This is a genomic window from Glutamicibacter sp. (assembly GCF_050701915.1).
GTDB lineage: Bacteria > Actinomycetota > Actinomycetes > Actinomycetales > Micrococcaceae > Glutamicibacter.
The window spans coordinates 1-57671 of record NZ_JBOGEG010000002.1; the positions used below are offsets into that span (position 1 = coordinate 1).

The following is a 57671-nucleotide window of genomic DNA, read 5'->3' on the forward strand; positions in this document are numbered from 1 at the left end:
CCGGAGAACCGGGGCCCGCCGCCGTTCTGCTTCATGCGACTGTTGCACGCTGCGCGTGAACATTACGCGAAAACTGTCCTCCCGGGCCGCTGGACGAGTATCTTCAAAAGGTGTCCACCGTGAATGAAAATGACTATCCGGCTTCCGTCAGCGACTTCACCGAGCCGCTCATCGATCAGCTGATCGGCTTCCGCCGGGAACTGCATCGCAACCCGGAGCTGTCCTTTGCGGAGCACCAAACCACCGAGCGAATTCTCGAAACCCTGCATGCCGCCGGCCTGTCGCCGCAGAAGATGGCCGACACCGGCGCCTTCGTGGATATCGGCGAAGGCCCTATCCGCATCGCCTTCCGTGCCGACATCGACGCGCTGCCGGTGGTGGAGGAAACCAACCTGGACTACGCCTCGATGACCGAAGGCGTGGCGCACGCCTGCGGCCACGACATCCACACCACCGTGATGCTCGGCGTGGCCCTGGCCCTGGGCAGGATGCATGCCGCCGGCAAGCTCGATGGCTGCGTGCGGGTGATCTTCCAGCCCGCCGAGGAGAAGCTTCCCGGCGGGGCGCTGTCGGTGATCGAGCAGGGATTGCTCGATTGCGTGCCGCGGGTGCTCGCGCTGCATTGCGACCCGCGGATCGACGCCGGGCATATCGGCACCCGTATCGGTGCGATCACCTCGGCGAGCGACACCATCCGCATCGAGGTCAATGGGCGGGGCGGGCACACCTCGCGTCCGCATCTGACCGAAGACATCGTTTTCGCGATGAGCCAGATCGCCACCCAGGTCCCGGCCGTGCTCGGACGCAAGGTCGATGTGCGCTCGGCCGTCTCGGTGGTCTGGGGCCAGATCCATGCCGGCAGCGTGCCGAACGCGATACCGGCCACCGGATACCTGGCCGGCACCATGCGCTGCCTGGATGGCGATGTCTGGTACGAGGCCGGAGAGCTGCTCGACCAGGCCGTGCGCCAGATCGCTGCTCCCTACGGAGTGGAGATCAAGCTGCAGCACACCCGCGGAGTGCCACCGGTAGTCAACGCTCCGGCGGAGACCGCATTGATCGAGGACGCCGCGCGCCGCGAGTTCGGCGCCGAGGCCATCGAACTGACTCCGCAGTCCATGGGCGGCGAGGACTTCGCATGGATGACGCAGAAGGTTTCCGGTGCGATGCTGCGGCTGGGAACCCGCACCCCGGGCGGCAAGACCTACGACCTGCACCGCGGGGACTACATCCCTGACGAATCGTGCATTGGCGTGGGGGTTCGCATCATGGCGGCCGCCGCCATGCAGGCCGTGCGCGAGGCAAGCGCCACATAGGGCGTTGGCCACATCAAACCCGAAAGTTTTTAACATTTCTTTGACGCTTTAACAATTCGGTCAGTGACTTGGGCATTGGCGTTAAGCGCTTGCCGTTTTGCGGCCAGTTAGTTATCTGTTTGTAATCTTTATCGTCTTTACCTGTGACATATCTCCGATAGGCTATGGAAACGATGGGAATGCTATGACTTTTGGTGTGCTCGAGTAAGGCCTAGGCAATGAAGCCTTGCACGAGGGTCAGGTGTCTTGCCTCCCGCATTATCTCGCAAGATTCTTTGGAGGAACAGATGCGCTTCGTATCGCGCAAGACCGGTATGGCTGCCGCCATGCTCGGCATCTCGGCATTAGCTTTGAGCGCCTGCGGCGCTGCACCAGAAGAGACCAGCTCGGCTGGCCAATTCCCGGACTACGTCGGCTGCATTGTCTCCGACTCCGGTGGATTCGACGACCAGTCCTTCAACGAATCTTCCTTCCGCGGCTTGAAGAACGCCGAGAAGGACCTGGGCATCCAGACCAAGGATGCGGAATCCAAGTCGAACGCCGACTTCGCGACCAACCTCAACGGCATGGTCAACGCAGGCTGCGACCTGACCGTCACCATCGGCTTCCTGCTGGGCGACGCGACCGCTGAGGCTGCTGCGGCAAACCCGGACAAGAACTTCGCCATCGTCGACTTCCAGTACGAGAAGCCGATCGAGAACGTCAAGCCGATCATCTACGACACGGCCCAGGCTGCCTACCTGGCAGGCTACGCCGCAGCCGCTGCATCGAAGACCGGCACTGTTGCCACCTTCGGCGGCATCAAGATCCCTACCGTCACCATCTTCATGGACGGCTTCGCTGACGGCGTTGCCAAGTTCAACGAAGACAAGGGCAAGGACGTCAAGCTGCTGGGCTGGGACAAGAAGAAGCAGGACGGAACCTTCTCCGGCGACTTCGAGAAGCAGGATAAGGGCAAGCAGATCACCAAGAACTTCATCGCTTCCGGCGCAGACGTTGTCATGCCTGTAGCCGGCCCAGTGGGCAAGGGCGCTGGCGCTGCAGTGGTCGAGGCCAACAAGGGTGGCAAGGAAGCCAAGCTCGTGTGGGTCGACTCCGACGGCTTCCTGACCGCTCCTGACTACAAGGACGTCATGCTGACCTCGGTCGTCAAGACCATGGACACCGCAGTTGAAGATGTCATCCGCACCGACGCCGAGGGCAAGTTCGACTCGACCCCGTACGTCGGCACCTTGGAAAATGAGGGCGTTGCACTGGCACCGTTCCACAACTTCGATGAGGAAATCGGCGAAGACACCAAGAAGGAGATCGAAGCCCTGAAGCAGCAGATCATCTCCGGTGAGCTGGAGATCGATTCGGCCTCCAGCCCTAAGTAGGTCTAGGCGAACTAGCCATGGAGCGCGTCACCGCTCGCCGCAATACAGCGGTGGGCAGGTGACGCGCTTTATGCCTGCCTAAGGGCCAAAATAACCTGCAAGCAAGAACCTCGCCAAACGAACAATGAAGATGGTGGAATCGTGAAACTCGAACTACGAGGAATCTCGAAAGCCTTCGGTTCTTTCTACGCCAACAAAGATATCGACCTGACGGTCGATGACGCGCAGATTCACTGTCTGCTCGGCGAAAATGGTGCTGGAAAGTCCACGCTTATGAACGTGCTCTACGGTCTGTACCAACCGACCGAGGGCCAAATCTTGCTGGACGGGAAGCCCGTCGAGTTCTCCGGACCAGGCGATGCCATGGCCTCGGGCATCGGCATGGTGCACCAGCACTTCATGCTGGTCCCGGTCTTCACCGTGGCCGAAAATATTGCCCTCGGCGCAGAAACCACCAAGGCTGGTGGCGTACTGGACCTGCAGGTCACCCGCAAGAAGATCCGCGAGATCTCCGACCGCTACGGTTTCGACGTGGATCCGGACGCGATCGTCGAAGACCTGCCGGTGGGTGTGCAGCAGCGTGTTGAGATCATCAAGGCCCTGGTGCGCGAGGCCAAGATCCTCATCCTCGATGAGCCGACCGCGGTGCTCACCCCGCAGGAAACCGACGAGCTGCTGGACATCATGCGCCAGCTCAAGGCCAACGGCACCTCCATCGTCTTCATCTCGCACAAGCTGCGTGAAGTACGTGCCGTCTCCGATGTGATCACCGTGATCCGCCGCGGCGAAGTCATCGATTCGGTCTCTCCGGAATCTTCCACCACCGAGCTGGCCAACCTGATGGTGGGCCGCGCGGTGGAACTGAACCTGAACAAGGCGGCAGCCACTCCAGGGCAGGCGGTATTGCAGGTCAGGGACCTGACGGTTGTCGATCCGGCAGGCACCACCACGCTGAACTCGGTCACCCTGGATATCCATGCGGGCGAAATCCTTGCCGTCGCCGGTGTGCAGGGCAACGGCCAGACCGAACTGACCGAAGCGATTCTGGGCACCCAGCCGGTCACCAACGGCTCGGTCAAGCTCGCCGGCCAGGAACTGGTTGGCAAGTCGGTCAAGCAGATCCTGCGTTCGGGCCTCGGCTTCGTTCCCGAAGACCGTTCGGTGCACGGCCTGGTCACCCAGTTCTCCATCGAGGAGAACCTGGTGCTGGACCTCTACGATCGCCCGCCGTTCGGCAAGGGCATCTCGATGAACCTGGATGCGATCAAGAAGAACGCCGCGCAGCAGATCCAGGGCTTTGACGTGCGTACCGATAACCCGCTGAACCCGGCCTCCAGCCTCTCGGGCGGCAACCAGCAGAAGGTCGTCATGGCCCGCGAGCTGAGCCGCGATTTGAAGCTGTTCATCGCTTCACAGCCGACCCGCGGCGTGGACGTGGGCTCCATCGAGTTCCTGCACCGCCGCATCGTGGCCGAGCGCGACAAGGGAACCCCGGTGATGATTGTGTCCACCGAGCTGGATGAGGTCATGGAATTGGCCGACCGCATCGCCGTGCTCTACAAGGGCAAGATCAACGGAATCGTGCCGGGGGATACCTCCCGCGAAGTGCTGGGCCTGATGATGGCCGGCGTTTCGCAGGAAGAAGCCCTGGCCCAGGCCGAATTCGCGAAGGCGGACAACGAGCCGGTTGAAGCCCAGCCAGCTAGCGAGCACGACAACCAGGAAGGAGAAGCACAGTGAGCGAAAAAGCACCTGTGGTTCCCGACTCCGGCAAGCCGGGCAATGACCTCTTGCGCCAGATCACCCAGGGGCCGGGACTGGTCTCGATCCTTGGCGTCATCGTCGCACTGGTCATCGGCGGCCTGCTGATCGCCGTAACCGATGAGAAGGTGGGCGAAACTGCCGGCTACCTCTTCGCCCAGCCTTCGGCCTTCTTCGGCGAATTCTGGCGTGCGGCCACTGAAAGCTACGTGGCGCTGTTCAACGGCTCGATCTACAACTCCGCCCAGGGGTTCAAGCCATTCCTGGAGACCCTGACCGTCTCCACCCCGCTGATCTGCGCCGGTCTGGGCGTGGCCGTGGCATTCCGCGCCGGCCTGTTCAACATCGGTGCCCAGGGCCAGATCATCATCGGTTCGGTGCTAGCCGCCTACATCGGCTTCGCCTGGCACCTGCCATTCGGCTTGCACCTGCTGCTGGTGATCGTCTTCGGCCTGCTCGGCGGCGCGATCTGGGGCGGCCTGGTTGGCCTGCTCAAGGCCAAGACCGGCGCCCACGAAGTGATCCTCACGATCATGTTCAACTACGTGGCCGTGTACCTGATCGACTTCCTGATGAACACCCAGGCCTTCCGCCGTCCCGGCGAGACCAACCCGATCTCGCCCATCCTGGACAGCTCGGCCATCTTCCCGGCGATCCCCGGATCGCGTTTGCACCTGGGCTTCGTGATGGCGGTGCTGCTGGTGCTGGCCGTGTCCTGGATGTTCAAGCGCTCCACCGTGGGCTTCGAATTCCGCGCCGTGGGCCATAACCCGGAAGCCGCGCAGACCGCCGGCATCAACGTGGCCCGCACCACCATCATCGCGATGGCGCTGGCTGGCGCCTTGGCCGGTGCCGCAGGCGTGGCCCAGGTTGCAGGCACCGAAAAGGTGCTCACCGGCGGCATCGCCGGTTCGCTGGGCTTCGACGCGATCACCGTGGCCCTGCTGGGCCGCTCCACCCCGTGGGGCACCTTCCTCGCGGGCCTGCTCTTCGGCGCGTTCCAGGCCGGTGCGGTGAACATGCAGATCACCACCGGAACCCCGATCGACATCGTATCGGTGGTGCAGTCGCTGATCGTGCTGTTCATCGCCGCCCCGCCGCTGGTCAAGGCCATCTTCGGCATGAACCGCAAGAAGAAGCGCAGCTCCAAGCTCGAACCTACTAAGGCAGGTGCCAAGTGACCGCAACCACCTTGCAACCGGCAATTAACGTCTTGCCAAGCAAGAAGACCCCGATCATCCTTTCGGTGATCGCAGTGATCGTCTTCTTCAGCTTCGGCTTGCTGGGCAACGACCAGGCAGCGCACTTCACGCTGAACAGCGCCGGCGACGCCTTCGAGCTGCCGGAAGTGGTCTTCCCGGGCCGCATCACCAACATCGTGTTCGGCGTGCTGCTGCTGGCCATTGCCGCCTACTCCTGGCTTCAGCGCAATCAGGGCAAGTTGCTGGCCACCTGGATGGTCGCCGTCGCGGCCGTCCTGTTCGTGCTGGGCTTCCTGATCTGGGTGGTCTCCGGCGCCAACATCAACAGCATTTCGCTGGCCAGCCTGCTGGCCGGTGGCGTGGTGCTGGCCGTGCCGCTGGTCTTCGGTTCGCTTTCCGGCGTGCTGTGCGAGCGCGCCGGCGTGGTCAACATCGCCATCGAGGGCCAGCTGCTTGGCGGTGCTTTCACCGCGGCACTGGTCGCCTCGCTGACCCAGAGCGCCTTCGCAGGCCTGATCGCCGCCGGCCTGGCCGGCGCACTGGTCTCACTGGTCCTGGCTATCTTCTCCATCAAGTACGTGGTCAACCAGATCATCGTCGGCGTGGTCTTGAACGTACTGGTTTCCGGTATCACCGGCTTCCTGTTCACCACCGTGATGCAGGAAGACCCGGAGCGCTTCAACTCGCCGGCGCACCTGCCGGTCGTCGAGATCCCGCTGCTTTCCTCGATCCCGGTCATCGGCCCGATCCTGTTCAAGCAGTCGGTCATCGGCTACCTGATGTACCTGGCCGTCTTCCTGGTCTGGTTCGGCCTGTTCAAGACCAAGTGGGGCCTGCGCGTGCGCGCCGTGGGCGAGCATCCGAAGGCAGCCGATACCCTGGGCATCAAGGTCAACGCGATCCGCTTCTGGAATGTCACCCTCGGCGGCATCGTGGCCGGCATCGGCGGTTCCTTCTTCACCCTGGTGGCCATCGACTCCTTCACCAAGGAAATCTCCGGTGGCCGCGGCTTCATCGCGCTGGCCGCAGTCATCTTCGGCCGGTGGAACCCGATCGGCGCGTTCCTGGCCGCCCTGCTCTTCGGCTTCGCCGATAACTTGCAGGTTATCCTGACGATCATCGGCACCCCGGTACCAAGCCAGTTCATGGCCATGATGCCTTACCTGGTGACCATCTTCGCAGTGGCCGGCCTGGTCGGGCGTTCGCGCGGACCGGCAGCCGCGGGCGAACCGTACGTGAAGGAATAGCGATTTCCCATGGATAGCAACAACGCGCCGTGGCCGCAGCTCGAAGCTGCGGCTGCGGCCGCGCTGTCTCAGGCCTACGCGCCCTACTCGAACTTCCGGGTGGGCTCGGCGGCACTGACCAGCGACGGCCGCCTGATTTCCGGGTGCAACATCGAGAACGCCGCGTACGGGGTCACCCTGTGCGCTGAATGCGCCATGGTGGGCCAGCTCTTCGCCACCGGCGGGGGCACCATGGAATACTTCCTGTGCTTCGGCCAGCTTCGCGAGGGCGAGCTCGAACTGATTACCCCGTGCGGCCGCTGCCGCCAGCTGCTTTTCGAGCACCGCGGGGCAGACCTGTTGATCAAGACCGCCCGCGGAATCGTGGGAATCGAAGACCTCTTGCCTGACGCGTTCGGGCCGCAGAATCTGAATTTCTAGCGCCGGAGCACACCGGCCAACAGCAGAATGGAAGGTGCCTGATATGGCTACCGAGCAATTCAGTGCCGTCGAAGTCATCCGCGCAAAGCGCGATGGCGGCGAACTGAGCAACGAGATGATCGACTGGACCATCGATGCCTATACCCGCGGGGCCATCGCAGAAGAGCAGATGTCCGCGTTGAACATGGCCATCTACTTCCAGGGCATGAACCGCAACGAGATCTCGCGCTGGACCACCGCGATGATCAATTCCGGGGAACGCATGGACTTCTCTGCCCTGGCCGATCCATCGGGCAGGAAGCTGGCCACCACCGACAAGCACTCCACCGGCGGCGTGGGGGACAAGATCACCTTGCCGCTGGCTCCGCTGGTCGCCAGCTTCGGCGTCGCTGTCCCGCAGCTTTCGGGCCGCGGGCTGGGCCACACCGGTGGAACCCTGGACAAGCTCGAAGCCATTCCCGGTTGGAAGGCAGACCTGTCCAACGAGGCGCTGTTCTCCCAGCTGTCCAATGTCGGCGCGGTCATCTGCGCCGCCGGCACCGGACTGGCTCCGGCGGACAAGAAGCTCTACGCATTGCGCGATGTCACCGCCACCGTGGAAGCCATCCCGCTGATCGCTTCCTCGATCATGAGCAAGAAGATCGCCGAGGGCACCGGCACCCTGGTTCTGGATGTGAAGGTCGGTTCCGGCGCGTTCATGAAGGACGAGGCCATGGCCCGCGAACTGGCCGAGACCATGGTGAACCTGGGCACCGATGCCGGGGTGAACACCGTGGCGCTGCTGACCAATATGGAAACCCCGCTGGGCCTGACTGCTGGCAACGCCATCGAGGTCGAGGAATCCGTTGAGGTTCTGGCCGGCGGCGGACCGGGCGACGTCGTGGAGCTGACCGTTGCCCTGGCAACCGAGATGCTTGCCGGTGCAGGCATCAAAGACGTGGATGTCGCCGGTGCGCTGAAGAACGGCAAGGCCATGGATGTCTGGCGCAAGATGATCGCGGCCCAAGGTGGAGACCCGGATGCCAAGCTGCCGGTAGCCAAGGAATCGCACACCGTAGTGGCGCCCGCCGAGGGCGTACTGCTCAAGCTCGATGCGATGGACATCGGTCTGGCCGCTTGGACCCTGGGGGCAGGGCGTGCACGCAAGGAGGATAGCGTCCAGGCTGGCGCCGGCGTGCGCATGCACGTGAAGCCAGGTGCCTTGGTTCGCCGTGGCGAGCCGATTGCCACCTTGCTGACCGATACCCCGGCCAAGCTGGAGCGCGCCATTGAGTTGGTCCAGCGTTCCATCATGATCGGTTCGGCTGATGACCGTCCGGACACCCGACTGATCTTGGATCGCATCGCAGCCAAGTAGGCGAAATTTGATCCGCAGTTAGGGAGCCGGGAAACACTTTGCCGTGTTTCCCGGCTCCTTTCTTGTCGTCGCCCTAACCGCCTGGAAACAGCGCGTCACTCCAGCAGAAATTTCCGGCCTGTTCTGGATATGCCGAGGCGAAAACCGAGATGTCAGTAGCTGCATCAAGGGTGAAGCCGCACATCTAGAGGAGCGGAGAGGCACTAAACCGGGTATGCCAGCTTGTCTGGGCGTGAGGTGATCTCCGGTTCGTTCTCCGCGCGGGCCATAGTTTTCCTTGGGCTCGCTGCCTGCAGCGGCTGCGCCTTCCTTTTTCGAGGACCGTGCAATTTCAGTTCATATTCGAAGCAGAAACTACTGATTCCAATGGCCTGCCAATCGTGGGGGCCATGCCCGTCTTGGCCAACTGAACCAGAAATACAAAATGAGACTAGGCGGGATCGGCCCGTCAGTGGTCGCAATGGAGGTTCCCAGAAAGTTCCCGGGAACCATAACGACGTAGTCAATCGTTAGACAGTTATCTCCTACCAAGGTCGCGGGTGGGAATTGTCCACAACGCCTCGTTAGTAGGATGCGCACTAGCTAGGTCTCGAGCGAAAATGGAAAGACATTCATCGCAATGAGCGCTTTGGGAAAGTAGATGTAAGCACGCATGGAATTAGTTAATGAGGCAATCACGCAGGCCGCCAGCGCATGGTGGATCTTGCCGTTATTGTTTCTGTTCTGCATGATCGATGCGATTTTCCCACTCGTTCCGAGTGAATCATTTTTGGTTTCACTGGCCGCGGTAGGAATCCACACCGGCGTTCCCAACCTTGTCCTGATCGGCTTGCTAGGTGCCGGCGGCGCCTTGCTCGGCGACCAAATCACTTTCGCCATCGGACGGAAGATTGGATCCAGGGGATTCAAGTGGATGCGCGGGCAACGCGCGCAGCGGGTGCTGAACTATGCCGAGAAGAAACTTGAAACCTCGGGGGCTCTGCTGATATTTACGGCCCGGTACATCCCGATTGGCCGTGTGGCGGTGAACCTGACCGCGGGCGCCACCGGATTCAGCCACAAGCGCTTCACCCTCTTCGACACCATCGGCGTGCTGACCTGGGCTGCCTATTCCGTCAGCATCGGTGCGCTGGCCGGCAACTGGATGCACGACAACAAGCTGCTGGGAATCATCGTCTCCATTGTCATTGCTGTGGTGCTTGGATTCATCATCGACCGGATCGTCAGCTGGGTGCTGGGGCGTTTGCATCGCCGTGCTGCGAAGCGCGAAGAGCACTCGGTGCAACCAGTTCGAGAGACCGTCCCGCCAACCCCCGACGAGGGTTAACCTCCCGTATTGATCAGGGTCACATAGTGGCTCGCAGATCTTTACCCGTTGGAGCTGTCAGTTCCGCGAAAATGCGACTAGGCTCAGTGATGTGACTGAAGAAATGATTCATACTGACTACGATCCCGAATTCGACTTCCGGGATCTGCCTAAAGTTTCGCTCCATGACCACCTCGACGGTGGCCTGCGCCCTCAGACGATCATCGAGCTGGCCGCCGAGATTGGACACGAGCTGCCAGAGACCGAAGCTGAAGCTTTGGGCGAATGGTTCCGTGAATCAGCCGACTCCGGCTCGCTGCCACGCTACCTGGAAACCTTTGAGCACACCGTCGCGGTCATGCAGACCCGCGATGCGCTGATCCGCGTAGCCCGCGAATTCGTCGAGGACCTCGCTGAAGACGGCGTCATCTACGGCGAAGTCCGCTACGCCCCAGAGCAGCACCGCCGCGATGGCTTGAGCCTGGACGACGTCGTTGACGCCATCCAGGAAGGCCTGGACCAGGCCTGCGAGAAGCTCAACGCCGAGGGCCACCCGATGCAGATCGGCCAGATCGTTACCGCCATGCGCCACAGCGACCAAGGCGTGGAAATCGCCAAGCTGGCCCTGCGCCACCGCGGTCGTGGCGTGGTCGGTTTCGATATCGCTGGTGCTGAAGACGGCTTCCCGCCATCGGTGATGAAGGAAGCTTTCGACCTGCTGGCCGAGAACCTCTTCCCCACCACCGTGCACGCTGGCGAAGCAGCCGGCCTGGATTCCATCAAGGAAGCCATCCTGATCGGCCGCGCCCAGCGCCTGGGCCACGGTGTCCGCGTTGCCGAGGATATCGAAATCGAATTCGGCGCTATCGATGAGAACGGCGAAGAACTCAGCGACGACACCGGCCTGGTATCGCTGGGTCCGGTAGCAAACTGGGTTCGCGAACGCGGCATCCCGCTGGAAGTGTGCCCATCCTCGAACCTGCAGACCGGTGCTACCGCCAAGTTCGGCGAAGGCATCGGGAACCACCCGATCGACCTGCTGGTCCAGACCGGTTTCAATGTCACCATCTCGCCGGATAACCGCCTGATGTCCGGCACCACCTTGTCCGATGAGTTCGAATTGCTGGTAGAATCCTTCGACTACGACTTGGAAGATCTGCTGGATCTGACTCTGAACGCCGCCGAAGCGGCCTTCGTACCGCTGGAAATGCGCGAGCTGCTCGTTGAGTACATCAACGACTACTACGACAACCTGCTGGAGGACGAGGACGAGGTCGAGGACTACGAAGAAGACGAATACGAAAACGTCGCCGACTAATCCCCGGACTCAGCCGCCAGGCAACCACCGAAGCCGCCCCCCTGCTCAATGCAAGGGGCGGCTTCGGTGGTTCCAGGGCACTAGATTCCTAGAACGGGTACTGCTTCTTGGTGGACTGCACGCCGACCCAGTGATCGGTGGTGAACTCCTCAATAGCCCACTCGCCGTTGAATCGGCCCAGCCCCGAATTCTTCTCGCCGCCGAACATCACGTGCGGTTCATCGTTGACCGTGATGTCATTGACATGGGTCATTCCGGCCTTGATGCCGCGGGCAAAGGCGACGCCCTTCTCGAGATTTTGCGTGAAAACGGCCGAGGACAATCCGAATTCGGTGTCGTTGGCCAGTTCCAGCGCATGCTCTTCGGATTCGGCCTTGGTGATGCCCACGACCGGGCCGAAGATCTCCTCGCGGAACAGTTCCATGCCGCTGGTGACATCAGCGAAGACGTGGGGTGAGACCACGCGGCCGTTGATGGAGCCTGCCAGGACTTCGCGCGCGCCCTGGGCACGGGCGGTCTTAATCTTGCCGCTGACCGACTCCAGCTGCGCATCGTTGATGATCGGTCCCACGAGGTTGGCTGGATCTGCGGCATCGCCATAGCCGAGCTTGCTGACCTGCTCGATGAACTTCTCGATGAAGGCCTCGTAGACCGGGGCCTGGACGATGATGCGGTTGATCGCCATGCAGATCTGCCCCTGGTGCAAGAACTTGCCCAGGGTCGCTGCCTTGGCCGCTTCGTCGAGGTCAGCATCTTCGAGCACGACGAAGGGCGCGTTGCCGCCAAGCTCCAGCGCCACGCGCTTCATATGCTCGCCGCTGACCGCGATTTTCCCGACGTTCTTGCCTACCGGGGTCGAGCCGGTGAACGAAACCAGCGATGGGGTCTTATGCGCCACGAAGTAATCGCCGATTTCCGAACCGGATCCAACCACTGCGTTCAATACCCCGTCGGGCAGGCCAGCCTCGGCGAAAGCCTTGGCCAGGACCAAGGCACCCACCAGAGGGGTGTCCGAGGCGGGCTTGAGCACGACCGCATTACCCAGAGCCAGGGCAGGTGCCACGGACCGAGCCGAAAGCAGCATCGGGAAGTTCCACGGGCTGATGACACTCACCACGCCGACCGGTTCGCGGTAGACCCGGTTCTCCTTGCCCTCTGCATTCGATGGCAGGATCTTTCCATGCACGCGGGTTGGGAAGGTGGCCGCTTCGCGGATGGCCGCGATGGTGCCGCCCAATTCGATGTTCGCCTTCAGATGCGTGGAACCGGACTCGGCAATCAGCAGCGCCAGGATGCCCTTGAAGTTCGACTGCAGGTAGTCTGCGGCCTGGTTCAGGATCTTCGAACGCTTGCCGGGGGAGAACGCCGCCCAACTTGGCTGCGCAGCGGCGGCAGCGCCGTAGGCAGCGTCAACGTCTTGGGTTGAAGCCTGACGGATCTCGGCCAGGAGCGAGTCATCGAAAGGGTTGGCAGTGCGCAGGATGCGCTCGGAGCGACCTTCTACCCACTGGCCGCCGATGAAGAGTCTGGCTGGAAGCTGGTCCAGGAATTCCAGCTGGGAGGTGTCTTGGACGGTCATTGGCAATCCTTCGCGTCGTCGGGATGAACTACGGCCATGCTAGCCCGAAAGGGCAGCGATTGGGATCTAATTGGCCGCGGGCTGAAAGCTCGCTTCGATAGCATGTTCTTATGCCGGAGAACAGAACGCAGCTGGACCAGCTCAACGCGACCGTACGGATCCTTCGCAGCAGATGCGCCTGGACTGGCGCGCTGACTCACGAGTCGTTGCGCACCTACCTCATTGAGGAAAGCTATGAAGTCCTGGACGCCATCGCTGAACAGAACCCGGCCCTGTTGAAGGAGGAGCTGGGGGATTTGTACTTCCAGATCCTGTTGCACTCCGTAATCGCTGAGGAGCAAGATCATTTCGGCCTGGAAGATGTCGCCGAAACGCTGAACGCGAAGTTATTGCGTCGCAACCGGCATATTTTTGACGAGCATGGACAGATCCGCCAGCAGATCATCACGGATGTCGATGAGATTATCCGCGTTTGGGATGCAGCGAAGCAGGCGGAACGCGCGGGCCAGCCCAAGAAGCGGAAGAACGCTGGACTGCCCGCTGGGCTGCCGTCCCTGGCGCTCGCGCAGAAATTGCTCGATCGCCATGCCAGAGCAGGATCGGCGCAGCCCGCGGCCGGACTTGTCACCGAGCAGGTTCGTGAACGAATCGTCGATGAGTTGTCCCTGGCCGAGGAATTAATGGCCCTGTCGGCGAGGGCCGAAGAGCTGGGATTGGATGCTGAATCGGTGCTGCGGGCGGCCCTGAGCCAGCAATACGGCGCGGAAACTGACGCAACAACATCGCCCAAATCACCTTCGAAGCGCTAGGCTAGAGACAGGCAATGGCGCCGACGGTCTTATCAGCGACCGCTGGTTGACCTGCCCCTAGACCACCCCTTTTCTACAAGGAGTCCATACTCATGGCATTGATTGACGCCATTCACGCGCGCGAAATCCTTGATTCCCGCGGCAATCCGACCGTCGAGGTCGAGGTCCTGCTATCCGACGGCTCGCATGGCCGTGCCGCTGTTCCTTCCGGTGCATCCACCGGCGCTTTCGAAGCAGCTGAGCGTCGCGACGGCGACAAAGACCGGTACCTCGGCAAGGGCGTACTGGGTGCTGTAGAGTCCGTCATCGACGAAATCGCCGACGAGCTGGAGGGCCTTGACGCCACTGACCAGCGCGCCATCGATGCCACCATGATTGAACTGGACGGCACCGCCAACAAGTCCAAGCTGGGCGCAAACGCCATCCTCGGCGTCTCCCTGGCAGTGGCCAACGCCGCTGCAGTGAGCGCCAACCTGCCACTGTTCAAGTACCTGGGCGGACCGAACGCGCACGTACTGCCAGTGCCATTGATGAACATCCTCAACGGTGGCTCCCACGCCGACTCCGACGTGGACATCCAGGAATTCATGATCGCCCCGATCGGTGCGCCGACCTTCTCCGAGGGCCTGCGCTGGGGCGTCGAGGTTTACCACAACCTCAAGTCCGTGCTGAAGGAAAAGAACCTTTCCACCGGTCTGGGCGACGAGGGCGGCTTCGCTCCCAACCTGCCAAGCAACCGTGCGGCTCTGGAGCTGATCACCGAAGCGATCAAGCGCGCTGGCTACACCCCGGGCGAAGACATTGCCCTGGCGCTGGATGTTGCTTCCTCCGAGTTCTACGAGAACGGCGCTTACCAGTTCGAAGGCAAGGCGCTGTCTGCCCAGGAAATGAGCGACTACTACGCTGGCCTGGTTGCCGACTTCCCATTGGTTTCGATCGAGGACCCACTGGATGAGGACGACTGGGATGGCTGGAAGACCCTGACTGACGCCATTGGCGAGAAGGTACAGCTGGTAGGCGACGACCTGTTCGTCACCAACCCGCAGCGCCTGGCCGATGGCATCGCCAAGGGCACCGCCAACTCGCTGCTGGTGAAGGTCAACCAGATCGGTACCCTGACCGAAACCATCGATGCGGTGACCATGGCGCAGCGTGCCGGTTACACCACCATCACCTCGCACCGTTCGGGTGAAACCGAAGATGTCACCATCGCCGATATCTGCGTGGCAACCAACGCCGGCCAGATCAAGACCGGTGCACCAGCTCGCTCCGAGCGCGTAGCCAAGTACAACCAGCTGCTGCGCATCGAAGAGGACCTGGGTGCCTCGGCGGTCTACGCTGGCCGTAGCGCGTTCCCGCGTTTCAACAGCTAATTTTCAGTAATAGCGAATAAGCTCGTCGGTAGTGGATACCGGCGGGCTTTTCGTTATTTAATGGAATTATCTTGCCAAGTCCACGGCAACACCGCACGAAAAGCACCACGGGAATTGGGGGAGTATGGCTCAGCGACCACCGCGAATGCCTCGCCGTAATACTCCGGATCCGGCTGAAGAAGCCGTTATAACCCCGGTTGACCAGACGAAACATGCCGGTGCAGGCTCCGAAGCTGAACCGCCTACCGACGCTCTGCGCATAGTCAGGCCACAGGCGCCGGCCAAACAAACTCCTGTAGCACCACGCCCAATGAAGGCTGCCTCCGTTGCGCAGAAGCCGAAAAGCGCTGCCGCAAAGCCGAAATCGACGCCACGCTCAGCGTCAGATGCGTCACGTGCGCCGAAAAAATTTGCCGGAAATTACGCGCCGAAGCCGAAGGTGCCGCTGCGCGAACGCGCCAAGGAAAAGCAGAACGAACGCCGGCGCGATGACCGCATGAAGTTCTCCGCTGCGGTACGCCGCAAGCCGGGGCAGAAGCCGGTTGACCAGAACCAGGTCCCCGAGGGCGAACCCATTGCGGCGCACCGGTTTTCCGGCCGTATCGCCGCCTTGATCGTGGTCCTGGCATTCTTCGCAGTGATGCTCGTGCCCACGGTGAATTTCTACCGCACGCAGATGGCGGAGCTGAACGAGCTGCATGCCTCGATCGAAGCGTTGGAGACGCAGCGCGATGACCTCAAGGCAGAGATCGCGCGCTGGGATGACCCGCTGTACATCAAGCAGCAGGCACGCGAGCGGATAAACTTGGTTATGCCTGGTGAAAAGCTCTACATGGTGGTGGGCGAACGCCCTAAGGATGAAGAGACGCCCGCCGAAGGCAATGGAAGCACCTTCGAGGTGCGCCAGGAACTTCCATGGGTTGATGCTCTGCTCGACTCTGTCCGACGTTCTGCCACTGACTAACCACTTTAAACACGAAGAGACTTATAACCGTGACTGAACAGCCAATCCGCGAAGCCCTTGACGCCGCCGGACGAGTACCCAGCGAAGTTGACCTTGACACCCTCTCCCGCCAGCTGAACCGCCCGGTGCGCGATGTGGTGGAGATCGGTGCGCGCTGCGTTTGCGGCAACCCGCTGGTAGCTACTACTGCGCCACGCCTTTCTTCGGGTATTCCCTTCCCGACCACCTACTACCTGGCGCACCCAGTCATCACTGCGGCCGTTTCGCGTTTGGAAGCTGCCGGGCTGATGAACGAGATGAATGATCGCCTGGGCGAGGACGCGCAGCTGGCACAGGCTTATATCGCGGCCCACGAGTCGTACCTGGCCAACCGCGATGCCATCGGCCAGCGTTCGGGGACCGGCGCCGTTCCGGAAATCGCTGGCGTCTCCGCTGGCGGCATGCCGACCCGCGTCAAGTGCCTGCACGTGCTGGTGGGGCACTCGCTGGCTGCCGGCGAGGGAGTGAACCCACTGGGTGATGAAGCGCTGGCTGCCATTGCCGAGTGGTGGACCAAGGACAAGTGCTACTGCGTCGGAGCTTGGGACACCGAATCCGAGGCACCGAGCCGTGACCGCTCGCGCCACGTGAAGACCCAGGAACAGCAGGACCCGGCGGCCAAGCGTGCAGAACGCGCCCTCAAGCGTGCCGCGCGTGAAGCCGCGCAGGGCGCTGACCAGGATGATGCCTAATGCGCGTGGCCGGTATTGACTGCGGAACCAACTCCATCCGTCTGCTGATCGCGGACGTCGATGCCGATGGCCAGCTTGTTGACGTGCTGCGCACCATGCGCATCGTGCGCTTGGGCCAGGGCGTCGACGCTACCGGCGCCTTCGCTCCCGAGGCCTTGGAACGTACCTTCGAAGCTGCTCGCGAGTACAAGAAGCTGTGCGATGAGCATCGGGTAGAAGCGATCCGTTTCGCAGCGACCTCGGCGGCCCGCGACGCATCGAATCGCGAAGTCTTCTCCGAGCGGATCACCAAGATCCTGGGCGTTGCCCCAGAAGTAATTAGCGGTGAAGAAGAAGCATCCCTTTCCTTTGCCGGTGCGGCTTCGGTCCGGGACGGGCAAAGCGGCAAGAGCCTGGTGATCGACCTCGGCGGTGGATCCACTGAATTCGTTCTCGGCGATGCCACCGGCCCATTGGCAGCCAAGAGCCTGGATATGGGTTGTGTGCGCGTCACCGAGCGGTTCCACCAAGCGGGATTGCGTTCGGATCAGGCCTTGGAGTTCATGGACAGCACCTTGGAATCCCTGGCCGGATCCGTTGATGTTTCGCAGGTTGACGCGGTGATCATGGTTGCCGGCACTTTCACGACGCTCACCGCCCAAGCCCTGGGATTGAAGCAATACGAGTCGGAAAAGATACATGGGGCGCAGCTGAGCTTCGCCCAGATGCGCCAAGCGACCGCCAGCATGCTTTCCTACACCCGGGAAGAGCGCGCGGCGCTGGGCTTCATGCATCCGGGACGGGTTGATGTGATTCAAGCCGGCGCAGCCATCGTGCAACGCATCCTTCATTACCTTGAGCAGGCCAGCGGGAACCGTGAAATGGTTCTGATTGCTTCCGAACACGATATTCTCGAGGGAATCGCGGCTTCAGCTGCCGTTGCCTAAACCTGTCACCCAGTCACCGACCCAAGGAGATGTCTTGAGCTCAGCTTTGCGTGCCAGGAAAGGAATGGGCTTCCTCAAGCTCAGCTCTCTGCTTGTCGTAGCGCTGTTGGCCTTCACGCTGCTTAGCGTGGGCGCACCTGCCCGCGCCGACAACATGCGTGAGTCCGAATACTGGCTCAAATCGTTGGGCGTGGCTGAAGCGCACAAGACGACCAAGGGCGAAGGCGTTAAAGTCGCGGTTATCGACACCGGCATTGATACTTCGCATCCGGATCTGAAGGGCGCGGTTGTTGGCGGTGCCGATATGTCCGGCTCAGGCGGCGAAAAAGGCAACAGGCCCATTGGAGTCATGAGCGAGCACGGCACCTTGGTGGCGACCTTGCTCGCCGGCCGCGGCAACAACAAGGGCGAAATCAAGCGGATTAAATCTGAGAACGAGCGCTTGAAGGCTGCCTGGGAAAAGGCCAAGAAGACCGCTGAAGAAGATGACGAAGACATTCCTGAAGAACCTGAGTACGAAAAGGTTCCAAAGCTGAAGAGCGGTAATGACGGCGTGCTTGGCGTCGCGCCAGCAGCGGACCTGCTTTCTGTGTCGCTGTGGATGGGCGAAGGCAACCCGGCAAAGATTCCAGTGGAAACCCAGATCCCCCGTGCCGTGAAATGGGCCGTGGACTCCGGAGCCAAGGTCATCAACATGTCGCTCGGATCAACCAGCCCGGCTTGGCCGGAAAGCTGGGATGAGGCCTTCAAATACGCAGAAGACCATGACGTAGTAATTGTTGCCGCTGCGGGTAACCGTTCGGGTGGCATGAGCCAGGTGGGCGCTCCGGCTACCATTCCAGGGGTGCTGACCGTGGGCGGCGTTGATGCCAGCGGCAAGGCTTCGCAGGATTCTTCAACCGAAGGTATTTCCATCGGCGTTGCAGCCCCCGCCGAGCAATTGGTCGGAGGCTTGCCAGATGATGGCTACGCGCGCTGGTCCGGTACCTCCGGTGCGGCCCCGCTGGTGGCTGGCGTTGCTGCACTGATTCGTGCGCAATACCCGGATATGAAGGCTCCTGACGTCATCAACCGCATCCTGAAGACCGCCAAGGACACTGGCGCATCCGGCGTTGACAACCTCTACGGCTACGGAATCATTGATGCGCATGCGGCGGTGACTGCGAATGTCCCTTCGGTATCGGAGAACCCGCTGGGCACTATCAGCGAATGGATTCGCGTGCATCGTCGCAACACCGAGAAGACTGCTGATACCCCAGCTCCGGGCGTCTCGATGGAGAAGTCGGACCTCAAGCAGGTCGCAGCGCCCAAGCCAATTCTTCCCGATGACTCCGCGCCGGCGCTCCAGCCGTTGCTCATCGTCGGCGGGGGAGCGCTCCTGCTGCTGGTGATCATTGCAGGCACCACCCAGACCCTGGTGCGTCGTCAACGCGAGAAGGCTGCGGCGCAGCTTGGTTCGGCTTCATTGAGCTCGTTGCAGGTCCCAGATCATGCCGATGGCCGGGATCTGTTTGACGAGATACCCGAAGAAGAGAAGTAAATAGCGTTCAATGCGGGGTGGAAACTGAAGTTCCACCCCGCTTTTTCGCGCCTGCCGACGCTTAATTCGACAGCTTGATGCGAACCGCGCCAGCCGGAAACGCCCATGGGCGGCGAAGACGTGACACACCATACGAAAATAGTTAGTGAATGTTTTCACTAACTCGAAAAATCCGCGTAGAATCAACAGTATGTCGATCATCGAAACCTCCCAGAAGCGTCCGCGCATTCTTATCGTCGGCGGTGGCTACGTAGGCCTGTACGTCGCGATGAAGTTGCAGAAGAAGGTCAAGGCACACGGCGGCATCGTCACCGTTGTCGACCCGAACCCATACATGACTTACCAGCCATTCCTGCCAGAAGTTGCCGGTGGCCAGATTGAACCACGCCACGTTGTGGTCTCCCACCGTCAGCACCTGAAGCACTCCGAGCTGGTTAACGGCCGTGTGCTGAGCATCGACCATGCCAACAAGAAGGCTGTTATTGCCCCGGTCAACGGCGAGCAGTTCGAGCTGGAATACACCGACGTCGTGATGTCCGCTGGTGCGGTCACCCGCACCTTCCCAATCGCTGGCCTGGCTGAAACCGGCATTGGCCTGAAGACCATCGAAGAGGCCGTCGCCCTGCGCAACCAGGTTGCCGAGCGCATCGAGTCCGCTTCGAACATGACTGATCCAGTTGCACGCAAGCGCGCCCTGACCTTCGTGGTTGTTGGCGGCGGCTTCGCAGGCATCGAAACCATCGCCGAGCTGGAAGACATGGCTCGCCACCTGATCGGCCTCAACGACCGCATCGACGCGAAGGAAGCACGCTTCGTTCTCGTCGAGGCCATGGGCCGCATCATGCCAGAAGTCACCGCTGAGCAGGCAGAGTGGGTTGTCGAGCACCTGCGCAGCCGCGGTATCGAGGTATTGCTGAACACTTCGCTGAACAATGCGGAAGAAGGCAACCTGGAACTGATCAACATGGCCGATAAGTCCCCAGCGGGCGAGTTCGGCGCCGACACCCTGATCTGGACTGCTGGCGTTATGGCCAACCCGATGGTTCGCTCCACCGATTTCCCAATCGAGCAGCGTGGCCGCATCGAGACCCGCACCGACCTGCGCATCAAGGACGCCAACGGCGAACCTCTGGAAGGCGCCTGGGCAGCCGGAGATATCTCGGCAGTCAAGGACGTCACCGGCGGCCTGCCAGATGGCACCTGCGTTCCAAACGCACAGCACGCCGTGCGCCAGGCCAAGCTGTTGGCGAAGAACCTGTATGCTGCCCGCTACGGCGTTGGCACCATCAAGGAATACAAGCACTCCAACCTGGGTGCCGTTGCCGGCTTCGGCCGCAACAAGGGCGTTGCCAAGGTTGTTGGCATCAAGCTCAAGGGCTGGCCAGCCTGGATGGCACACCGCGGCTACCACGGCATGGCCATGCCAACCTTCGAGCGCAAGTTCCGCGTCGTTGGCGACTGGCTGGTTGCGCTGTTCTTCAAGCGCGATGCCCTGCAGCTGAACAACCTCGAAGCACCACGCACTGCTTTCGAAGAGTCAGCCAAGCCAAAGAAGTAGGCTTGGGACCTAGGTGATCGACGACGATGCGAGGGGCCAAGGAATTGGCCCCTCGCGTACGTCAGCAAAGAAGGATTTTTTATTTGCTTTGCCGATCACGTAAGATTTGAGAGTCCTGCCCCCATGGTGGAATTGGCATACACGGCTGACTTAAAATCAGCTGCCGAAAGGCTTGTGGGTTCGAGTCCCACTGGGGGTACAGAATAAGGCCGTTGCTGTTCCGGATTTTCCGGTCCGCACCGGTCTTTTCATTTTTCCGAAAGCAAAAGCGCGTCCATCGTTCAACTTCAGGCATCGTGCATTTCACCAAATTCACCTGCCAGTGCAACCTTGATGCTAAAACTTTCAAGAATATCGCTGACAGAGTAGTTTTTCTTCGGAAAAATGCCCCATATCATCCTTCCGACTGAGTGATTTCACAGCATTGCTCAATAGGATTAAGCAAAAGATCTTCAGCTAGCCAAGTGCCAGCGCAATCGCAATCTATGGGGGAATGACATTGGGCAATCCAATCTTTGGTTCCAGCAGCCGCTCCGATGCTTGGGGAACCAAGCCTGGAAGTCCTGTTGGATTCCGAGACACCGCAAATATGAGCGCAGACCAGCTGCAACAGATGTACCAGCAGCCTGCTGCAACCAGCGCCGACACCGGCCGCATGACCATCGGGACCACGATCAACAAGACCGTGCTCTGCCTAGCCTTGGTCGTAATTGGCGCCGCGATTGGCTGGGGCATGCCGATCCTCATGTTGCCAGGTGCCTTGGTTGGTTTTGTCCTGGGCCTGGTTAACGCTTTCAAGAAGCGCCCATCGCCAGTGCTGATCCTCCTGTACTCCGCAGCCCAGGGCCTGTTCCTTGGCGGTCTCTCCGGTTTCCTTGAAAGCCGGCCAGGCCTTGAGGGAATCGCCATCCAGGCAGTGCTGGCTACCCTGTGCGTAGCCGGCGTAACCTTGGCGCTGTACCGCTCAGGCAAGTACCGCATGACTCCCAAGCTGAACAAGATGTTCATGATCGGCATGGTCGGTCTGATCGCCTTCTCGCTGCTCAACATGGTTCTGATGCTCACTGGCGTCATCGACGGCATGTTCGGCATGCGCCACGGCGTCCTCGGCCTGATTATCGGCGTAGTTGCCGTTCTGCTGGCAACCTATGCACTGGTTGCTGACTTCACCATGATCGAGGAACTGTCTAACCAGGGCGCTCCAGCCATCATGGCATGGCGCGGTGCCTTCGGCCTGACCATGACCCTGATCTGGCTGTACACCGAGATCCTGCGCATTCTCGCGATCTTGCGCGGCGACGAGTAGCCTTAACAACATAGCTTGCCAAGACCAGTGCCCATTTCGGGCATTGGTCTTTCTGCGTTAAGCGCACGTTCAAATATGAATTTTTATGATCGACCGCAACCGCGAATACCGTGGAAAATGACAGCTGATTGGGCAGTCATGTGAAACTTTGGTTAGATTCTCCTGTAGCGATTCAGTTACTCAACTCACAACAAGTTTGGCAGGAAGAACGCAATGAGAGTCGATCAAACATCAGGAAAGCCGCCGGGCTTGGTGAAAACCCTGGGAAACTTGGATGCCCTGGCCCTAGGGTTCGGTGCAATGATCGGCTTTGGCTGGGTAGTGCTGACCGGTGGGTGGCTGGATAACGCGGGCACGATGGGCGCGGTACTGGCCATGCTCGTTGGCGGTGGCATCATGGCGGTCGTTGGCCTGACCTATGCCGAGCTGACTGCGGCCATGCCAAAAGCCGGCGGCGAGCACAACTTCATCCTGCGTGCCTTGGGAGCCCGGCCGTCGTTTATTGGATCCTGGGCAATTACCGGCGGCTATGTGACCATCGTAGCCTTCGAAGCGGTCGCTTTGCCGCGAACCGTGGAATACATCTTCCCGGGCATGAGCCAGGTTCCCCTTTGGAGTGTTGCCGGGTTTGAAGTTAACCTGACCTGGGCGCTGGTAGGCGTGCTTTCCGCGATCGTGATCACCTGGATCAACATCCGCGGCGTGAAGCAAGCTGGAGTACTGCAGACATTCGTGGTGCTCTTCCTCATGGCTATCGGTGCCTTGATGATCGTGGGAGCCTTTGCCGGCGGCGAAGCCAAGAACATGGAACCGTTCTTCACCCCTGGAACCAGCGGGTTCTTTGCCGTGCTCGTTGCGGTGCCATTCCTGTTCATCGGTTTTGACGTGATTCCGCAGTCCGCTGAAGAAGTGAATATCCCGGCCAAGCAAATTGGCAAGCTCGTAGTCGTCTCCGTAGTCTTGGCCACCATTTGGTACGTCATGGTTGTCGTGACCACATCGTCAGCCATGCCTGCATCGCAACTAGCTGGAGCTGACATTGCAACGGCAGATGCATTCGGGGCCATGTTCGGTTCGGAGCTGATGGCCAAGGTGCTGATTGCTGGTGGCATCGCCGGCATCTTGACCTCATGGAACTCGCTATTGCTAGGAGCTTCGCGATTGGTCTACTCGCTGGCCCGAAGTGGCATGCTTCCTTCCTGGTTTGGCAAATTGCATCCCAAGTACCGCACTCCAGCCAACGCCCTGGTCTTCATCGGCGGAATCTCAATGCTGGCGCCATTCTTCGGCGCTGAAATGCTGGGGTGGCTCGTGGACTCGGGAGCGCCAAGCATAATTGTGGCTTACTTCCTGGTATCGGTAACCTTCCTTGTGCTGCGCAAACGCGAGCCAAAGATGGATAGGCCGTTGCGCGTTGGCGGTAACGGAAATGCTGGAATTGTTATCGGCTGGACTTCGGTCCTTCTCACCGCTGCGCTCTTCAGCCTTTACATGCCTGGCATGCCGGCATCCTTGAGCTGGGAGCCATGGGTCATCTTCGCTATTTGGTGGGCTTTGGGCGCAATTTTCTTCTTCAAGGTTCCCGCTGGCATTAAGCCTGGTGAGGACGCTGAGGAGAGGGTACTTGAAGCGGTCATGCGCCGCCGGAGGTAGGGGCCGTGCAGTGCCTAATGAGCCGTGGCCTTCAAGCTGGCATGACCAGGAAGATGCATCCTGCGCAATCTGGTTACCTGTGGCCGAGGCAAATAAACATATTGAATTAGATTTCTAGGACCAGTGCCCATATCGGGCACTGGTCTTTGTTTTTTGTCACAATTGAGACATGGATCAAGACGCTCTCTGGCAAACGCGATAGCGTGGTTCCATGAAGAGCAGCCGGTTGGAACGTCTACGCCGTTTTCGTGTCTCACTTCCTAGTAAGCCGGCGGAAACCCCTGCCACACCACGTCCGGATCTGACGGATTTCAAAAGTGCCGAGGACATGCCCTATGCCATGCGCATGGCAGCCGCGTGGGCCTGGCGTTTCCTGATCATCGTCGCAGCAGTGGGCGTGCTGGTGTGGGCGCTTTCAAAAGTCTCCTTGCTGGTCATCCCGGTTTTCATCGCAGCGCTGCTAGCAGGGCTGCTTTCACCGGTTGTGAATACGATGAACTCCAAGCTTGCGGTACCTCGCGGGTTGGCCGTCGGCATAACACTCATCGGCTTCCTTGCACTGGTAACGGCAGGACTATCGGTTGCAGGGCAAAAACTTTCGGCCGGCTTTACCGCCCTTTGGACCCAAGCGCTTTCGGGCATCGAGCAGGTCCAGGACTGGCTGTTCAACGGTCCGCTCAAGCTGACCAACGACGATCTGCAAAAGGTCCTGGACGATACCCTCGTCCAGCTTCGCGGCAATGCCACCAACATCCTGAGTGAAGCAATCAGCTGGACCTCTGCGATCGGGCAGATCCTGACAGGCACATTGCTGGCGGTCTTCGCCTTGATATTCCTGCTGCTTGACGGACGCAAGATCGGTTTGTTCTTGGTTAACCTCTTGCCGCGCCGCGCCCGCCCGGCGATGGACGGAGCCTTGACCCGGGGCTGGGCCTCGCTGGTCACCTACGTGCGAGTCCAGATGGTCGTTGCGCTGATCGACGCCATCGGCATCGGATTTGGTGCATTCTTCCTGGGCGTACCACTTGCGATGCCACTGGGCGTACTGGTCTTTATCGGCTCCTTCATCCCAATCGTCGGTGCACTGATTACCGGTGCCTTGGCAGTTTTGCTCGCCCTGGTAGCCAATGGCTGGGTCAACGCATTGATCATGCTGGCCGTAGTGCTGCTTGTCCAGCAGGCGGAGTCCAACATCCTGCAGCCACTCATTATGGGCAAGGCAGTAAGCCTGCATCCGCTGGCAGTTGTCCTGGCAGTCGCCGGCGGCACAATGCTCGCAGGCATTCCAGGGGCACTCTTCGCCGTTCCGCTACTGGCAGTAATCAACGCGGTCGTGAAATACCTGTCGGGCCGAACATGGGAAACCGACCAATTCGTGATTGAACACTACGGGAGCCAAATATTGGTGGAGAACCCGAAAGCGAACGACCCAGCGAAGTCCAACCCACCTGTAACGGCTACAGGCACTGCCACCGCACCACTAGCTTCGCCGGAAACCCGGCCCCCTGAGACCACAGCAGATGAGGAATAGACCATGAGCACTGAACCTACTTTGCCGGTTACGCTGGCTGATATCGAAGCCGCGGCTGAAGTACTCAAACCGGTTATTGCCCGCACCCCGGTGGAGCATTCCCGCGTTTTGTCCCAGCATGTCGGCGCCGAAGTTTTCCTCAAATGCGAAAATATGCAGCGCGCCGGATCCTTCAAGGTCCGCGGTGCCTATGTACGCATGTCCAAGCTCAGCGACGACGAGAAGGCTCGCGGTGTGGTCGCCGCGTCGGCAGGCAACCACGCGCAGGGCGTCGCCCAGGCCGCCAGCCACCTCGGAATCAAGGCTCGAATCTATATGCCGCGAGGCGTCGCATTGCCGAAACTGACTGCGACGCGTGATCATGGTGCAGAAGTCGTGCTTTTTGGCGACACCGTGGATGAAGCGCTGGCCGAGGCGCAGCGCTTTGCTGACGAGTCCGGGGCAGTCTTTGTGCATCCTTTCGACCACCCGGACATCATTGCCGGCCAAGGCACCATTGGCTTGGAACTGCTCGAACAACTTCCTGAGGTAGACACCGTGCTGATGGGTGTTGGCGGCGGTGGACTGCTGGCCGGCGTTGCCATCGCGCTGAAGGCCAAGGCCCGCGAACTGGGCCGCGAGATCAAGGTTGTGGGTGTCCAGGCGGAGAACGCCGCAGCCTACCCGCCATCCCTGGCCGCGGACGCGCTGGTCCCGCTGGATAACGTGCACACCATTGCTGACGGCATCGCCGTAGGCAAGCCAGGACAGCTGCCTTTCGCGATCATCAAGGAACTAGTTGATGACGTGGTGACGGTATCGGAAGATACACTCGCACGAGCTCTGGTGGTGCTCCTAGAGCGCAACAAGCTCGTGGTGGAACCTGCCGGTGCGGTGGGCGTTGCGGCACTGCTGGAGAACAAGCTGGAAGCGCACGGAATCAACCCGGCAACCACTGCGGTAATCCTGTCTGGCGGCAACATCGACCCGCTGCTGATGCTCAAGGTGATCCAGCGTGGCCTGTCTGCGGCCGGTCGCTTCTTGACGATTCGCATGATGCTTCCAGACCGTCCCGGCTCGCTGGCGCAGATCTCCAACATCATCGCGGAATCGGATGCCAATGTCACCCGTCTGGACCACACCCGTATCGGTGGTTCGCTGTCCATGGGCGATGTCGCGATCACCATCGACCTGGAAACCAAGGGCCATGAGCATTCCAAGACGGTGCTGAATAACCTGCGCGCCGAAGGCTTTGACCCGCAGATCACCAATACTGCTGGCGGTTCGGTCGCCTAGCCAGCAAGCAGCAAAGCCGGAAGGTCGCCACCCCACATGGGTTGGCGGCCTTCGGACTTTGCGCTGAAGCCTATTACTAGGCTTGGTAAGGCTTTGCAGAGATGATCTCAACCTTGATGTCGCGGCCGTTTGGAGCCAAGTACGACAGCTTGTCGCCAACCTTGGCACCGTGCACGGCAACGCCAATAGGGGATTGCTCGGAGTAGACCTCGAGGTCGGTGTCACCAGCAACTTCGCGGGATCCGAACAGGAAGGTGGTCTCATCGCCAGCGATATTGGCGACAACCAGCATGCCTGGCTCAACAACACCGTCATCGGCTGGAGCATCGCCTACGTCGGCGCGACGCAGCAGATCCTTCAGATACAGGATGCGGGCTTCGGCCTTGCCCTGCTCTTCACGGGCGGCGTGGTAACCGCCGTTCTCCTTCAGGTCACCTTCCGAACGTGCCTGCTCGATACGGGCAACGATCTCGGCACGTCCCGGGCCTGAGAGGAAAGTCAGTTCGTCCTGGAGCCGATCGTAGGCTTCCTGAGTCAGCCAAACGACAGGTTCGTTGCTGTTGGTGCTCACGTTGTACTTCCTTTGGTCAGTAGGGACTTCGCTTTGCCTTGGAACCTGTAAGAGGTCCTAAAGCCGAACGCCACCGAAACGGTGGCGTCGACGAAGTCGGATTCGGTACGGATCTGAGGGCTTGCACGTTATTGGCGATGCAAGCAAAGACCCCGCCAGGCCCATGTCCTAATGCTCAGCTAGAACCATGCGCCGATGCGGGGCGAAACGTATCTTTTCAACGATAGTAGTCGCCAAAACGATTTAAGCCCAATAGATTCAGCTATTAGGGGATGAAGAAGCTGAAATATTAACCCTTGTATTCCTGCGGAACCTCGTAGCACGACTCCACGCCAGCGGTGGTCGCAAGGTTGTCGGTGTGCAGGTCAATCTCCAGGCGCTGGGTGATGTGCCCGGTAGCTTCTCCAGGATCAAGCAATACGGTGTCGTATCCGACGATGGCCTTGGATTCGTTCATCGCACGAATATCGCACTGCACGCGGTGCTTGGTGTTGTATTCGACCGCGACAATGGCCTTGGCCTTGGTTGCGGAAATGACCTCGAACTCGATGTCCTGTGCGCTGATGGCGCTGTAGTTGCTGAAGCCGATATAGGCGGCCCCCGCAACGCCGACGGAGAGCGCGGCACCAATTAGCCAGTTACGCGATTTCTTAGAAAGACTGCGTTTCTTGGGGTTGTTGTAGCGAGCCGTTAAGCTTGGATCAGACATTATTTGCCTTGCACCACTCTCTTGCCTGGCGGCATTTGAACTGGGAATGCCGTACGTTGGTTCCTTGCTCAAGTTTACCGTCTTTCAGCATGGGGGAATAACCGGTGGTCGGCTGTGAGTTGTTATGGATGACGGACAGATTTGAGGCCTCGGGCTGTCCAAAACGTGGCATAAGGAAAGAAGATAAGTGGAGATTCACGACGTGAAGAAAATTGCTCCTTCGCAGGGTCTGCGACTCATGGCTATTCACGCGCACCCGGACGACGAATCTTCAAAGGGTGCTGCAACGATGGCTGCCTATGTTGATGCTGGCGCCGAAGTAATGGTCGTTTCCTGCACCGGTGGAGAGCGCGGAGATATCCTCAACGCTGCCGCTGGCGAACTCGCCCATGCGCACCGCGACCTCGCGGGAGTCCGGCGCACCGAAATGGCCGAGGCCGCTGCAGTCCTGGGCGTCAAGCACCGCTGGCTGGGCTATGTCGACTCCGGCTTGCCGGAAGGAGATCCGCTGCCGGAGTTGCCCTTCGGCGCCTTCGCCTTGCAGCCAGTTGAAATCGCTGCCGCCGGTATCATCAAGCTGATCCGTGAATTCCGTCCACATGTCATCACGACCTATGACGAAAATGGCGGCTACCCCCACCCGGACCATATCCACTGCCACAAGGTTTCGACCTTTGCTTTTGAGCATGCGGCTAATCCCGAAATGTACCCGGAACTGGGTGCACCGTGGTCGGTCAGCAAGTTGTACTACGACCGCGCCTTCGCACCGGATCGTTTCCGCACCTTGCACTACGCGATGCTGGAAGCCGGTTACGAGTCTCCATACACCGAGCGCGTTGCGCAGTGGGAAGCGGACGAAGAAAACCAGATGTTCAAGTGGGTTTCCCCACACACCACGACAACCCAGATCAACTGCGCAGATTTCTTCTCGCAGCGCGATCAGGCGCTGCTGGCGCACAGAACCCAAATCGACCCGGAAGGTTTCTTCTTCGCCGTGCCGGAACACGTCTACGCGGAGCACTGGCCGTGGGAGGACTACACGCTGATCTCCTCCAAGGTAGCTACCGAGTTGCCCGAGGCCGACCTGTTTGCCGGACTAAGATAGTACTAAGCGCTTTCCAGTACTAGAAATGAGTTGTCTTTTCATCGTGAATACGATCTTCGAATCCTTGGCTCTGACTTCCTCGACCCTCGGCGTCGGCACGGAGACCAGCAGCGAATACGGTCCAGGATTCCTTGGATTCATTTTCACCGCAGCCATGGTGGTTGCCGTGATCTTCCTGATTCGAGACATGGTCCGTCGAGTTCGCCGCGTGCGCTACACCTCGGAAGCCGAGGCAAAGCAGCAGGAAATGGTGGCCAAGGGAGAAGAGCGCAAGCTTCAGGAATCCGACGAGCCACACGACCCGAAGACCGACGAACAGCAGTAGGTACTTTGTGAGCTGCGCGATAGCATGATTGCGTGGCTCAACGACTCGCTGGCTCATCCAGCCAATATCTCAGACAGCATTCGCACCAACTTGTCGACTGGTTCCCCTATGGGGACGAAGCCTTCGAACAGGCCCGGTTGCGCGATGTACCGGTGATGCTTTCCATCGGCTATGCTGCCTGCCATTGGTGCCACGTGATGAGCCACGAGTCTTTCGACGATCCTGAAATCGCGGCGCTGCTGAACGAAAACTTCGTAGCCATCAAAGTGGACCGCGAAGAGCATCCGCTCGTGGATGACACCTACATGCTGGCCACCCAGGCGCTTACTGGTGCCGGTGGTTGGCCGATGACGATTTTCGCCCTTCCTGACGGGCGTACCGTACATGCGGGCACGTACTATCCGAAGGCACCTCGTGGCAAGACCCCAAGCTTCCGCCAGGTACTCAACGCCGTCCATGAGGCATGGGAAACCAAGCGGGATTCTCTGGAAGAACAGGCCCAAATGCTCGCCGCGCATCTGGCCGAACTCGGAGGCCGCCAAAGCTCGCTGTTGTCGCTGCAGTCCCAGCTGCCAGCAGAACAGGCCTTTGGCGCAGCACTCGATAGATGGGTTGCCGCTACCAAACCCGAAGGTGGTTTCACCCCGGCACCTAAATTCCCGCCGACGTGGGCTCTGAAGACGCTGTGGCGTGCAGTGATCACCACCCCGGATCGCGCCGAAGAGGCCTTTGGCGCGGCGGCGACCCACCTCGAAGCGATGTTCCTCGGCGGCTTGCAGGATCATGTCGACGGCGGTTTCGCCCGTTACTGCGTTGATGAGAACTGGTCAGTCCCGCACTTCGAAAAGATGCTCTACGACAATGCCGGGCTGCTCTCACTGGCGGCTCGCACCAGCGTCTTGGCAGCCGAATTTGCCCGCAAGTCCGAAGGGGAGGTGGCCCAGCGCGCGCAGAAACTTGCCGGGCTGGCCCAGCGCAGTGCCCAAGGGATTATCGGCTTCCTCAGCGAGGAACTGCTCACCGCTTCTTCCGCCACTCCGGCCTTTGCCGCGTCCCTGGATGCCGATTCATCCCGTGATGGCCACCAGGTCGAGGGCGCGTACTACACCTTTAATCGCGAGGAAATCGCACTCGTCTCCGACCCGCTGATTCAGCGCCTGCCCAAGGGGTTGCTGCGTTTCGCGCCGGTGGCCGAGGACCCGAAGAACTTCTGCTTCTCGCTGTTGAGGGTGCCTGAAAAGAGCGAAATCGGCGTTCTGCAGGAACTGCGAGATGCGATGCGCTCCCTGCGCCGCTCGCGAATTATGCCTGTGCGCGATGAAAAGGTGATCGCCGGCTGGAACGGCCTGGCCATCGAAGCGTTGTCTGAAGCTGCGCTTCTCCTGGACCAGCCCGAAGCCCTGGAGCTCGCCGAGAAGGCCGCTACGTCGGTGTGGCAGATGCAGTGGGATGAACGCGCCAGGCGGCTGGCTCGCGTGAGCTTCGCCAATCGTGCCGAGCACGGCAACGAAGGCACCTTGCAGGACTACGCCGCCTTGGCCCTGGGCTTCTTGGCATTGGGCCAGGCCAGCGGAGAAAAGCAGTGGGCCGCCCGTGCCAGCCAGTTACTGGGACGCGCTGCCGACTTCGTAGATCCGGAAACCGGGGTGCCGCGTGACGCGGTCCAAGCCGACGCGCGCATCGCAGCCCAGCGCAGCAACATTGCTGCCGTCACGGTGCTGGATGATGCGCTGCCGGCTTCGGGGGCGCTCTACGCCAAGGCGCTGGCGATGCATGCACTGCAGTCCATGTCGGCGGGGGAGTACGCCGAAGCAGAGGCGGCAGAGTTGGAAAGCGCCCGCCTGCTTTCTGCCCATGCCCTGGCTCTGGCCAGCGAGGCACCAACGCAAGTAGCGACGGCTTTGGAAGTGCAGTGCATAGTTTCCAGCCCGGTCCAGTATCTCGCGATTTCGCAGTGGGATTCGGAGGAAGCCAAACGCGTGCGTTCCGTGGCGTTGAGCCTTGGTCTGAATGTGCGCCACGATCCGTCGCTTCCTGGTGCAGCCCAGACCGTTCAGATCCAGCCTTGCCGCGAAGAACTTTGCCAGATTCCTGTCGCGGGGATGGATGGATTGTTCTCATTGTTCGCTTCCGGAAAGGGCGCCTGAGCCCGGGGCAATGTGTCCACCGTGGACGCGGTGAAGCGGGCAGATGCCCATGCTGGAAGATAAATAGCGGTAGATTTAGAACCTAGAGTTTTTGGAAACTATCGAAAGGCAGGGACAAGGTGCAGCTTCCGAACCTTGCGTACCGTTACTACGAACGGCGCTTGGCGAAGTCCCTCCCTGCCGACAGGCTTCCGCACCATATTGGCGTGATGGTCGATGGCAACCGCCGGTGGGCCAAGTTGGCCGGCACTCCGACCATGGCAGGCCACCAGGCCGGTGCCGACAAGATCTTGGAGTTCCTCGACTGGTGCGAGGACCTGAACATCCAGATGGTCACCTTGTACATGCTCTCCACCGACAACCTCAACCGGGAAGCCAGCGAGTTGCGCGACCTCTTGGAGGTCATCGGCACGACCCTTGACCGCCTGGGAGAGACCAACCGGGTCAAGGTCCAGCAGGTGGGAGCCAAGGACCTTTTGCCTGAAGACTTGGCGCAGAAACTTGCCGCCTTGGAAACCGTCACCGCCAATCGCACCGGCGTCCATGTGAATGTGGCCATCGGCTACGGCGGGCGCCGTGAAATTCTCGATGCTTTCAAGTCACTGCTTTGCAAGGCCGCCGAGGATGGCCGCACGATCGAGGAACTTGCCGCCGGCCTGTCTACTGAAGACATCGAATCGGCCCTGTACACCAAGGGCCAGCCAGACCCGGACCTGGTGATCCGCACCAGCGGAGAACAGCGTCTCTCCGGCTTCTTGACGTGGCAAAGCGCCTACTCGGAGTTCTACTTCTGCGAGGCGCTGTGGCCGGATTTCCGCCGCGTTGATTTCCTGCGCGCGCTGCGCGACTTCGCTGATCGCCAGCGCCGCTTTGGCACCTAAGTCCCGAGTCGTGCACCTGGCTCAGCTGTTCAGCTAATCGTTACCTGAACGTAGTCTCCCGGTAGAGCTTCAAGGTCTATGGTGATCATAAGGCCAGGGCAACAAGCCCCAGCTGATCGAAGGGTTCCTCACTAGATGACCAAATGCAGCGCCAGCCGGATCAATTGCCGGAATCGCCTTGGACATCCGGTGCTGGGATTCCCCACTTACGCGTGGGGAGAGTCCCCACGCCGGATTCGAGAATGGGTGCGCTGCCATGACACGAACAGCCGAGCAGGGTGTACGAACTTACGTCATTGATACTTCGGTCTTGCTTTCTGATCCGAAAGCCATGTTCCACTTCGATGAGCACCATGTAGTGATCCCGCTGACTGTAGTCACCGAGCTGGAACATAAGCGCAAGGATCCCGATCTGGGTTTCTTTGCACGTCAAGCCTTGCGTTTGCTTGATGACTTGATTGCCAGCCATGGTGGACTAGCCCAGGCAGTGCCAGTGTCCAAAACCGGTGGAACACTGCGCATAGAACTGAACAATATTGCCCCTGAGGTCTTGCCGGTGGGCATGCGCTCGGGCGATAACGATGCACGCATCCTGGCTGTCGCCAAGCACCTGCTCGATGAAGGCCTGGACGTAGCCCTGGTAACCAAGGACCTGCCGATGCGCATCAAGGCCTCTGCCATGGGCATCCATGCCGAGGTGTACCGCAATGAGTTGATAGCCTCGACCGGGTGGACCGGCATCCAGCAACTGGAACTGGGCGAAGATACCATGGCGAAGCTCTACGAACATGAACGGCTTCTGAACCACCCTGCGGTAGCCGATGAACCGATCAACACCGGCTTTGTCATCACATCCCCGCGAGGAAGCGCCCTGGGCCGCAAGGTTGATGCGAACACCTTGAAACTGGTGCGCGGCGATCAGCAGGCCTTCGGATTGCATGGCCGCAGCGCAGAACAGCGCATCGCCTTGGACCTGCTGATGGATCCATCCGTGGGCATTGTTTCCCTTGGCGGCAACGCCGGAACCGGCAAATCCGCTTTGGCGCTGTGCGCCGGAATGGAAGCGGTGCTTGAACGCAGGGAGCACCGCAAGATCACCGTGTTCCGTCCGCTCTATGCCGTCGGCGGCCAGGAACTGGGCTACCTGCCGGGCTCCGAGGGAGAAAAGATGGGACCGTGGGCGCAAGCGGTCTTCGATACCCTAGGTTCTATCGTGTCGAAGAACGCCATTGATGAAGTGGTGGAACGCGGGATGCTTGAAGTGCTGCCGCTGACCCATATTCGCGGACGTTCGCTGCATGATTCCTTCGTCATTGTTGATGAAGCCCAGTCCTTGGAACGCAACGTACTGCTCACGGTGCTATCGCGCATCGGACAGAATTCCAAGGTGGTGCTCACCCATGACGTGGCGCAGCGCGATAACTTGCATGTAGGCCGCTACGACGGTGTTGCGGCGGTCGTGGAACAGCTCAAGGGACATGCGCTCTTCGGGCATGTTACCCTGACTCGTTCGGAACGCTCTGCTATCGCCGCGCTGGTCACCAACCTGCTGGATTCGCCCACCTTAACCTAGGAACGTCGCTCGCTGCGCAGCTCCCACGGAATCGGTGCCCGGACATCGGTGAGCGTGGGAGCCGGGGCCGTGAACAGCGAATCTATGTAGTACTGGTTGTGGGCAAGAACCTGAAGCGAAAGTTCCGGGGCCGGCGGCATCCCCGGCTGCGCGGACATCACCCGTCGACTCAAGCAGACGCCTGTGGCCAGATCCAGTACCACGAGGGTTCGTGTGCCATCAGGAACAAGCGGACAGCTGGCGACCGCGGGCTGGTAGTTATGTCCTGCAGTGAGGACAGCTGCTAACGCCGGCCGGTTGCCATGGGTGATCTCTGCCAGCTCGTGAATATAGGTGGGGTGGTCAAAGGCCAGATCATGCGAGGCAGGCTCGGTGCCGGCAAGCTCCACTGGATCGAGCATCGACTCCCAGTGCTCCAAGGGCAGCAACCCATTGAATCCGGAAATTTGTGGTCGGCGCAGTATTAGTTGGTCAGAGGTATATACCGGGGAGGTCAGCGAGGCCGGCAGCTTCCATGAGGAATTAGTGGCTGCGACGTAGCCTCGACTCCGGTCTGCGGTGAACTTCTCCTGTTGGTACACCAGTTGTCCATCGGCCGAGCGCACGGCTATGGCTTCTCGCTGGCGGATGATGGCGGTCAGCATTCCTTCCAGGCTGCCTTCCGGTTTGGCGTAAATGTCCGGAACTTGAACCTGGAACTGCAAAGAGGTGCTTAGCCATGGGGCGGAGCGAGCCAAGGCACGGAAACGGCGGCGGGCCGCCGACTCAGGGGCAGCTTGCCCGGGGAAAAGAACTGGAACTGCTGGAACGTCCATACTCTAATTGTAGAAGCGGCTGAATTATTCACAAGAGGAAGATCCCTCTGCCGAAGAGCCGATGACGTGCCTATGCTCTAAACATGTCAGAAATTTGGAACGTGGCCCAGGAAAGCCCGACCACCGCAGCTCTGGTCGTCCTTCAGCTGGCCTGCTTTCTCGGCTTCGGGGTCCTCCTGTCCAAGGAGGACATGGCAACGCATCGTCTGCCCAACCGGCTAGTGGTTTACTGGTTGGCGGCCAGCATCGTGGTAGTTGCGCTGCTGGGGATCTTCCGTGCTGATGCGCACGGGATACTTATGGGTCTTCTGGGGCTGCTGCTGCTTGGCGGAGGCTATCTGCTCGTTACCCTGATCTCTGCGGGGTCCATGGGCATGGGCGATGTGAAGCTGGCCGGAGTGCTGGGCATGAACCTCGGCTACTATTCCTTGCCCAGTTTGTTCTTCGCAACATTGCTCACCTTCGTGTTGGCCACCGGCTGGGTTATCGGGGGAATGGCCGCGCGGAAGTTGACGCTGAAATCAGCGGTCCCCTTCGGGCCCTTCATGCTCGTTGGATCTTTTATCGTGCTGCTTATGGCACGATGAACTCATGGCAACTCCAGAATTCGTCACCCATCTCCGAAAACGCATCGGGCATGAACTGCTTTGGCTTTCTGGGGTGAAAATAGTTGTACTCCACGACAGCAGGGTGCTCTTGGTGCGACGTGCCGACAATGGGAAATGGACCCTGCCCGCAGGAATTATCGATCCTGGCGAGGAACCATCGCACACCGCGCACCGCGAAGTCCTGGAAGAGACCGGCGTTGAATGCGAAATCACGGAACTGTTGGGTGTCGGGGTGACAGTACCAACGGTGTATCCCAATGGGGATCATGCCCAGTACCTCGATGTAGTTTTCAAGGCCCGCCACCTTTCCGGCGAAGCGAAAGTCAACGATGACGAGAATCTGGAAGTGGGGTACTTCGAGCTAGCAGACCGGCCAGAACTCCCACCACTTCACGAACGGGCGCTGCAATGGGCACTGGACCCTCGGCCCGGTGGCTACTTCGCAAGTTGACGATTCCGACCGCCAAATCCTATTTGGCATGAGCATAGACTTGCCCCATGACCGGAATTGGATTGATTGAACCCTCTGCCGCACTGCACGCTTCCTTCGTGCGAAGCACAGCGGAATGGGCGGGTGCGGACCAAGACGGTGCCTCGGTCTTCTACGCTGCCAAGTACGGCTGGGATCTGCGCAGCGCGGAGGACTTCGCACAGTGGGTCCAGCTGCTCAAGGATCTGGAAAATCCGAACTTCACGCCACCGGAAGGATTCGTTGCCCAAAGCACGCTGTGGCTAGCGCAAGACGATGAATACCTGGGCGCGGTCAGCCTGCGTCACGAGCTGGGCAATGATTTCCTCCGCGAAGTCGGCGGGCACATAGGCTACGGCATACGCCCGAGTGCCCGTGGCAGTGGCCTGGCCAGAACCGCGCTCGCCGGATCCTTGGAACAAGCCCGCAACCTTGGCTTGCCGCGGGTCCTGCTTACCTGCAATGACTCCAATATTGCTTCTTCGCGAACTATCGAAGCTTGCGGCGGAGCCCTCGAAAGCGTCACTTCGGTTTCCGAAATCGGGCCCCGCTTCGGCTCCACCGAGGACCTGCGTCGCTATTGGATTGAACTGAGCTAGTTCGCTGGAAGCACCTCGCGCAAGACGCGCAACGTATTGCCGCCCATGATGGCCCCAATGTCGGTATCCGAGTAGCCGCGATTCATCAGTTCCTGAGTGATCACAGCGAGCTGGCTGGCATCCCATGAGACGGTAGTTGCTCCGTCGAAGTCGCTGCCCAAGCCAACGTGTTCGATTCCTGCGACCTTGATGACGTGCTCCATCGCGTCAACAACGGAATCCACATCGAGGGTGCAAATAGCAGCGTCCCAGTAGCCAATGCCAACAACACCACCGGTCCCGGCCACGGCACGGATCTGCTCATCGCTGAGGTTCCGGTTCACTGCACAGGTAGCTTTCACACCGCCGTGGCTGAAAACTACGGGTTTGGTCACGATCTTCATGGCATCGTTGAAAGTTTCATCGCTGGAATGCGCTAGATCCAATACGACGCCGAGCGCTTCCATGCGCCTGATGGCTGCTTCTCCGAATTCGGTCAGTCCTGCCTTCTCCACTCCGTGCTTGGATCCTGCGACGTCATTGTCGAAGAAGTGCGTGAAGCCTGCCATGCGCATGCCGTCGTTGAACAGGACATCAACGTTCTCGATGTTGCCCTCAAGATTCTGCAGGCCTTCTACCGAGAAGAGGCCCCCGGTGACCTGGCGGCCGCTGGCGCGGTCCTTGAAGAGTTGCTCGAGCTCGGCAACGTTCGTGATGGCACGCAGGGTGCCATTGGATTTCGCGGCATCATCACGCAGTTTCCAGGCGTGATAGCGTGAGCGTTCCAGCAGCGAGAACCAGGTCCTAGGCGGCTGGAGCTGGGCGATGGCCAACAGCGTGATGTTATCCGATCCAGCACTGTTGGAGTCGTAATTCTGGCCCACGGGAGATTTGGATACCGACGAGAAAACCTGAAGTGCGACATTTCCCTTTTCCAGGCGGGGCAGGTCTACGTGGCCGCGGCTAGAGCTCTTGAGCAAAGACCTGTTCCACATCAATGTATCGGCATGCATATCGGCGATCTGGAGCTTGGAATGCAGTTTGGCGGCTTCGCCGCTTATTTCCGGGAGGTCCTTGACCGCAATCTTGTTTCGGGTGTTTTCGACTATGCCCGGAGCGAAGACGAAGAATGCGGATAAGGACAGGACGAGGATGCCGCAGATCCAAAGTCCGATGCTCTTGAGATTCCGAGATGTGGTGCGAGTCATAGTTGGAGGCTAGCAGAGGCTGCCGCGTGGCAGGACGCTGCTCTTAGCGGTTAAGCAAGCTTACCGCAATCCGCTGTTGGCAACGGACTGCGGTAGCTCAGGGGGTAAGAAGCCCGGTGCTAGTGCTTGCCCACCATGGTGGAAACATCCAGAAGCTGATCGAGCTGTTCCTCAGTGACTTCACCGCGTTCAACGAAGCCCAACGCGATGGTTGCTTCGCGTACGGTCAGCCCCTCGGCGACGGCCTTCTTGGCGATCTTGGCGGCATTCTCGTAGCCAATGAGCTTATTCAGCGGGGTGACAATCGACGGGGAAGCCTCGGCCAGGAAGCGCGCGCGTTCCACATTGGCCTTGATGCCATCGATCATCTTTTCGGCCATCACCGTCGAGGTATTGGACAGCAGGCGAATGGATTCGAGCAGGTTCGAGGCCATGACCGGGATGCCTACGTTCAGCTCGAAGGCGCCGTTGGTTCCGGCCCAAGCGATGGCCGTGTCATTGCCGATGACCTGGGCTGCTACCTGGATGGTTGCCTCCGAAATGACCGGGTTGACCTTGCCGGGCATGATGGAGGAGCCGGGCTGCAGGTCAGGGATTGCAATTTCACCCAAACCGGTGTTTGGACCAGATCCCATCCAACGCAGGTCGTTAGCGATCTTGATCAACGAGATAGCAATAGTGCGCAAAGCAGCGGAGGCCTCGACCAGTCCATCGCGGTTGGCCTGTGCTTCGAAGTGATTGCGCGCCTCGGTGATTGGCAGGCCGGTGTCCTCGCGGAGGAACTCGATGACCTGCTGCGGGAAGCCGTCCGGGGTGTTGATGCCGGTGCCTACTGCGGTGCCGCCCAGGGGAACCTCGGCGACTCGTGGCAGGGCAGCCTCGATGCGCTCAATGCCGTAGCGAACCTGTGCAGCGTAGCCGCCGAATTCCTGGCCGAGGGTGACCGGGGTGGCATCCATCAGGTGGGTACGGCCGGATTTGACGACATCCTTGAATTCGCCAGACTTCGCTTCTAGCGAGGAAGCCAAGGTTCCGAGGGCCGGGATCAGGTCGTTGACCAGCGCTCCGGTGGCAGCAACGTGCACGGAAGTCGGGAAGACGTCGTTGGAAGACTGCGAGGCGTTCACGTGGTCGTTCGGGTGGACCTCGGTGCCGCTGCTTCGGGCCTTCAAGGCACGGGTTGCCAATTCGGCGAGGACTTCGTTGGTGTTCATATTCGAGCTGGTTCCGGAACCGGTCTGGAATACGTCGATGGGGAAGTGCTCATCGAATTGGCCGGTAGCGACCTGATCGGCTGCGGCCACAATAGCGGCAGCACGTTCTTCATCCAGAACGCCGAGTGCCAGATTGGCTCGTGCGGCGGCCTTCTTGACCTTGGCCAGGGCCTTGATATGCGAGGATTCCAAGGTCTTGCCCGAGATCGGGAAATTGTCGACGGCGCGCTGGGTTTGCGCGCGGTACAGGGCCTGAGCCGGAACTCGGACTTCGCCCATGGTGTCATGTTCGATACGGAAATCGTCACTGTTAGTCATGAGCCCAGAGTACGCCCGAACCGTAATCAAAAGACAGGTCTCTGACGTAAACATCACAACCAACAGTGACGCTTCACCGAATTGGGAATAAAAGCCGTTTTACAAGGCTTTTCCTGAAGTCTGGAGCTCTTAGTCGAGGCCCAGGCTGGAGACCAGCTGAGCGCGGCCGTCGTGCAGGTGGTAGGCCACGCCGGCGACCGCGGTGCGGCCTTCTTCGATGGCCAGCGCGATGATGCTGGACAGGTCGACGAGGCGGTCGGTGGTCTGCTTGACGTGCTCGACGACGGTACCGTTCACGTCGGTGATGCCCTTGCGCTCGGCTGCCTGGACCGAGGGGGTGATGTGCTCGACCAAGTCGCGAACGAAGCCCTTGGGCATGATGCCCGATTCCTTGGCTTGGATGGCACTGGTGATCGCACCGCAAGAGTTATGCCCGAGGATCACGATCAATGGGACATTGAGGATATCGACGGCGAATTCCAACGAACCAAGGCTGGCCGGGTCCAGGACGTGTCCAGCGGTGCGCACCACGAACATGTCGCCCAAACCCACGTCGAAAATGATCTCTGCCGCAAGACGGGAATCCGAGCAGCCGAAGATGACAGCGAAAGGTTCCTGGCCGGATATCAACTTCTGTCGTCGAGCACTGTCCTGGTTAGGGTGCTGGGTGTCTTCGTTGACGAAACGGAAATTGCCTGAGCTGAGCTTTTCCCAAGCCTCTTTAGGCGTCAGGGACGGTTGTGTTGATTCAGGGAGCATAGGTCAGATTCTACGGGATGCTATTCGAATATCGAATATATGACTGGAATTCCCCTTGAACGTGACTTACTTCAGCTCACTAGCGACCTGTTCAGCAACACCGTTCAGCTGTTCGGCCGAGGTGTCACTGGAAAGCACGACGGTGGAGTCCTTGAACTCGGAGATCAGATACGTGCTCTGGTCCTTGATGCGCACTTCCCACTGCGCTCCGCCGATGGTGCGAGTTTCGGTGGGCGCCGCCGCATCGGTAATCAAGGCAATCCATGTCGGGTTGGCTTCAGCAGCCTGGCGAACCCACACGAAGTTCTTGTCTTCGAAGACTAGGCCGCATTCCCAATAGGGAACACCCTGGGCAGCATTAGCCTGCCAGCGGGCGAAATTCGCGTATTCCTTTTCGCCCAGTTCCGGAGCGAAGATTTCAAAGCCAGAAATCTGCTCCGTCTGTTCTGCGGTTGCCTGCAGGTTGACGTCGCTTTCAAACGCGTCGTCCTTGGGCGGTGGGTTGAGCATGAGCACCGGAATGAGAATGGCAATGGTGAAACCGATGGACAGCACCATGCCCTTGAAGGTCTGGTTCGCGCGCTTAGCCTGCTTCTCGGTGAGCTGCGGCTTGAACGGCAGGTCCTCGAAGGTGGCATTTGGATCGTCCAGGCTTCGCGGGGCCGCAACAGGCATCTCGGTACCGTTTTCCGCATGGCCGGTAGCCGGGATGTTGTTCTCGGTGTTGTTCTCAGGTTGCACGCCTTCCATTCTCCCCGAAGATTCTGTGGAATTCGAACCAGAGTGCCCAAACGCACGTCGAACTATGAGCAGGCACTCCCGACACGAACTGTAAAGCGAAAACTCTAGAGGATAGAATGGCCTTGTTTGCATAGGCGCAATGACTACGACTCAGTGATGGGATCTTTCGTGACCGAAAAGAACAATTATGCCCACCTTTCTCCGCGGCTGTCGGTTTCCGACGCGGAGCCGGACCGCAACCTAGCACTGGAGCTGGTGCGTGCAACCGAAGCGGCCGCCATCGCTTCCTCGCCATGGGTTGGATTCGGTGACAAGAATGCCGCAGATGGTGCCGCAGTCGACGCCATGCGCGGCCTGCTGTCCACCGTGAACTTCAACGGCGTTGTCGTGATTGGCGAAGGCGAAAAAGACGAAGCTCCAATGCTGTTCAACGGCGAACAGGTTGGCAACGGCACCGGCGCCGAATGCGACGTCGCAGTCGACCCGATTGACGGAACCCGACTCACCGCGCTGGGCCTGAACAACGCCCTGTCAGTGTTGGCTGTAGCCGACCGCGGCTCGATGTTCGATCCTTCGGCCGTGTTCTACATGGAGAAGCTGGTCACCGGACCAGAGGCAGCCGAGCTCGTTGACCTCCGCCTGCCAGTGAAGCAGAACCTGCACCTGATCGCCAAGGCCAAGGGCAAGAAGATCAGCCAGGTGACCGTGACCATCTTGGACCGCCCACGCCACGCCGGCCTGATTGAAGAGATCCGCGCCGCTGGTGCACGCACCAAGCTGATCATGGACGGCGACGTTGCCGGCGCCATTGCCGCAACCCGCGAAGGCACCGGCGTTGACGCGCTGATGGGTGTCGGTGGCACCCCTGAAGGCATCGTGACCGCCTGCGCTATCAAGGCGCTGGGCGGCGTGATCCAGGGCCGCCTGTGGCCAACTGATGACGACGAGAAGCAGAAGGCAATCGACGCCGGCCACGAATTGGGCCGCGTGCTGACCACGAACGACCTGGTGACCTCGGATAACTGCTACTTCGCAGCGACCGGCATCACCGATGGCGATCTGCTGCGCGGTGTCCGCTACAAGGACAACCGCATCCACACCCAGTCGATCGTGATGCGTGCCAAGTCCGGCACCATCCGTTTCGTCGAGGGTGAGCACCATCAGGATAAGTGGGAAGCCTACACCCGCTAATCCACATCTAATTGCAAAACTGCGAGCCATGGACTTGAATCAAGTCCATGGCTCGCAGTTTTTCGGTGGGGACCCCAGTGACGCCACGAAGGGGCTGGTCCGTGCAGCTAGTCGATCTGAGCGCTGGCTGCGAAGAGCTGGCCCGGTACGGTGCCCTGCAAAGTGGCCGTGGCTGGCAGTTCGGCTGCGGTGAGGAACAACGACTGCCCACGGCTGATGTTGCGTTCACCTTCACGGGTGGCTATTAGGAACTCACCGGCGGTGCACAGCAGCACAGCGGCACCGTGCAGCTGCAGATCAGCGGCAAGGCCCGGCTCGGTGGGATCGAGAACCTGCAGCTGGAACTCTTCAAAGTCCGGCTTGTACAGGCGGTCGTGGGTATCCAGGGCCACCGGCTCCAGAATCGGGGCAGGGGAGGGGGTAGCAATGGTGACGTCCAGCAGTTCGGGAACATCGATATGCTTGCTGGTCAGTCCGCCACGCAGCACATTATCCGAATTGGCCATGACCTCAATTCCCAAACCGCGCAGGTAGGCATGGACGTTGCCTGCACCCAGGCTGATGGCCTGGCCAGGTTCCAGGAAGATCAAATTCAGCAGCAGGGCTACCAAAACCCCTGGATCGCCAGGATAGATCTTGTTGATTGAAACTAGCTCGGCGAAATGCGCATTGCCGTGCAATACGGGGCTGCCTGCCACGCCTTCGCTGATCTGCCCTACCAGCCGTGAAATTTCGTCCCCAGCGGTTAGAACATGCTTGAAAGTCCGGGCCAGCGGATCGGTGCCCTGCAGCAGGCTGACCAGCTGGCCAATCGAGGCATGTGCCGAGTCAGGCAGGTGCGCCGCGAGGATCTGCAGGTCGTCAACAATCTGCGCCGGCTGGCGGAAGCCGGATAGCGCCACAAAGTCGGTCAAGGCAAAGAGCATCTCCGGCTTGTGGTTGTCATCGCGGTAGTTGCGGTCAGTGGCGTCCAACGGCTTGCCGCTCGCATTTTCCCGGGCGAAACGTTCTTGCGCCTGCTTCAGCGTTGGGTGCGTCTGGATCGACAGCGGCTGGGTCGCCGAGAGCACCTTGAACAGGTAGGGCAATCGTCCGTAGCGCTGGGTGACTGCTGCCCCCAAAATGTGCTCTGGGTCCTGGGCGATGAAATCATTGAGCGCTGTACCGCTATCGGAGATCCGGCTCGGGCACCCGGGATGGGCACCGAGCCACATCTCGGCCTGCGGAGTGGTTTCCGCAGGCAGATCGAGCAGATCGGAAATCTGCGAAGCAGATCCCCAGTGGTAGTCCCTTATCGCGTTTTTCAACTCGAACACGTCTTTTGACCATTGCCTTTCAGGAGCGGTAGTTGGGTCGCATGGCGGTCGGGGGGTCTTAACCGTTTATGGAACCGAGCATTCGTCGTTATTTGCCGCGATCTCTGAAATCAACGTGCGGTAGCCGGCAATTTCCAAATTCACCAAGTACTCTTCGGTGATCGGGCTGCCATCAGGCTGGGTGAATTCCTGGGTGTCCTCATTCGACAGCTTCGGCGCATTGTTCACGTCAGTGGTTTCTGGCGCCTCTTCGGAGGCCTGGGTTTCTTCCGGAGCCGAGGACTTGGAGGTATCCTCGCTCTTCTCAGGCTTGTCCTTCTTCTCTTCCTTCTTCTTCTCTGGCTCGTTCTGCTTCGCGATCAACGTCTGGATGCGCTCTTGCAGCTTGTCGAAGTCGGGGTAGGTGGAGAAGCTGCGTTCGAAGTCCGGCGCACCGAGGGTCAGGCGGGCCATGGGCTCCTTGGAAACCTTTTCGGCCAGGGAGACGAAGGAACCGAGCTGGCCGGCAGGAATGTCGGTTTCAACCAGCTGTTCACCGGCCGCCATGATGGACGTGAAATTGCTCAGGATCGTTTGCGGCTTGAACTGCTTGATGATTCCCTGCTGCAAGCACTGCTGGCGCTTGATGCGGTGGTAGTCATCGGTGAAGTCGCGTGAGCGGGCAAACCACAACGCCTGCTTGCCGGTGAATTCGTGGGTGCCCGGTGCGAACCAGTGGGTGCGCACGGTGCTGTTTTCGTGGTACTTCCCGTTGTAGGGAACCCAGCCGCCGGAGTTGATGGTGACGCCGCCGAGGGCGTCAACGAACTGCTCGAACCCGGCCATGTTGACCATGACGTAGCCCTGGACAGGAAGCCCGGTGGTGCCTTCCAACGCATCCATGGCAGCCTGTGCGCCGACGTTCTTCACGGTGTCGGGGAAGGCGTCTGCGTGCTCGGTCTCGGCATTGCGGTAGATCGCATTGAAGATGCACTCGTCACCGCAGTTGTAGCCTTGGGGCCAGATCTCCTCCATGGGAGAGCCCGGGGCGAAGCGCGCGCTCTGGAAGTTGCGTGGCACCGAGATCAGCAGGCTCTTGCCGGTTTTGGCATCAACAGAAAGCAGAGCCGCAACGTCGGTGCGGACGCCTTCGCGGTTGTCACCGGAGTCAGCGCCGAAGACTGCGATGTTGTAGCGCCCGTCGATTGGTTCGAAGGCAGGACCTTCATCGAAGACGGCCACAATGGTCTCGCGTCCGGTATTCAAGAGCGAGGCGCCGTAGATGAAGACACCGCTGGTGGCTACCACGGCCGCCAGGGTGAAGACGGTAACGATGGCACGCATGCCAGGGGCCAGCAGCTTGGGCCGGATAATCACCAAGGTGTTGGTGAACATGATCAGCCAGCCCAGAGCCAGCGTGCCGAGCACGATGATCAAGAACAGCTGGAAGTTCGGGTGGGCTACCCAGCCGAGAATGATCGAACGATCAATGAAGTACAGGGCTGCCAGCGCGAGAATGGCCAGCCAGCAGGCCATGGTGATGGACACTGCGATCCGTCCCAGCTTGCGATTTCCCGCCACCAGCTGAGCGCCGCCGGGGAAGAAGATGGTCAGCAGGACCAGGATCAGAGCCCGCTTGCTGCGCTGCGGAGAGCTGATGGTCTCCGGCTGGCGCAACGGACTTGGTGCGCGGTGACTGGCAGAACCCATGTACTTTTGGACTTTCCCTAGGAGGCGAAATTCTCGTTGGCAACTTCAGCACGCAGAGCCGAACCCTTGGCATGGGCTTGCTCGCGCAGTGAATCTGCAAACTGAAGCAACTTTACCTGTAACGATTCGGCTAGCTCATCGGTTCCCGCTGCGAGCATGCGCACAGCCAGCAGGCCGGCATTGCGTGCTCCGCCAATGGAAACAGTTGCTACGGGGACTCCTGCAGGCATCTGGACGATGGAGAGCAGGGAGTCCATTCCATCTAGTTTAGCCAGTGGAACTGGAACTCCGATCACCGGCAACGGTGTAACAGCTGCAAGCATACCGGGAAGATGCGCTGCACCACCTGCTCCGGCGATGATTGCGCGCAGTCCGCGTTCGTGGGCTTTCTTGCCGTAATCGATCATTTCTTCTGGCATGCGGTGCGCCGAAACGACGTCCGCTTCAAAAGGGATTCCGAACTCGGCCAGAGCCTGTGCGGCCAGGCGCATTACCGGCCAATCGGAATCAGAACCCATTACCAGGCCGACAAGTGGTGCTTCAGACATGAGATTTTCCTTGCGGTGTTCTAGTAAGAGCCGCTGCCCGGTAGATGGCAGCGGCTCTTGATCAAAATAAAGACTAGACGGTGGCTTTGACGCCGTCGCGGATTAGCGCGGCAACCTTATTGGCCTGCGAACGAAGTTCATCCACGCTTTGCCCTGCGTTAGCCACAACGTTAACGTGGCCGATCTTGCGGCCCGGACGCACGGACTTGCCGTACGCATGCACCTTGACCTCGGGCGCGGCGGCCAATGCGGCATGGAAAGCCGAGTAGAGGTCCTGATTGGCGCCACCGAGATAATTCTTCATCACGGTCACGCCCAGTTCGCGGGTTTCGCCCAGCGGCAGATCCAGGACCGCACGCAGGTGCTGCTCGAACTGGCTGGTGACCGAACCGTTCATGGTCCAGTGACCGGTATTGTGCGGGCGCATGGCCAATTCGTTGATCACGAAACCTGCGCCTACACCCGGAGTTTCAAAGAGTTCTGCGGCCATGACGCCGGTGACGCCGAATTCTTTCGCGATGCGCAAGGCCGCATCGGCTGCGGTGGTTGCGGTGGCCTCGTCAATGTCCTGGGCGGGCGCAATCACCTCATCGCAGACTCCATCAACCTGGATGGTGTGGACCACGGGCCAGGCCTTGGCCTCGCCCGAAGGCGTGCGGGCTACCAAAGCGGATAGTTCGCGGGAGAAATCGACTTTGTCTTCGGCCAGCAGCGGGCCATTGGCGAACCAGTCCGCGGAATCCTTGGCGTCCTGGACATTGTCCAGCATGCGCACGCCCTTGCCGTCGTAGCCGCCGCGTGGGGTCTTGAGCACAATTGGCCAGCCGGTCTGCTCACCGAAAGCGATCAGGGCATCGACATCTTCAACCTTGGCCCACGCGGGATTCGGCAGTCCGAGGCGTTCGATGGCTTCGCGCATGACCAGCTTGTCCTGGGCATGGATCAGCGCTGCCGGTCGCGGCTGGATGTTGACGCCCTCATTGATCAGGGTGGTCAAGAATTCGTTGGGCACGTGCTCGTGGTCAAAGGTGACAACGTCCTTGCCCTTGGCGAATTCGCGCAGGGTATCGAGGTCTTTGTAATCGCCTACAGGAGCGTCTGGAACGCATCGCGCAGCCGAAACATCAGGACCTTCGGCAAGAACATGCAGTTCAAAACCTAGGTTCAGGGCCTCGGGGGCCATCATTCGGGCTAGCTGCCCGCCACCAATCACACCAATTTTTGGAAAGCTCACGATTACAAGGGTATCGAAAGCGACGTTGAGAATCGCATGCGCGATGTCTGATTACTCTCACAATTCGGTCAATTTCCAGAAAGTGCCGATAAAATGGCAAGATCGCGCGCTTCTCGTAGTGCTAAGTGCGCGTAGTTACTGCTAGCCAGACGGGAACATTATTCCCTGGAGGACAATTGCTCGAGCGCATCAAACTCAAAATAGTCGGACTCATCTCGTTGCTGTGGCGCGAGGTGGCGAAGTTCGGCGTCGTCGGTGGCGTTGCGTTCATCATCGACTCGGGGATCTACGTCTGGCTGCTGCATGGCTCCATGAGCGATTCGCAGGTTAAAGCGAAAATCATTGCTGGTGTCGTCGCGACGATGTTCTCTTGGGTTGCCAACCGCTATTGGACCTTCCGCCACCGCCGCCAGGCCAATGTGCTGCGTGAGCTCGTGATGTTCATCATCATGAATGCCATTGGCTTGGGCATTGCCGCGGCCTGTGTATGGGTCACCAAGTACTGGTTGGGCTTGACCGATCCGACCTCGGTGTTCATCGCCGGTTCGGTAGTCGGCTTGGTGCTCGGCACCATCTTCCGTTTCTTCGCCTACCGTTTCTGGGTCTTTGGCAGCGCGATGGATGCGGAAGAAGAATTTGCCCACGACCACGAAATTCTGGGCAAGAAGGCGGCCGATACCGGCGCTGACACGGTAGATTCTACTGGCCAGGCCGATACCGGCACGGTGCCAACGGTGATCCGTTAGCTAGCAAGTTGGTAGTCGAAAGTGATGCGTTCACCGTCGCGAAGGCGCGGGGTAATCTCTACACCGTCTTCCACTAGCACAATTGCGTCTCCTGCTTTCCACTGGCCAATGGCGTAGGGCAGCAAGGCGAGTACGGGTTGCTGGGAACGCACTAGAATAGTTCCTTGCGCCTTAGCTTCGGTATTGAATAACGTGGCTAGGCTGACGGGGGCGTCACCATTGGTTGCGATGGCTGAAGCATCACCAGGAACTGGCGAGGGATAGAACTGATCCCCGTAGGTACGCACGGAGGCATTGAAGTCTTCTGCGACAGGGCCGAGATCCGAGCCGAAGGACAGCGCGAGAGCTGCCGGGTTCACGGCGAGGATTTCAGAGCTGTTGGGGATGCGCTCATCATTCGGTTGGGCTGTAACCCAAACCGATGCCTGCTGGGCATCATCATGTCCAGCATCAACCAGCGTGGCGCCATGATGCAGTGCGGCTAGAGCCACGACCAAGGACTTCCAATGCGCTGGCAAGTCAAGCACCACCAGCGAGTCTTCATCGAGGTCGAAGACCTCACCCAAAAGATTGGCGCTTTTCGCGACCCAATTGTCAAATACCCGACCGGAGAGCTCGATACGTTCCCCGCGGACGGAGTACCAGGTGAGCCATGGGGAGGCTGAACTGCGCCGTGGCGCGAGTAGATTCTCCACGAAAGTTCCTGATTGTAGGCTATTGCTCATTGAATGTCCTTAAATTTAATTACTGAGAATTCACCGAGAATTCAGCTAAGACGGGACTCGCCCACCTCATCTGCATCTTTTGACGGCGTGTTGTGCCGGGAGTTTCCTGAGAACTCTTCTTAGAATGACCTCCCCGCTTGACTCTAGCGGAGTTACACGGCTGTAATTAGATGGTGAGTCCGGGCAGGTTCATCACTTTTCGCTAGTTCGATGGAATAAATGCTGCCGGATGGATCGGGAGCAATGACGGCCCGATCTTCTCAAACCAATCGAAAGGTCAACATCACCATGGCGAATCTGGAGCAGGGGTACTCCGAATTTTCGACCTCGGCTGTTGCGTCGGCTCAATATGGGCTGGAGGACGCACCATCCGACTGGTTTGTCGATCCTCAAGCCGGTGAGTCCGCACGGGTTGCAGTTGCAGCCGATCTGGAGACCGCGGCCGACAACTTCTTGAAAGAACATGACACGTTATCCGAGACCGAAGAAATTTCCTCGGTCGGTTCGTGGGCACCTGAGCTCGACGAGGATGACGAAGTGCGCGAAACCATCAAGGCTGTTTGGCTTGGTGTTGGCGGCGAAGTTGACGAGGGCGAGTTGGGCTGGCAGGCCCGTGCTCTGTGCGCACAGACTGACCCCGAAGCTTTCTTCCCTGAAAAGGGCGGTTCGACTCGCGACGCGAAACGTGTCTGCGGCGCATGTGTTGTCCGTTCGGAATGTCTAGAATATGCCTTGAGCAATGACGAGCGCTTCGGAATCTGGGGAGGGCTCTCAGAGCGCGAACGTCGCCGTCTACGGAAACGAGCAATCTAATTCGTCCGCCAATTCATGTCACCGCCATCGTTGCTTCGCACGATGGCGCTGACTTTTTACCACGCACTTTGGCCGCACTGCGAAACCAGTCACGGCCTATCGAACGCTTTGTCGGAGTTGACGCTTCGTCCTCTGACGCATCGCTAGAGGTCCTGCGGGCGAACTTGCCTTCAAACGCCGCCTTGCTGGTGGCCGATGAAGGATCCCTGGGGCTGTCACTGGAAGTAGCGGTTTCGCAACTGCCCGAAGCGCGTTTGGACCGTGATGAATGGCTATGGATTATCCATGACGACTCCATGCCTGCTCCCGATGCACTGGAACAGCTGACACGGACCGTTGAGGCCTCCGAATCGGTATCCATTGCCGGTTGCAAGCTGCTGGACATCGATAACCCGCGCCACCTCGTTGAGGTGGGGCTGAACGTGGACCGCAAGGCCCAGCGCCTGACCATGATCGATATCGACGAAGTCGACCAGGGCCAGTACGACGGACGAAGCGATTACTTTGCCGTGTCCTCGGCCGGCATGTTTATCCGTCGTGAGGTCTTTGAGCACCTCGGGGGATTCGACCCGGCTATCCCGGGCCGCGGCGACGATGTGGATCTATGCTGGCGAAACCGCCTGGCCGGACACCGCGTGGTCGTGGTTCCAAGTGCCAAGATGTACCACCAGGTTGAGGTTGTCGACTCGCTGGCAGGCCCGCGCGAGGCCAAACGCTCGGAAGTCTTCCAGCGCTTGAAATTCGCTTCGCCCCTGGGACTGCCGTTTTTGTGGATCGGATTGCTGCTCGGCGGCATCGGCCACTTCCTTGTAGCTTTGCTGGCCAAGGACCCGGGCCATGGGTTCAGCCACTTGGCTTCTGTCCTGCGCGGACTGTTCTCCCCGGGCAAGCTGGCCGCTTCACGCCGCAATGTCGCCCAGATTCGCGAAATTCCACGCCGTCAGGTCCGCAAGCTGATGGCCTCGGGATCACAGGTGCGCGAATACCGCCGCAATGTAAATACCGGGCGTGCCGATGGCGAAGTCTACGGCGATGGCAGTGGCGCCGACGCGATGGTTGAACCTAGCGGTGATAACTTCTCGGACTTTGTTCGGATCGCCCGTCCTCCGCGCACCACCGCAGTACTCTCGCTGATTCTGGCGCTCTTGCTCTCCGGGGCAGCATCCTTGATCGCATGGCGCAGCCTGCTTGGATCCACGGCTCTGTCCGGCGGCGCGCTGCGCCCGCTGTCCAACAGCAACCAGGAAATCGGCGCCAACGCCCTATCGTGGTGGCAGAACATCACTACCGGTTTGAGCGCGCCACCGGATAACTCCGACTTGCTGTTCTGGCTCTTCTCGCTGGTGACTTTCAACCATGCCAATGAAGCTTCGATCTATCTCTTCTTCGCTGCGATGCCGCTGGCCGCATTGACCGCGTGGTGGGGTATTGGCGCAGTGAGCCGTTCGCGTGCGGTCCGGTTCTTTGCCGCATTGATCTGGTCGCTATTGCCTTCATTGATCTCTTCGCTGGCATCGGGGCGTATCGGCTCGGTACTGGTCCATATCTTGCTGCCGCTGTTCTTCCTGGCAATTATTCGTGCCATGAATGCCCATGTGGCTATCGAAGGAGCGAAGCCCAAGAGCCCGAAGCAGCAGTCCGTGTCCGCATGGACCGCCTCGGCCAGTGCCGCGTTGCTGCTCTGGATGATTTCTGCCGGCTCCGTCTCCTTCTTCCTGACCGCCAGCATCCTGATTTACGTCTTGGCCATCTTCTCGGTGCGCCGCGCACGCAGCCTGTGGTGGATCCCGCTACCTGCAATCGTGTGGAACCTTCCGCTGCTGTTTGCGGGCCTGGGCGACCTGCGGCTGCTGTTCACCGAGCCCGGTGCAGCGCGTGCGTTCTCGCCAGCGGCCCCTTGGCAGATGCTGCTGGGCTTCCCGGAAACCTTCAATGCCAACGCCTCGCTGGTAGGTTGGGACTTCCTGCCCACCGGTCCATGGGCATTGGTCGCCGCACTGCTGGTCGGTGCTCCAATCATCATCCTGGCTGTTTTTGGAACCTTGAGTTCTTCGCTCAGCCATAGTGCCAGCATGCGTCGAAACTCCCGGCGCCTGCTGTGGGGCGCGGTTCTTTCGCTGGCAGCGGGTTGGGCCGTCGGTTTTGTCCCGTTCACCTTGGACTCGCATACCGCGGTGAGCGCCTACACCGGTCCGTACGTCTCCTTTGCCATGTTTGCGTTGCTTGCAGCTGCCGCCAACGCGTTAGCTGCCCTGCGCCATGAAGATCAGCCGCGCTCGATGCGGACGCAGGGTTCTCGTCCAGTAATGGGCCTGATGGCCGCTTTCAGCGTGCTCGCCGTTCTCGCTTCCGGCGCCGTGCTGCTTGGTGCCCAACTGAATCCGGCCGCTGAATCAGAAACGTTGACTGCCATGAACCCGGCTCAGCAGGTCCGCAGCTCGCAGCCCCGTACCCTGCCGGCCACTGCATCCGATGCGGGCCGCTCCGAATTCCAGGAGCGCACCTTGGTGCTCAGCCCGCGGTCCTCCGGTGAAATCGACAGCCAGTTGGTTTCGGGCTCCGGCGAAACCCTGGACAGCGTCAGCCGCTACTCGCAGGTCAAGCAACTGACCGGTCCGCTGCTGGATCCTGAACGCAATGAAGCCTCTGCCACCGCGCAGGTTCAGAGCAAAGCCGTCGCGATGCTACTTTCCGAATCTGCATTGGACTCACGTGAGTCGTTGCGTGACTTGGGCGTGGGCTTCGTCGTGCTCAACGAGACTGGTGAATCCGTCCCGGCGACCGTTCGCATCCTGGATGCCGCAACGGGGCTGGCATCGGTCGGCCAGACCGATAGCGGCTGGCTGTGGCGAGTGGACTACGAAGCCAGTGAAGAGAATCAGAGCGCTGGCTTTGCCCGCGTTGTCTCTGACAATGGAGACGTGACCGTATTGCCGACCCAGCGTGGCAAGATCGCCAATCTTGAAATCCCGGCCTCGGATGCCAAGCGCACCCTGGTCCTGGCAACCGCGTCGGACCCGAAGCTGCGTGCCAGCATCGATGGGGAATCCCTGCGGTCGGTGGCTTATCCCGAGGATTCGGAAACTCGATGGGCACAGGCCTACGAGCTTCCTGCCGAGGGTGGCAAGCTGACTTTGTCGCACAAGGACTCCATGGCCATCCCCGTTCTGGTGCTTAGCGCAGTAGCTCTGCTGATTACCGTCCTCTTGGCCATTCCAGTGCCAAGCTCGCGGCGATTCGCCAACTACCGGAACAACGAATACCGCTTCCGTGAACCACGCGACGAAAATGAAGAACTCGCCGACGGCTCGGCCGTTTTGGCTGCCGCGGAAGTTCAGAGTCCAGTAACGGCTACCGGCACCATGCCACTGAGCCGCCGCGAGGCACGCGAACGCGCCAGCGAGATTCGTGAGAACTTGACCCCGAAGCTCAGCGACCGGATTTCGGACGCCGATGCCGAGCAGGAGAAGAAGTAGTGAGCGACGAGAAGAACGTGAACTCAGCGGATTCTGCTGACAAGCCAGCTGACCAGACTCCGGCCCCTAAACCGGCTTCCGCGCAACCAGAAGCCAAGGACGCCACCCCAGTGTCGGCGACACTATCGCGTGCTGAGACCAAGGCTGCCAAGGCACGGGCCAAGGTCGATGCCAAATTGGAGAAGGCCCGCGCCAAGGAAGCCCAAGCCCGGTCCAAAGCCGACGCGAAAAACGCGGAGAAAGCTGCGAAGGCTGAAGCCAAGTCCGCCAAGCGGGACGAACTAACGGCAGGGCAACAGCCCGAGGTGAAGTCCGGGAACAAGGACGCCAAGGCAACCCCAGCAGCTGTGGTGGCTGCCGAGACAAAGCCTGAAGGCAAAGCAGCGGAACAGAAGCCGGCGCCAAAGCCGGACTCCGTTCAGGCCGAGTCGACGCAGCCTGAGGCTGCGCACGCCAATCCGTCTGCCGCTGAAGCGGCCGCCACTGGCAACCCTGATGCAGCTGCGGAGCCGGAACACACCGAGGGCGCCGAGCCTGCCAAGGACGCAGGCACGGCCACGGCTGGAAGCAAGGCTGGATCTGTTGCCGCGCAGGACGCTGGACCGGAGAAACCTGTAGCCCAGGAACCGGTAGCTGCTGCCGAACCAGGAAAGCTGCCTACCGGAGATGCAGCTGCGTCCTCCGGGAAGCAGAACGATGCTGGCGACTCCTCGAAGCAGCAGGGCGCAGCTCCACAGGTTGCCGGTGTGGCAGGCACTGGTGCCGCAGCTGGCGCCAGTTCCACCAAAGCCGAGAAGAACCAGCCGGCCGGTCCAAAGCCTGGAGAAGAAGCCGAGAAGGCATCAGAACCGGAAGATCCGAAGGCTGCCAAGCGCCGCCATAAGCTGGAGAAGGTTCGCGCGCGGAACGCCGCGAAGGAAGAACCTGCTACTGCCGGTGCCATGGCTACGCCCGCGGCCGAGCCAGAGGCGGAACCTGCCGACGGCAACGTATCGAAGCGTCGCCACAAGTTGGACAAGGCCCGCGCCGCGGCCTCCAAGGATGCGGCTGCCGCGCCGACGCGCAAGAAGACCGGAGCGGTATTGCTCAGCCTGGTTGCCGTTGCGGCTGCTGGTGCTGCAGTGGGTGCAGGATCAATTTTTGCCCCGGCTCCGGCCGAAAAGTCTTTGCCAGCTGCCGTGACGAACCTGCCAGCAGGTGACTCAAGCAGCGTTTGCTCGGCAACCCCGCAGCTGCTCAAGGGCGTGGAAGGCACCGATGCGCAGTTCGCTCCAGGTGCCAAGGACATTTCCAGCAACCTGCGCAGCATTGTCGTTTCGGATCTGGCCAAGCGCATTCCGGGGTCATCCTTCACCAAGCTCGATGGCAGCGACGCGCATGAGCTGACCGGGCGCATCGCTGAAGCTGAAGCTGCCGAGGCCCGTGGCGCTGACGATGAGGGCCTGACCGGCCGCGCCAGCAAGATTTCGACCGCCAACGATATCGATGACGCCCAGGTCTACACCTTGCAGCCACTGGGCGAACTCGCTTCGAAGGGCAGCGCCGTGCGCAGCTACCAAGCCAAGGATGGCGACCTGGCTGGACTTGCTGCCGCAACCTGCCAAGCTCCGGCGTCCAACTGGCGATTCACTGGCCTGCAGACAAGCACCGGGTCCACGAGCGTGATGCATCTGGCCAACCCAACGCACACCACCGCCCAGGTGTCCCTGCGTCTTCGCGGCCCAGACGGCTTGATCGACACTTCGACGTTGCAGAACATTGTTCTTGCAGCGGGGGAGAGCCGAGCCATCGTGCTCGGTGGTTACGCGCAGGATCTGAATTCTGTTTCGGCTGAAATCACCAGCGTTGGCGGAAAAATCACTGCGTCGGTCCAGCAGGCCGCATTGCGCGGGTTGACCCCGTCGGGTGTTGAACTGGTTAGCGCCAACGCGACAGCTTCCAACAACCAAGTGATTCCGGGAGTGTGGATCGAGAGCAAGGAGAATATTTCCAAGCTCAGCAAGGACAACAAGTCCTTGGTTCCACAACTGCATGTTTCGGCAACCGGCTCGTCGGGCGCCGGATTCAAGGTGAAGGTCCTGGGTGAAGACGGTGAAGTCGCCGCCAGCTTTGACGATAACCTCGCCGTCGATTCCGACGCGACGAAGATTGTGGATCTGACCCAGCTTGCTGGCGGTTATTACACGGTTGTTGTCGAGTCCGATGCTCCGGTCACCGCAGCGGTGAAGATGGTTCGCGGTGCGGACCCCAAGGATTCCTCGGACACTGCATGGGCGGTAAGCTCCAACGTGCTAGCCGGTACACAGGCCATGCCGCTGTCGGCCAATGGCACTGGAAAATTCGCCATCGCAGCCGTCGCTGCAGACTCAACGGTGGAAGCAGTGGTGGTCAACAAAGACGGCAAGCTGGAGAAACCGAAGAAACTTCAGATCAAGGCCGGTCAAAACGTTGTCTTTGATCCGAAGTCTGTCTCTGAAGATGCCCAGGCAGTAATCTTCTCAACTGATGCCAACGCTTATCTGGCCCAGCTGGTGCTCGGTTCCGAACGTTCCATCGCTTGGGCTGCCATGCCACAGGCGAATGCCGGACGCGACGGCATTGTGGTGAACATAGGCGGCTAGGAATCCGCCATTAAGGAACTGGATAATTGAAGACTCCTTTCGCGTGGCTGGCTGAGCGAATTACGCTGGAGCGAAGTTCGCTCAGGGCAGCTTCGCTATCGGCGATGATCGCAGCGATTCTGATTATTGTCGGCGGCGGTGTCGTTCGAGTCACCGGTTCAGGACTAGGCTGCCCAGACTGGCCGACCTGCACCGGCGGCTCCATCGCGCCAACCGCTGAAATGGGGATTCACGCGACCATCGAGTTCGTCAATCGGCTACTCACCTTTGTCCTGTGCGCAGCAGTTGGTTGGGTCATCGTTGCCGCCCGCCTGCAACGCGACCCGGTACCGGGCATCACTCGGTGGGCGTGGTTCCAGTTCTGGCTCGTTGTGCTGAATGCGGTTATTGGCGGGATCACCGTCTGGGTGAAACTGAACCCCTATGTAGTTGCCGCCCATTTCTTGGCCGCAACCTTGCTGCTTACTGCCGCTGCGGCAACCTGGGACAAAGTCCAGAATCTGGGAAATACCGGATCGAAGGCCAGTACGGATTCGCTCAAGTCACTGGGAACCTGGTTAGTTGTTCTCAGCGCCCTACTAGTCATCATCGGCACTGGGGTGACCGGCTCAGGTCCGCATGCCGGAGACTCGGCCGAGGTCCCGCGGATGGGCTTTGACTGGCTGCAGATCACTCTCGTGCATGCCGCAGCAGCCATGGGTGCGCTGATCGTCGCCTTGGTGATGTGGCATCAAGCAAGAAAAGATCAAGTACCGGCCGTGGCGCACAAAGCCAAGCTTTACGTCTGGGTATTGGCCGGACAGGGGCTGCTAGGGGTGCTCCAGGCGGCGACCAGCCTGCCGGAGCTGCTTGTGGTTGCCCACTTGGTTGGTTCTGCGCTGGTCTGGATCGGCGCCGTGCGCGTTGGCCGGGCCTCCCATGCGCCGGCACGTGAAAATCATGCCCAGAGCAGCTAGAAAAACATCGTTCTAGAAGTCCGGATCTTCAGGGAAATACGTGGGGTCCACTTCCGAGATGGGTTTCATCCAGAGCTGCGCGACCTCGTGCACCACGCACTGATGAACCAGGTCCAGGAGCTCGCCGGTGTTTTCCGCAATCTGCTCAATGGGCAAACGATAAATGATGATGCGCGCCGGGCGGCTAGGCGCCGCTGGCTTTGAGGATGCAAGCGGCACTCGCTCGCCGAGTGCAGCAGCCTGTTCCAGCAGCTTGTCACTGGGCACCGGATCAATCAGGAAATCAATCTTTTCAATTTCTCCGGGCCAGCGTTGCGAGAGCCTTTGCGCGCTGGCCATCACTGCATCATCGAATCTTTCCGGCCGTGACCGGTAAGCAGGAAGATGCATCGGCATCAGCGGCCCACGCCGCCCGCGTCCGTGGCGGCTACGTCGGGGACCGCTTGGATGATCGGGCGACTTGGAGTTCATTAACTCAGCCTAACGCTTGCGACACTGTGCCTGTGCTCATCAGCCCGCAAATGGGCGAAGATCCCAAGGATGTGCTGACCAGCCGAGTAGAATGGCAAGCGTGGAAGGTCTTCGTCTTTGTTCTCGCCCAGCCTGCCGTGAAACGGCCCGCGCTACTCTTACCTACGTATACGCAGATTCAACTGCTGTTCTTGGGCCTTTGGCGACGTACCCGGAACCGCACTGCTATGACCTGTGCGCCCGACATGCGAATCGTCTGACGGTTCCAAGCGGCTGGAACCTGATCCGCGGAGCCATCCCAGACGTGCTTGAGCCGGAAGACGAGCTGAACGCCTTAGTGAATGCCGTCCGCGATCGCGAACCAAAAGTTCGCGAACCACGCCACGCATCGAATTCGCCCATTGATTCGGTCCGTACCCGCGATATCCGTGCTCAGCGCTTTGACTCTCGGGTCCGCTTGGCTGTTCTCCCAGCCGGTGACGAAGAATCCTAGACCTTGCTTTCGAAGAATTCTTGAACCGGAATCCGCGCTTTGGCAGCATCTGCTGCGCCGCTTTGTGTCCTAGCTGAAATCCCATTTTGGTGTGGTAATCCGTCAGATGACTCGACTCGCTGGATATGCTAAAGGCGCATGGGCCGTAATTGGCCCGTAAAGCAACCCCAAAACAGCACACCATCGCGCGAATTGCAGGAGGACTCCTCATGGCTGAGGCGGCGAAGAACCCCACTGGAGGGCAAGGATCTACGGGCCAGCCGGCACCGGCTGCCACTGGCAACATGCCAAGCCCACAGACCAGCCTGAGCCAAAAAGCCGAAGAGCTTACTGCGCGCCTGGAAAAGCACAAGAACCAGGCCCAAGCAAACGCTGCCGCCCAGCGGGAAGATGCCCGTAAAGAGGCCATCCGCCGCGCGATGTCCGGCAAAACCGAAGCGGATACCAAGAACCCAACTGCAGCTCCTGCAGCCAAGGCACAGCCTGCCCCGGTGAAGCCAGCGGCGGACAAGCCTGCCGCCACCCCTAGCGCTAAGCCAGCTGCGGCCAAGCCTGCTGCTGCCAAAGCTCCGGCAGCCAAGCAGCCGGTCAAGCCCGCGGCCGCCAAGCAGGCCGCCGCCAAGCCAGCTGCGGCCAAGCCAACTGCGGCCGCGAAGCCTGCCGCTAAGGCCTCCGCTGCGAAGCCAGCAGCTAAAGAGCCGGTAGTAGATGTCATTCGCGCCATCAAGCTACCGCACGAAATCGAAGCCGAGAAGCAGGCGCAAAGCGAAGCCAAGGCAGTTGCCGGGAAAACGGCTGAGCCACAAACCAACGAGAAGACAGC

Annotated in this window: 50 protein-coding genes and 1 tRNA gene (1 of these 51 running past the window's edge); 37 read left to right on the forward strand and 14 right to left on the reverse strand. The window is 60.1% G+C overall.

All coding sequences use genetic code 11. The annotated features are described in order from the left end of the window. The first annotated feature begins 119 nt into the window (after positions 1-119). The 9 genes from ACRDT3_RS02120 to ACRDT3_RS02160 all read left to right on the forward strand — a co-directional run bounded on the left by ACRDT3_RS02120 (position 120) and on the right by ACRDT3_RS02160 (position 11303). On the forward strand, positions 120-1316 hold the full coding sequence (locus ACRDT3_RS02120) for an amidohydrolase (protein ID WP_431491387.1): 1197 nt from the start codon (positions 120-122) through the stop codon (positions 1314-1316). 287 nt (positions 1317-1603) lie between these two features. Further along, positions 1604-2692: a BMP family lipoprotein gene (locus tag ACRDT3_RS02125; RefSeq protein WP_431491388.1), complete on the forward strand. Its 1089-nt coding sequence runs from the start codon at positions 1604-1606 to the stop codon at positions 2690-2692. A gap of 141 nt (positions 2693-2833) precedes the next feature. Then, positions 2834-4432, forward strand: a complete 1599-nt coding sequence (locus ACRDT3_RS02130) for an ABC transporter ATP-binding protein (protein WP_431491389.1) — start codon at positions 2834-2836, stop codon at positions 4430-4432. Further along, positions 4429-5634, forward strand: a complete 1206-nt coding sequence (locus ACRDT3_RS02135) for an ABC transporter permease (protein WP_431491390.1) — start codon at positions 4429-4431, stop codon at positions 5632-5634. The genes ACRDT3_RS02130 and ACRDT3_RS02135 overlap by 4 nt, the downstream gene beginning before the upstream one ends. After that, positions 5631-6902 carry an ABC transporter permease gene (locus ACRDT3_RS02140; RefSeq protein WP_431491391.1) on the forward strand — a complete coding sequence of 424 codons (1272 nt, stop codon included), beginning with the start codon at positions 5631-5633 and terminating at the stop codon, positions 6900-6902. The genes ACRDT3_RS02135 and ACRDT3_RS02140 overlap by 4 nt, the downstream gene beginning before the upstream one ends. Before the next feature lie 9 nt (positions 6903-6911). Next, the gene (locus ACRDT3_RS02145; protein ID WP_431491392.1) at positions 6912-7322 is read left to right on the forward strand and encodes a cytidine deaminase; all 411 of its coding nucleotides are present in this window, start codon (positions 6912-6914) and stop codon (positions 7320-7322) included. A gap of 43 nt (positions 7323-7365) precedes the next feature. Beyond that, entirely contained in the window at positions 7366-8679 is a 1314-nt protein-coding gene (locus ACRDT3_RS02150) for a thymidine phosphorylase (protein ID WP_431491393.1), read from the forward strand. A 652-nt stretch (positions 8680-9331) separates the two neighbouring features. Continuing rightward, positions 9332-10006, forward strand: a complete 675-nt coding sequence (locus tag ACRDT3_RS02155) for a DedA family protein (RefSeq protein WP_431491394.1) — start codon at positions 9332-9334, stop codon at positions 10004-10006. A gap of 103 nt (positions 10007-10109) precedes the next feature. Beyond that, positions 10110-11303 carry an adenosine deaminase gene (locus ACRDT3_RS02160; RefSeq protein ID WP_431491657.1) on the forward strand — a complete coding sequence of 398 codons (1194 nt, stop codon included), beginning with the start codon at positions 10110-10112 and terminating at the stop codon, positions 11301-11303. Positions 11304-11391: 88 nt separating this feature from the next. Here ACRDT3_RS02160 and ACRDT3_RS02165 read toward each other — a convergent pair whose 3' ends face one another. Next, positions 11392-12882, reverse strand: a complete 1491-nt coding sequence (locus ACRDT3_RS02165; RefSeq protein WP_431491395.1) for an aldehyde dehydrogenase family protein — start codon at positions 12880-12882, stop codon at positions 11392-11394. A gap of 110 nt (positions 12883-12992) precedes the next feature. On the opposite strand from ACRDT3_RS02165, the gene ACRDT3_RS02170 reads away from it, so the two are divergent. The 12 genes from ACRDT3_RS02170 to ilvA all read left to right on the forward strand — a co-directional run bounded on the left by ACRDT3_RS02170 (position 12993) and on the right by ilvA (position 26548). Then, a complete protein-coding gene (locus ACRDT3_RS02170) occupies positions 12993-13691 on the forward strand; it encodes a MazG nucleotide pyrophosphohydrolase domain-containing protein (RefSeq protein WP_431491396.1) in 699 nt (232 codons plus the stop codon). Between the two features lie 92 nt (positions 13692-13783). Continuing rightward, complete coding sequence (gene eno, locus ACRDT3_RS02175) at positions 13784-15064, forward strand: phosphopyruvate hydratase (RefSeq protein ID WP_431491397.1); 1281 nt, start codon at positions 13784-13786, stop codon at positions 15062-15064. 310 nt (positions 15065-15374) lie between these two features. Then, entirely contained in the window at positions 15375-16028 is a 654-nt protein-coding gene (locus ACRDT3_RS02180) for an FtsB family cell division protein (RefSeq protein ID WP_431491398.1), read from the forward strand. Positions 16029-16057: 29 nt separating this feature from the next. Beyond that, positions 16058-16759: a DUF501 domain-containing protein gene (locus tag ACRDT3_RS02185; protein WP_431491399.1), complete on the forward strand. Its 702-nt coding sequence runs from the start codon at positions 16058-16060 to the stop codon at positions 16757-16759. Further along, on the forward strand, positions 16759-17685 hold the full coding sequence (locus ACRDT3_RS02190) for an exopolyphosphatase (protein WP_431491400.1): 927 nt from the start codon (positions 16759-16761) through the stop codon (positions 17683-17685). The genes ACRDT3_RS02185 and ACRDT3_RS02190 overlap by 1 nt, the downstream gene beginning before the upstream one ends. A 34-nt stretch (positions 17686-17719) precedes the next feature. Then, positions 17720-19225: a S8 family serine peptidase gene (locus ACRDT3_RS02195; RefSeq protein WP_431491401.1), complete on the forward strand. Its 1506-nt coding sequence runs from the start codon at positions 17720-17722 to the stop codon at positions 19223-19225. 190 nt (positions 19226-19415) lie between these two features. Next, positions 19416-20783 (forward strand): NAD(P)/FAD-dependent oxidoreductase, encoded by a 1368-nt coding sequence (locus ACRDT3_RS02200; RefSeq protein ID WP_431491402.1) that lies wholly within the window; start codon positions 19416-19418, stop codon positions 20781-20783. 117 nt (positions 20784-20900) lie between these two features. Continuing rightward, positions 20901-20982, forward strand: a tRNA-Leu gene (locus tag ACRDT3_RS02205). A gap of 300 nt (positions 20983-21282) precedes the next feature. Then, positions 21283-22089, forward strand: coding sequence for a Bax inhibitor-1/YccA family protein (locus ACRDT3_RS02210; protein WP_431491403.1), 807 nt, complete (start codon positions 21283-21285; stop codon positions 22087-22089). A gap of 213 nt (positions 22090-22302) precedes the next feature. Continuing rightward, positions 22303-23742, forward strand: a complete 1440-nt coding sequence (locus ACRDT3_RS02215; RefSeq protein WP_431491404.1) for an APC family permease — start codon at positions 22303-22305, stop codon at positions 23740-23742. A 328-nt stretch (positions 23743-24070) separates the two neighbouring features. Next, positions 24071-25273, forward strand: coding sequence for an AI-2E family transporter (locus ACRDT3_RS02220; RefSeq protein WP_431491405.1), 1203 nt, complete (start codon positions 24071-24073; stop codon positions 25271-25273). Positions 25274-25276: 3 nt separating this feature from the next. Next, entirely contained in the window at positions 25277-26548 is a 1272-nt protein-coding gene (gene ilvA, locus ACRDT3_RS02225; RefSeq protein ID WP_105657446.1) for a threonine ammonia-lyase, read from the forward strand. 76 nt (positions 26549-26624) lie between these two features. On the opposite strand, the gene greA is transcribed toward ilvA, so the two are convergent. Continuing rightward, on the reverse strand, positions 26625-27119 hold the full coding sequence (gene greA / locus ACRDT3_RS02230) for a transcription elongation factor GreA (protein WP_431491406.1): 495 nt from the start codon (positions 27117-27119) through the stop codon (positions 26625-26627). A 289-nt stretch (positions 27120-27408) separates the two neighbouring features. Then, positions 27409-27828 carry a DUF4307 domain-containing protein gene (locus ACRDT3_RS02235; protein WP_431491407.1) on the reverse strand — a complete coding sequence of 140 codons (420 nt, stop codon included), beginning with the start codon at positions 27826-27828 and terminating at the stop codon, positions 27409-27411. Between the two features lie 238 nt (positions 27829-28066). On the opposite strand from ACRDT3_RS02235, the gene mca reads away from it, so the two are divergent. The 5 genes from mca (at position 28067) to ACRDT3_RS02260 (ending at position 33859) form a co-directional block, all read left to right on the forward strand. Then, a complete protein-coding gene (mca, locus tag ACRDT3_RS02240; protein ID WP_431491658.1) occupies positions 28067-28933 on the forward strand; it encodes a mycothiol conjugate amidase Mca in 867 nt (288 codons plus the stop codon). 43 nt (positions 28934-28976) lie between these two features. After that, positions 28977-29258: a hypothetical protein gene (locus ACRDT3_RS02245; protein WP_431491408.1), complete on the forward strand. Its 282-nt coding sequence runs from the start codon at positions 28977-28979 to the stop codon at positions 29256-29258. A gap of 32 nt (positions 29259-29290) precedes the next feature. After that, the gene (locus tag ACRDT3_RS02250) at positions 29291-31405 is read left to right on the forward strand and encodes a thioredoxin domain-containing protein (protein ID WP_431491409.1); all 2115 of its coding nucleotides are present in this window, start codon (positions 29291-29293) and stop codon (positions 31403-31405) included. 119 nt (positions 31406-31524) lie between these two features. Continuing rightward, complete coding sequence (locus tag ACRDT3_RS02255; protein WP_431491410.1) at positions 31525-32286, forward strand: isoprenyl transferase; 762 nt, start codon at positions 31525-31527, stop codon at positions 32284-32286. 256 nt (positions 32287-32542) lie between these two features. After that, entirely contained in the window at positions 32543-33859 is a 1317-nt protein-coding gene (locus ACRDT3_RS02260; RefSeq protein WP_431491411.1) for a PhoH family protein, read from the forward strand. On the opposite strand, the gene ACRDT3_RS02265 is transcribed toward ACRDT3_RS02260, so the two are convergent. After that, positions 33856-34674 (reverse strand): hypothetical protein, encoded by an 819-nt coding sequence (locus ACRDT3_RS02265; protein ID WP_431491412.1) that lies wholly within the window; start codon positions 34672-34674, stop codon positions 33856-33858. The genes ACRDT3_RS02260 and ACRDT3_RS02265 overlap by 4 nt on opposite strands. 83 nt (positions 34675-34757) lie before the next feature. On the opposite strand from ACRDT3_RS02265, the gene ACRDT3_RS02270 reads away from it, so the two are divergent. From ACRDT3_RS02270 to ACRDT3_RS02280, 3 genes are read left to right on the forward strand one after another with little or no spacing between them, the layout of a single operon-like run. Next, positions 34758-35261, forward strand: a complete 504-nt coding sequence (locus tag ACRDT3_RS02270) for a prepilin peptidase (RefSeq protein ID WP_431491413.1) — start codon at positions 34758-34760, stop codon at positions 35259-35261. Positions 35262-35265: 4 nt separating this feature from the next. Further along, positions 35266-35733 carry an NUDIX hydrolase gene (locus ACRDT3_RS02275; protein ID WP_431491414.1) on the forward strand — a complete coding sequence of 156 codons (468 nt, stop codon included), beginning with the start codon at positions 35266-35268 and terminating at the stop codon, positions 35731-35733. Positions 35734-35780: 47 nt separating this feature from the next. Next, a complete protein-coding gene (locus ACRDT3_RS02280) occupies positions 35781-36350 on the forward strand; it encodes a GNAT family N-acetyltransferase (RefSeq protein ID WP_431491415.1) in 570 nt (189 codons plus the stop codon). On the opposite strand, the gene ACRDT3_RS02285 is transcribed toward ACRDT3_RS02280, so the two are convergent. The 4 genes from ACRDT3_RS02285 to ACRDT3_RS02300 form a co-directional block, all read right to left on the reverse strand. Beyond that, complete coding sequence (locus tag ACRDT3_RS02285) at positions 36347-37537, reverse strand: dipeptidase (protein WP_431491416.1); 1191 nt, start codon at positions 37535-37537, stop codon at positions 36347-36349. The genes ACRDT3_RS02280 and ACRDT3_RS02285 overlap by 4 nt on opposite strands. A 119-nt stretch (positions 37538-37656) precedes the next feature. After that, a complete protein-coding gene (locus ACRDT3_RS02290) occupies positions 37657-39069 on the reverse strand; it encodes a class II fumarate hydratase (protein ID WP_431491417.1) in 1413 nt (470 codons plus the stop codon). A 129-nt stretch (positions 39070-39198) separates the two neighbouring features. Next, positions 39199-39828, reverse strand: a complete 630-nt coding sequence (locus tag ACRDT3_RS02295; protein ID WP_431491418.1) for a carbonic anhydrase — start codon at positions 39826-39828, stop codon at positions 39199-39201. 66 nt (positions 39829-39894) lie between these two features. Then, positions 39895-40569, reverse strand: a complete 675-nt coding sequence (locus ACRDT3_RS02300; RefSeq protein WP_431491419.1) for a DUF4245 domain-containing protein — start codon at positions 40567-40569, stop codon at positions 39895-39897. Between the two features lie 156 nt (positions 40570-40725). Here ACRDT3_RS02300 and glpX point away from each other — a divergent pair, with 156 nt between their 5' ends. Beyond that, positions 40726-41760: a class II fructose-bisphosphatase gene (glpX, locus tag ACRDT3_RS02305; RefSeq protein ID WP_431491659.1), complete on the forward strand. Its 1035-nt coding sequence runs from the start codon at positions 40726-40728 to the stop codon at positions 41758-41760. 107 nt (positions 41761-41867) lie between these two features. On the opposite strand, the gene manA is transcribed toward glpX, so the two are convergent. The 4 genes from manA to ACRDT3_RS02325 form a co-directional block, all read right to left on the reverse strand. After that, complete coding sequence (manA, locus tag ACRDT3_RS02310) at positions 41868-43076, reverse strand: mannose-6-phosphate isomerase, class I (protein WP_431491420.1); 1209 nt, start codon at positions 43074-43076, stop codon at positions 41868-41870. Between the two features lie 66 nt (positions 43077-43142). Beyond that, positions 43143-44765 carry an LCP family protein gene (locus tag ACRDT3_RS02315; protein WP_431491421.1) on the reverse strand — a complete coding sequence of 541 codons (1623 nt, stop codon included), beginning with the start codon at positions 44763-44765 and terminating at the stop codon, positions 43143-43145. Between the two features lie 17 nt (positions 44766-44782). Next, complete coding sequence (gene purE / locus ACRDT3_RS02320) at positions 44783-45313, reverse strand: 5-(carboxyamino)imidazole ribonucleotide mutase (protein ID WP_105657464.1); 531 nt, start codon at positions 45311-45313, stop codon at positions 44783-44785. Between the two features lie 73 nt (positions 45314-45386). Next, positions 45387-46547: a 5-(carboxyamino)imidazole ribonucleotide synthase gene (locus tag ACRDT3_RS02325; RefSeq protein ID WP_431491422.1), complete on the reverse strand. Its 1161-nt coding sequence runs from the start codon at positions 46545-46547 to the stop codon at positions 45387-45389. 176 nt (positions 46548-46723) lie between these two features. Between ACRDT3_RS02325 and ACRDT3_RS02330 the strand changes: the two genes are divergently transcribed. Next, entirely contained in the window at positions 46724-47293 is a 570-nt protein-coding gene (locus ACRDT3_RS02330) for a GtrA family protein (RefSeq protein ID WP_431491423.1), read from the forward strand. Here the strand turns inward: ACRDT3_RS02330 and ACRDT3_RS02335 are convergent. Beyond that, a complete protein-coding gene (locus tag ACRDT3_RS02335) occupies positions 47290-48018 on the reverse strand; it encodes a TIGR03089 family protein (RefSeq protein WP_431491424.1) in 729 nt (242 codons plus the stop codon). The genes ACRDT3_RS02330 and ACRDT3_RS02335 overlap by 4 nt on opposite strands. A 288-nt stretch (positions 48019-48306) precedes the next feature. On the opposite strand from ACRDT3_RS02335, the gene ACRDT3_RS02340 reads away from it, so the two are divergent. From ACRDT3_RS02340 to ACRDT3_RS02355, 4 genes are read left to right on the forward strand one after another with little or no spacing between them, the layout of a single operon-like run. Continuing rightward, positions 48307-48831, forward strand: a complete 525-nt coding sequence (locus ACRDT3_RS02340) for a WhiB family transcriptional regulator (protein WP_431491660.1) — start codon at positions 48307-48309, stop codon at positions 48829-48831. Positions 48832-48842: 11 nt separating this feature from the next. Beyond that, positions 48843-52307, forward strand: coding sequence for a glycosyltransferase family 2 protein (locus tag ACRDT3_RS02345; protein WP_431491661.1), 3465 nt, complete (start codon positions 48843-48845; stop codon positions 52305-52307). Then, positions 52307-54928 (forward strand): DUF5719 family protein, encoded by a 2622-nt coding sequence (locus ACRDT3_RS02350; protein ID WP_431491425.1) that lies wholly within the window; start codon positions 52307-52309, stop codon positions 54926-54928. Before ACRDT3_RS02345 ends, ACRDT3_RS02350 begins: the two co-directional genes overlap by 1 nt. Before the next feature lie 26 nt (positions 54929-54954). Continuing rightward, positions 54955-55884, forward strand: a complete 930-nt coding sequence (locus ACRDT3_RS02355; RefSeq protein ID WP_431491426.1) for a COX15/CtaA family protein — start codon at positions 54955-54957, stop codon at positions 55882-55884. A 12-nt stretch (positions 55885-55896) separates the two neighbouring features. Here ACRDT3_RS02355 and ACRDT3_RS02360 read toward each other — a convergent pair whose 3' ends face one another. Further along, positions 55897-56223 (reverse strand): metallopeptidase family protein, encoded by a 327-nt coding sequence (locus ACRDT3_RS02360; RefSeq protein ID WP_431491427.1) that lies wholly within the window; start codon positions 56221-56223, stop codon positions 55897-55899. A gap of 223 nt (positions 56224-56446) precedes the next feature. On the opposite strand from ACRDT3_RS02360, the gene ACRDT3_RS02365 reads away from it, so the two are divergent. Next, positions 56447-56848, forward strand: coding sequence for a DUF3499 domain-containing protein (locus ACRDT3_RS02365; protein ID WP_431491428.1), 402 nt, complete (start codon positions 56447-56449; stop codon positions 56846-56848). 209 nt (positions 56849-57057) lie between these two features. Continuing rightward, positions 57058-57671: the 5' end (the start) of a TIGR01906 family membrane protein gene (locus ACRDT3_RS02370; protein WP_431491429.1), read on the forward strand. It continues 886 nt past the right edge of the window; 614 of the gene's 1500 nt are visible here — the first part of the coding sequence; it begins with the start codon at positions 57058-57060; its stop codon lies beyond the right edge, outside the window.

Bases quoted from the DNA above. Each gene is read 5' to 3' on its own strand.
- ACRDT3_RS02125 (WP_431491388.1), top strand. From the start codon at position 1,604: ATGCGCTTCGTATCGCGCAAGACCGGTATGGCTGCCGCCATGCTCGGC.
- ACRDT3_RS02145 (WP_431491392.1), top strand. From the start codon at position 6,912: ATGGATAGCAACAACGCGCCGTGGCCGCAGCTCGAAGCTGCGGCTGCG.
- ACRDT3_RS02150 (WP_431491393.1), top strand. From the start codon at position 7,366: ATGGCTACCGAGCAATTCAGTGCCGTCGAAGTCATCCGCGCAAAGCGC.
- ACRDT3_RS02155 (WP_431491394.1), top strand. From the start codon at position 9,332: ATGGAATTAGTTAATGAGGCAATCACGCAGGCCGCCAGCGCATGGTGG.
- ACRDT3_RS02160 (WP_431491657.1), top strand. From the start codon at position 10,110: ATGATTCATACTGACTACGATCCCGAATTCGACTTCCGGGATCTGCCT.
- ACRDT3_RS02165 (WP_431491395.1), bottom strand. From the start codon at position 12,882: ATGACCGTCCAAGACACCTCCCAGCTGGAATTCCTGGACCAGCTTCCA.
- ACRDT3_RS02170 (WP_431491396.1), top strand. From the start codon at position 12,993: ATGCCGGAGAACAGAACGCAGCTGGACCAGCTCAACGCGACCGTACGG.
- eno (WP_431491397.1), top strand. From the start codon at position 13,784: ATGGCATTGATTGACGCCATTCACGCGCGCGAAATCCTTGATTCCCGC.
- ACRDT3_RS02180 (WP_431491398.1), top strand. From the start codon at position 15,375: ATGAAGGCTGCCTCCGTTGCGCAGAAGCCGAAAAGCGCTGCCGCAAAG.
- ACRDT3_RS02190 (WP_431491400.1), top strand. From the start codon at position 16,759: ATGCGCGTGGCCGGTATTGACTGCGGAACCAACTCCATCCGTCTGCTG.
- ACRDT3_RS02200 (WP_431491402.1), top strand. From the start codon at position 19,416: ATGTCGATCATCGAAACCTCCCAGAAGCGTCCGCGCATTCTTATCGTC.
- ACRDT3_RS02215 (WP_431491404.1), top strand. From the start codon at position 22,303: ATGAGAGTCGATCAAACATCAGGAAAGCCGCCGGGCTTGGTGAAAACC.
- ACRDT3_RS02220 (WP_431491405.1), top strand. From the start codon at position 24,071: ATGCCCTATGCCATGCGCATGGCAGCCGCGTGGGCCTGGCGTTTCCTG.
- ilvA (WP_105657446.1), top strand. From the start codon at position 25,277: ATGAGCACTGAACCTACTTTGCCGGTTACGCTGGCTGATATCGAAGCC.
- ACRDT3_RS02235 (WP_431491407.1), bottom strand. From the start codon at position 27,828: ATGTCTGATCCAAGCTTAACGGCTCGCTACAACAACCCCAAGAAACGC.
- mca (WP_431491658.1), top strand. From the start codon at position 28,067: ATGGCTATTCACGCGCACCCGGACGACGAATCTTCAAAGGGTGCTGCA.
- ACRDT3_RS02260 (WP_431491411.1), top strand. From the start codon at position 32,543: ATGACACGAACAGCCGAGCAGGGTGTACGAACTTACGTCATTGATACT.
- ACRDT3_RS02265 (WP_431491412.1), bottom strand. From the start codon at position 34,674: ATGGACGTTCCAGCAGTTCCAGTTCTTTTCCCCGGGCAAGCTGCCCCT.
- ACRDT3_RS02270 (WP_431491413.1), top strand. From the start codon at position 34,758: ATGTCAGAAATTTGGAACGTGGCCCAGGAAAGCCCGACCACCGCAGCT.
- ACRDT3_RS02275 (WP_431491414.1), top strand. From the start codon at position 35,266: ATGGCAACTCCAGAATTCGTCACCCATCTCCGAAAACGCATCGGGCAT.
- ACRDT3_RS02280 (WP_431491415.1), top strand. From the start codon at position 35,781: ATGACCGGAATTGGATTGATTGAACCCTCTGCCGCACTGCACGCTTCC.
- ACRDT3_RS02285 (WP_431491416.1), bottom strand. From the start codon at position 37,537: ATGACTCGCACCACATCTCGGAATCTCAAGAGCATCGGACTTTGGATC.
- ACRDT3_RS02290 (WP_431491417.1), bottom strand. From the start codon at position 39,069: ATGACTAACAGTGACGATTTCCGTATCGAACATGACACCATGGGCGAA.
- ACRDT3_RS02295 (WP_431491418.1), bottom strand. From the start codon at position 39,828: ATGCTCCCTGAATCAACACAACCGTCCCTGACGCCTAAAGAGGCTTGG.
- glpX (WP_431491659.1), top strand. From the start codon at position 40,726: ATGGGATCTTTCGTGACCGAAAAGAACAATTATGCCCACCTTTCTCCG.
- ACRDT3_RS02315 (WP_431491421.1), bottom strand. From the start codon at position 44,765: ATGGGTTCTGCCAGTCACCGCGCACCAAGTCCGTTGCGCCAGCCGGAG.
- purE (WP_105657464.1), bottom strand. From the start codon at position 45,313: ATGTCTGAAGCACCACTTGTCGGCCTGGTAATGGGTTCTGATTCCGAT.
- ACRDT3_RS02335 (WP_431491424.1), bottom strand. From the start codon at position 48,018: ATGAGCAATAGCCTACAATCAGGAACTTTCGTGGAGAATCTACTCGCG.
- ACRDT3_RS02340 (WP_431491660.1), top strand. From the start codon at position 48,307: ATGGCGAATCTGGAGCAGGGGTACTCCGAATTTTCGACCTCGGCTGTT.
- ACRDT3_RS02360 (WP_431491427.1), bottom strand. From the start codon at position 56,223: ATGGCCAGCGCGCAAAGGCTCTCGCAACGCTGGCCCGGAGAAATTGAA.
- ACRDT3_RS02365 (WP_431491428.1), top strand. From the start codon at position 56,447: ATGGCAAGCGTGGAAGGTCTTCGTCTTTGTTCTCGCCCAGCCTGCCGT.